At 63.2% G+C, this 54,823-nt stretch carries 59 protein-coding genes (1 of these 59 cut by a window edge); 34 read left to right on the forward strand and 25 right to left on the reverse strand.

Annotated features, from left to right (window positions below; genetic code table 11):
* Positions 1-82 precede the first annotated feature (82 nt).
* Positions 83-1,048 (forward strand): NAD(P)/FAD-dependent oxidoreductase, encoded by a 966-nt coding sequence (locus AC1DZ8_RS24660; protein ID WP_477307699.1) that lies wholly within the window; start codon positions 83-85, stop codon positions 1,046-1,048.
* Positions 970-1,269 (forward strand): FAD-dependent oxidoreductase, encoded by a 300-nt coding sequence (locus tag AC1DZ8_RS24665; protein WP_477401768.1) that lies wholly within the window; start codon positions 970-972, stop codon positions 1,267-1,269. Before AC1DZ8_RS24660 ends, AC1DZ8_RS24665 begins: the two co-directional genes overlap by 79 nt.
* Positions 1,270-1,359: 90 nt before the next feature.
* Here the strand turns inward: AC1DZ8_RS24665 and AC1DZ8_RS24670 are convergent, their stop codons facing one another.
* A complete protein-coding gene (locus AC1DZ8_RS24670; RefSeq protein WP_477307695.1) occupies positions 1,360-1,776 on the reverse strand; it encodes a winged helix-turn-helix transcriptional regulator in 417 nt (138 codons plus the stop codon).
* Positions 1,777-1,888: 112 nt separating this feature from the next.
* On the opposite strand from AC1DZ8_RS24670, the gene AC1DZ8_RS24675 reads away from it, so the two are divergent.
* Genes AC1DZ8_RS24675 through AC1DZ8_RS24685 form a run of 3 tightly spaced genes read left to right on the forward strand, consistent with a single transcriptional unit; the run spans position 1,889 to position 3,370 of the window.
* Positions 1,889-2,497, forward strand: coding sequence for an NmrA family NAD(P)-binding protein (locus tag AC1DZ8_RS24675; RefSeq protein ID WP_477307693.1), 609 nt, complete (start codon positions 1,889-1,891; stop codon positions 2,495-2,497).
* A gap of 48 nt (positions 2,498-2,545) precedes the next feature.
* On the forward strand, positions 2,546-2,761 hold the full coding sequence (locus tag AC1DZ8_RS24680; protein WP_477307691.1) for a hypothetical protein: 216 nt from the start codon (positions 2,546-2,548) through the stop codon (positions 2,759-2,761).
* A 24-nt stretch (positions 2,762-2,785) separates the two neighbouring features.
* Positions 2,786-3,370 (forward strand): dihydrofolate reductase family protein, encoded by a 585-nt coding sequence (locus AC1DZ8_RS24685; protein WP_477307689.1) that lies wholly within the window; start codon positions 2,786-2,788, stop codon positions 3,368-3,370.
* Positions 3,371-3,460: 90 nt separating this feature from the next.
* Here AC1DZ8_RS24685 and AC1DZ8_RS24690 read toward each other — a convergent pair whose 3' ends face one another.
* Together AC1DZ8_RS24690 and AC1DZ8_RS24695 are read right to left on the reverse strand one after the other, a co-directional pair.
* Entirely contained in the window at positions 3,461-3,889 is a 429-nt protein-coding gene (locus AC1DZ8_RS24690; RefSeq protein WP_477307828.1) for a VOC family protein, read from the reverse strand.
* 174 nt (positions 3,890-4,063) lie between these two features.
* On the reverse strand, positions 4,064-4,252 hold the full coding sequence (locus AC1DZ8_RS24695) for a hypothetical protein (protein ID WP_477307687.1): 189 nt from the start codon (positions 4,250-4,252) through the stop codon (positions 4,064-4,066).
* Here AC1DZ8_RS24695 and AC1DZ8_RS24700 point away from each other — a divergent pair.
* Together AC1DZ8_RS24700 and AC1DZ8_RS24705 are read left to right on the forward strand one after the other, a co-directional pair.
* On the forward strand, positions 4,251-5,459 hold the full coding sequence (locus tag AC1DZ8_RS24700; RefSeq protein WP_477307685.1) for an MFS transporter: 1,209 nt from the start codon (positions 4,251-4,253) through the stop codon (positions 5,457-5,459). The genes AC1DZ8_RS24695 and AC1DZ8_RS24700 overlap by 2 nt on opposite strands.
* 44 nt (positions 5,460-5,503) lie before the next feature.
* A complete protein-coding gene (locus AC1DZ8_RS24705; RefSeq protein WP_477307683.1) occupies positions 5,504-6,229 on the forward strand; it encodes an ankyrin repeat domain-containing protein in 726 nt (241 codons plus the stop codon).
* Between the two features lie 38 nt (positions 6,230-6,267).
* Here the strand turns inward: AC1DZ8_RS24705 and AC1DZ8_RS24710 are convergent, their stop codons facing one another.
* Complete coding sequence (locus AC1DZ8_RS24710) at positions 6,268-6,954, reverse strand: hypothetical protein (protein WP_477401770.1); 687 nt, start codon at positions 6,952-6,954, stop codon at positions 6,268-6,270.
* A 114-nt stretch (positions 6,955-7,068) separates the two neighbouring features.
* On the opposite strand from AC1DZ8_RS24710, the gene AC1DZ8_RS24715 reads away from it, so the two are divergent.
* Together AC1DZ8_RS24715 and AC1DZ8_RS24720 are read left to right on the forward strand one after the other, a co-directional pair.
* Entirely contained in the window at positions 7,069-7,257 is a 189-nt protein-coding gene (locus AC1DZ8_RS24715) for a hypothetical protein (protein WP_477307679.1), read from the forward strand.
* 208 nt (positions 7,258-7,465) lie between these two features.
* Positions 7,466-9,688: a sensor domain-containing diguanylate cyclase gene (locus tag AC1DZ8_RS24720; RefSeq protein ID WP_477307677.1), complete on the forward strand. Its 2,223-nt coding sequence runs from the start codon at positions 7,466-7,468 to the stop codon at positions 9,686-9,688.
* A 52-nt stretch (positions 9,689-9,740) separates the two neighbouring features.
* Here AC1DZ8_RS24720 and AC1DZ8_RS24725 read toward each other — a convergent pair whose 3' ends face one another.
* The 8 genes from AC1DZ8_RS24725 to AC1DZ8_RS24760 form a co-directional block, all read right to left on the reverse strand.
* A complete protein-coding gene (locus tag AC1DZ8_RS24725) occupies positions 9,741-10,346 on the reverse strand; it encodes an ATP-dependent DNA ligase (protein WP_477401772.1) in 606 nt (201 codons plus the stop codon).
* A 370-nt stretch (positions 10,347-10,716) separates the two neighbouring features.
* On the reverse strand, positions 10,717-11,055 hold the full coding sequence (locus tag AC1DZ8_RS24730) for a slr1659 superfamily regulator (RefSeq protein WP_477307673.1): 339 nt from the start codon (positions 11,053-11,055) through the stop codon (positions 10,717-10,719).
* Between the two features lie 18 nt (positions 11,056-11,073).
* Entirely contained in the window at positions 11,074-11,634 is a 561-nt protein-coding gene (locus AC1DZ8_RS24735; protein WP_162712409.1) for a slr1658 superfamily regulator, read from the reverse strand.
* 2 nt (positions 11,635-11,636) lie between these two features.
* Positions 11,637-14,003 (reverse strand): SpoIIE family protein phosphatase, encoded by a 2,367-nt coding sequence (locus tag AC1DZ8_RS24740; protein WP_477307670.1) that lies wholly within the window; start codon positions 14,001-14,003, stop codon positions 11,637-11,639.
* On the reverse strand, positions 14,000-15,178 hold the full coding sequence (locus tag AC1DZ8_RS24745) for a methyltransferase domain-containing protein (protein ID WP_477307668.1): 1,179 nt from the start codon (positions 15,176-15,178) through the stop codon (positions 14,000-14,002). Before AC1DZ8_RS24745 ends, AC1DZ8_RS24740 begins: the two co-directional genes overlap by 4 nt.
* Complete coding sequence (locus tag AC1DZ8_RS24750; protein WP_477307666.1) at positions 15,175-15,696, reverse strand: ubiquinone biosynthesis methyltransferase UbiE; 522 nt, start codon at positions 15,694-15,696, stop codon at positions 15,175-15,177. Before AC1DZ8_RS24750 ends, AC1DZ8_RS24745 begins: the two co-directional genes overlap by 4 nt.
* A gap of 267 nt (positions 15,697-15,963) precedes the next feature.
* Positions 15,964-17,706, reverse strand: a complete 1,743-nt coding sequence (locus AC1DZ8_RS24755) for a putative bifunctional diguanylate cyclase/phosphodiesterase (RefSeq protein ID WP_477307664.1) — start codon at positions 17,704-17,706, stop codon at positions 15,964-15,966.
* Between the two features lie 328 nt (positions 17,707-18,034).
* Positions 18,035-19,177, reverse strand: a complete 1,143-nt coding sequence (locus AC1DZ8_RS24760) for a helix-turn-helix domain-containing protein (RefSeq protein WP_477307662.1) — start codon at positions 19,175-19,177, stop codon at positions 18,035-18,037.
* A 303-nt stretch (positions 19,178-19,480) separates the two neighbouring features.
* On the opposite strand from AC1DZ8_RS24760, the gene AC1DZ8_RS24765 reads away from it, so the two are divergent.
* The 3 genes from AC1DZ8_RS24765 to AC1DZ8_RS24775 all read left to right on the forward strand — a co-directional run bounded on the left by AC1DZ8_RS24765 (position 19,481) and on the right by AC1DZ8_RS24775 (position 20,992).
* The gene (locus AC1DZ8_RS24765) at positions 19,481-19,783 is read left to right on the forward strand and encodes a hypothetical protein (protein ID WP_477307660.1); all 303 of its coding nucleotides are present in this window, start codon (positions 19,481-19,483) and stop codon (positions 19,781-19,783) included.
* 92 nt (positions 19,784-19,875) lie between these two features.
* Positions 19,876-20,106 carry a hypothetical protein gene (locus AC1DZ8_RS24770; RefSeq protein ID WP_477307658.1) on the forward strand — a complete coding sequence of 77 codons (231 nt, stop codon included), beginning with the start codon at positions 19,876-19,878 and terminating at the stop codon, positions 20,104-20,106.
* Positions 20,107-20,260: 154 nt separating this feature from the next.
* Complete coding sequence (locus AC1DZ8_RS24775) at positions 20,261-20,992, forward strand: DUF2270 domain-containing protein (RefSeq protein WP_477307656.1); 732 nt, start codon at positions 20,261-20,263, stop codon at positions 20,990-20,992.
* A 168-nt stretch (positions 20,993-21,160) separates the two neighbouring features.
* Here the strand turns inward: AC1DZ8_RS24775 and AC1DZ8_RS24780 are convergent, their stop codons facing one another.
* Positions 21,161-22,111 carry a LysR family transcriptional regulator gene (locus tag AC1DZ8_RS24780; protein WP_477307654.1) on the reverse strand — a complete coding sequence of 317 codons (951 nt, stop codon included), beginning with the start codon at positions 22,109-22,111 and terminating at the stop codon, positions 21,161-21,163.
* Positions 22,112-22,251: 140 nt separating this feature from the next.
* On the opposite strand from AC1DZ8_RS24780, the gene AC1DZ8_RS24785 reads away from it, so the two are divergent.
* The 4 genes from AC1DZ8_RS24785 to AC1DZ8_RS24800 are packed head-to-tail and all read left to right on the forward strand — an operon-like array spanning position 22,252 to position 24,748.
* Positions 22,252-22,656, forward strand: a complete 405-nt coding sequence (locus AC1DZ8_RS24785; protein ID WP_477401775.1) for a (R)-mandelonitrile lyase — start codon at positions 22,252-22,254, stop codon at positions 22,654-22,656.
* Positions 22,653-22,988: a carboxymuconolactone decarboxylase family protein gene (locus tag AC1DZ8_RS24790; protein WP_477307650.1), complete on the forward strand. Its 336-nt coding sequence runs from the start codon at positions 22,653-22,655 to the stop codon at positions 22,986-22,988. Before AC1DZ8_RS24785 ends, AC1DZ8_RS24790 begins: the two co-directional genes overlap by 4 nt.
* 2 nt (positions 22,989-22,990) lie before the next feature.
* A complete protein-coding gene (locus AC1DZ8_RS24795; protein ID WP_477307648.1) occupies positions 22,991-23,980 on the forward strand; it encodes an aldo/keto reductase in 990 nt (329 codons plus the stop codon).
* Between the two features lie 27 nt (positions 23,981-24,007).
* Positions 24,008-24,748, forward strand: coding sequence for an SDR family oxidoreductase (locus tag AC1DZ8_RS24800; RefSeq protein WP_477307646.1), 741 nt, complete (start codon positions 24,008-24,010; stop codon positions 24,746-24,748).
* A gap of 15 nt (positions 24,749-24,763) precedes the next feature.
* On the opposite strand, the gene AC1DZ8_RS24805 is transcribed toward AC1DZ8_RS24800, so the two are convergent.
* The gene (locus tag AC1DZ8_RS24805) at positions 24,764-25,375 is read right to left on the reverse strand and encodes a sulfotransferase family protein (protein ID WP_477307644.1); all 612 of its coding nucleotides are present in this window, start codon (positions 25,373-25,375) and stop codon (positions 24,764-24,766) included.
* Positions 25,376-25,645: 270 nt separating this feature from the next.
* On the opposite strand from AC1DZ8_RS24805, the gene AC1DZ8_RS24810 reads away from it, so the two are divergent.
* Positions 25,646-25,951, forward strand: coding sequence for a hypothetical protein (locus AC1DZ8_RS24810; RefSeq protein WP_454577323.1), 306 nt, complete (start codon positions 25,646-25,648; stop codon positions 25,949-25,951).
* 49 nt (positions 25,952-26,000) lie between these two features.
* On the opposite strand, the gene AC1DZ8_RS24815 is transcribed toward AC1DZ8_RS24810, so the two are convergent.
* Together AC1DZ8_RS24815 and AC1DZ8_RS24820 are read right to left on the reverse strand one after the other, a co-directional pair.
* Positions 26,001-26,633 (reverse strand): Vgb family protein, encoded by a 633-nt coding sequence (locus AC1DZ8_RS24815; protein WP_477307826.1) that lies wholly within the window; start codon positions 26,631-26,633, stop codon positions 26,001-26,003.
* 29 nt (positions 26,634-26,662) lie between these two features.
* Complete coding sequence (locus tag AC1DZ8_RS24820) at positions 26,663-27,883, reverse strand: helix-turn-helix domain-containing protein (RefSeq protein ID WP_477307641.1); 1,221 nt, start codon at positions 27,881-27,883, stop codon at positions 26,663-26,665.
* Positions 27,884-28,269: 386 nt separating this feature from the next.
* Between AC1DZ8_RS24820 and AC1DZ8_RS24825 the strand changes: the two genes are divergently transcribed.
* The 5 genes from AC1DZ8_RS24825 (at position 28,270) to AC1DZ8_RS24845 (ending at position 33,621) form a co-directional block, all read left to right on the forward strand.
* Positions 28,270-29,022: a DUF899 domain-containing protein gene (locus tag AC1DZ8_RS24825; RefSeq protein ID WP_477307639.1), complete on the forward strand. Its 753-nt coding sequence runs from the start codon at positions 28,270-28,272 to the stop codon at positions 29,020-29,022.
* 164 nt (positions 29,023-29,186) lie between these two features.
* The gene (locus AC1DZ8_RS24830) at positions 29,187-29,459 is read left to right on the forward strand and encodes a hypothetical protein (RefSeq protein WP_477307637.1); all 273 of its coding nucleotides are present in this window, start codon (positions 29,187-29,189) and stop codon (positions 29,457-29,459) included.
* A 37-nt stretch (positions 29,460-29,496) separates the two neighbouring features.
* Positions 29,497-30,501 carry a zinc-dependent alcohol dehydrogenase family protein gene (locus AC1DZ8_RS24835; protein ID WP_477307635.1) on the forward strand — a complete coding sequence of 335 codons (1,005 nt, stop codon included), beginning with the start codon at positions 29,497-29,499 and terminating at the stop codon, positions 30,499-30,501.
* Between the two features lie 266 nt (positions 30,502-30,767).
* Positions 30,768-33,317, forward strand: a complete 2,550-nt coding sequence (locus tag AC1DZ8_RS24840; protein ID WP_477307633.1) for a caspase family protein — start codon at positions 30,768-30,770, stop codon at positions 33,315-33,317.
* Between the two features lie 10 nt (positions 33,318-33,327).
* Positions 33,328-33,621, forward strand: coding sequence for a hypothetical protein (locus AC1DZ8_RS24845; RefSeq protein ID WP_477307631.1), 294 nt, complete (start codon positions 33,328-33,330; stop codon positions 33,619-33,621).
* 26 nt (positions 33,622-33,647) lie between these two features.
* Here AC1DZ8_RS24845 and AC1DZ8_RS24850 read toward each other — a convergent pair whose 3' ends face one another.
* Positions 33,648-33,974: a hypothetical protein gene (locus tag AC1DZ8_RS24850; protein WP_477307630.1), complete on the reverse strand. Its 327-nt coding sequence runs from the start codon at positions 33,972-33,974 to the stop codon at positions 33,648-33,650.
* A gap of 169 nt (positions 33,975-34,143) precedes the next feature.
* Between AC1DZ8_RS24850 and AC1DZ8_RS24855 the strand changes: the two genes are divergently transcribed.
* The gene (locus AC1DZ8_RS24855) at positions 34,144-36,234 is read left to right on the forward strand and encodes a bifunctional AfsR/SARP family transcriptional regulator/alpha/beta hydrolase (RefSeq protein ID WP_477307628.1); all 2,091 of its coding nucleotides are present in this window, start codon (positions 34,144-34,146) and stop codon (positions 36,232-36,234) included.
* Positions 36,235-36,470: 236 nt separating this feature from the next.
* On the forward strand, positions 36,471-36,743 hold the full coding sequence (locus AC1DZ8_RS24860; protein ID WP_112566658.1) for a hypothetical protein: 273 nt from the start codon (positions 36,471-36,473) through the stop codon (positions 36,741-36,743).
* A gap of 152 nt (positions 36,744-36,895) precedes the next feature.
* Here AC1DZ8_RS24860 and AC1DZ8_RS24865 read toward each other — a convergent pair whose 3' ends face one another.
* Positions 36,896-37,894: a bestrophin family protein gene (locus AC1DZ8_RS24865; RefSeq protein ID WP_477307626.1), complete on the reverse strand. Its 999-nt coding sequence runs from the start codon at positions 37,892-37,894 to the stop codon at positions 36,896-36,898.
* A gap of 59 nt (positions 37,895-37,953) precedes the next feature.
* On the reverse strand, positions 37,954-38,583 hold the full coding sequence (locus AC1DZ8_RS24870) for a TetR/AcrR family transcriptional regulator (RefSeq protein ID WP_477307624.1): 630 nt from the start codon (positions 38,581-38,583) through the stop codon (positions 37,954-37,956).
* A 527-nt stretch (positions 38,584-39,110) separates the two neighbouring features.
* On the opposite strand from AC1DZ8_RS24870, the gene AC1DZ8_RS24875 reads away from it, so the two are divergent.
* The 3 genes from AC1DZ8_RS24875 to AC1DZ8_RS24885 are packed head-to-tail and all read left to right on the forward strand — an operon-like array spanning position 39,111 to position 42,882.
* Positions 39,111-39,590: a (2Fe-2S)-binding protein gene (locus AC1DZ8_RS24875; RefSeq protein ID WP_477307622.1), complete on the forward strand. Its 480-nt coding sequence runs from the start codon at positions 39,111-39,113 to the stop codon at positions 39,588-39,590.
* Positions 39,587-40,570, forward strand: a complete 984-nt coding sequence (locus AC1DZ8_RS24880) for an FAD binding domain-containing protein (RefSeq protein ID WP_477307620.1) — start codon at positions 39,587-39,589, stop codon at positions 40,568-40,570. Before AC1DZ8_RS24875 ends, AC1DZ8_RS24880 begins: the two co-directional genes overlap by 4 nt.
* A complete protein-coding gene (locus tag AC1DZ8_RS24885; RefSeq protein WP_477307618.1) occupies positions 40,567-42,882 on the forward strand; it encodes a xanthine dehydrogenase family protein molybdopterin-binding subunit in 2,316 nt (771 codons plus the stop codon). The genes AC1DZ8_RS24880 and AC1DZ8_RS24885 overlap by 4 nt, the downstream gene beginning before the upstream one ends.
* Before the next feature lie 58 nt (positions 42,883-42,940).
* Here the strand turns inward: AC1DZ8_RS24885 and AC1DZ8_RS24890 are convergent, their stop codons facing one another.
* The 5 genes from AC1DZ8_RS24890 to AC1DZ8_RS24910 all read right to left on the reverse strand — a co-directional run bounded on the left by AC1DZ8_RS24890 (position 42,941) and on the right by AC1DZ8_RS24910 (position 48,084).
* Positions 42,941-43,657 (reverse strand): outer membrane protein, encoded by a 717-nt coding sequence (locus tag AC1DZ8_RS24890; RefSeq protein ID WP_477307616.1) that lies wholly within the window; start codon positions 43,655-43,657, stop codon positions 42,941-42,943.
* A gap of 73 nt (positions 43,658-43,730) precedes the next feature.
* Positions 43,731-44,435, reverse strand: coding sequence for an outer membrane protein (locus tag AC1DZ8_RS24895; RefSeq protein WP_477401779.1), 705 nt, complete (start codon positions 44,433-44,435; stop codon positions 43,731-43,733).
* A 225-nt stretch (positions 44,436-44,660) separates the two neighbouring features.
* The gene (locus AC1DZ8_RS24900) at positions 44,661-45,620 is read right to left on the reverse strand and encodes an AraC family transcriptional regulator (protein ID WP_477401781.1); all 960 of its coding nucleotides are present in this window, start codon (positions 45,618-45,620) and stop codon (positions 44,661-44,663) included.
* Between the two features lie 251 nt (positions 45,621-45,871).
* Positions 45,872-46,636, reverse strand: a complete 765-nt coding sequence (locus tag AC1DZ8_RS24905; RefSeq protein WP_477307612.1) for a slipin family protein — start codon at positions 46,634-46,636, stop codon at positions 45,872-45,874.
* 71 nt (positions 46,637-46,707) lie between these two features.
* A complete protein-coding gene (locus AC1DZ8_RS24910; RefSeq protein WP_477307610.1) occupies positions 46,708-48,084 on the reverse strand; it encodes an NfeD family protein in 1,377 nt (458 codons plus the stop codon).
* A 286-nt stretch (positions 48,085-48,370) separates the two neighbouring features.
* On the opposite strand from AC1DZ8_RS24910, the gene AC1DZ8_RS24915 reads away from it, so the two are divergent.
* Positions 48,371-48,868, forward strand: a complete 498-nt coding sequence (locus AC1DZ8_RS24915) for a hypothetical protein (protein ID WP_477307608.1) — start codon at positions 48,371-48,373, stop codon at positions 48,866-48,868.
* Positions 48,869-48,878: 10 nt separating this feature from the next.
* Here the strand turns inward: AC1DZ8_RS24915 and AC1DZ8_RS24920 are convergent, their stop codons facing one another.
* Entirely contained in the window at positions 48,879-49,502 is a 624-nt protein-coding gene (locus AC1DZ8_RS24920) for an NADAR family protein (protein ID WP_477307606.1), read from the reverse strand.
* A gap of 102 nt (positions 49,503-49,604) precedes the next feature.
* Between AC1DZ8_RS24920 and AC1DZ8_RS24925 the strand changes: the two genes are divergently transcribed.
* From AC1DZ8_RS24925 to AC1DZ8_RS24950, 6 genes are all read left to right on the forward strand, one after another.
* Positions 49,605-50,207 carry a CDP-alcohol phosphatidyltransferase family protein gene (locus AC1DZ8_RS24925; RefSeq protein ID WP_477307604.1) on the forward strand — a complete coding sequence of 201 codons (603 nt, stop codon included), beginning with the start codon at positions 49,605-49,607 and terminating at the stop codon, positions 50,205-50,207.
* Positions 50,208-50,248: 41 nt separating this feature from the next.
* A complete protein-coding gene (locus AC1DZ8_RS24930; protein ID WP_477401820.1) occupies positions 50,249-52,030 on the forward strand; it encodes a bifunctional alpha/beta hydrolase/class I SAM-dependent methyltransferase in 1,782 nt (593 codons plus the stop codon).
* Between the two features lie 16 nt (positions 52,031-52,046).
* Positions 52,047-53,396 (forward strand): phosphatase PAP2/dual specificity phosphatase family protein, encoded by a 1,350-nt coding sequence (locus tag AC1DZ8_RS24935; RefSeq protein ID WP_477310210.1) that lies wholly within the window; start codon positions 52,047-52,049, stop codon positions 53,394-53,396.
* Positions 53,393-53,827: a hypothetical protein gene (locus AC1DZ8_RS24940; RefSeq protein ID WP_477310212.1), complete on the forward strand. Its 435-nt coding sequence runs from the start codon at positions 53,393-53,395 to the stop codon at positions 53,825-53,827. Before AC1DZ8_RS24935 ends, AC1DZ8_RS24940 begins: the two co-directional genes overlap by 4 nt.
* A gap of 3 nt (positions 53,828-53,830) precedes the next feature.
* Positions 53,831-54,499 (forward strand): lysophospholipid acyltransferase family protein, encoded by a 669-nt coding sequence (locus AC1DZ8_RS24945; protein ID WP_477310214.1) that lies wholly within the window; start codon positions 53,831-53,833, stop codon positions 54,497-54,499.
* 82 nt (positions 54,500-54,581) lie between these two features.
* Positions 54,582-54,823, forward strand: partial view of a phosphatidate cytidylyltransferase gene (locus tag AC1DZ8_RS24950; RefSeq protein WP_477310216.1) — the 5' end (the start) only. 706 nt of this gene lie beyond the right edge of the window; the window shows 242 of its 948 coding nt (coding positions 1-242); its start codon is at positions 54,582-54,584; its stop codon lies off the right edge, out of view.

Below are 54,823 nucleotides of genomic sequence, written 5' to 3' on the forward strand. Positions count from 1 at the left end.
CATCTTACATTAGCAAATATAAGCTTGCGCGAATATATATATCTCGTATACTCGTATACGAGACATATATAGGGAGGAGATCGTGCCGCAAACCGCTTCCGCCAAAGGCACCCCGGTCGATGCCATCGTCATCGGCGGCGGCATTGCCGGCTGCACGCTAGCCTGGGAACTGGCCTCCAAAGGCGTCAGAACCGTCATCCTGGAGCAGACCCTGATCGCGGCCGAATCCTCGGGGCGCAACACCGGCACCTTGCTCAGCGGTCCGCAGCCGGAGGTGGTCGAGATGCTCGACGCCTGCGCCGAGATCTATGAGGAGCTTGCCGCCGGCCCGGTGCCGTTCGAATTCGCCAGGATCGGCCATCTCTTGATCTCGGAAGACGAGCAAAGTTTTGAGGCGGCGGCCGGTATCGCCGAGCGCTACCGCGTCGCCGGGGTCACGATGGACAGGATCAGCGGGGCGGAGCTTGCACGCGATCACAAGCGCATCGGCTTCCAGGTGGCCGGCGGCTACCATGTCGGCCGTGCCTGGACGCTGGAGCCGATGGGCGCGACCCATGCCTTCGCGCACGCCGCGCGCGAGGCGGGCGCCAAGATCCGCACCGGCCTGCGCGTCGCCCAGATTTTTTCCCGCAACGGCAAGATCGAGGGCGTGCTGACCGACCAGGGCATCATCCCGGCCGATCTCGTCTTCATCGCCAATGGCCTGTGGATGTCCGATCTTTTGCGGCGCACGGTCGGCGACGGGCCGTTGCCCGGGCTGCCTTTCACCGCCGGCCGCGGCTGGCTGATCCAGCTCGGCAAGCTCGATTTCGAGCTGCCGTGGATCGTCGAGGAGCTGACGTGGCCGGACCAGGAGGAACTCGGGCGGCAGCGCGACGACCAGCCGGCAGTGGAAGCGATCTGCCTCAATAGATGCGCGGTGGCGACGCCAGGCTCGGCGCGTCAGTGCAGCCGGCCTTTCGCGATCTGGTGCGCAACACCGATATGGCCGCCCGCATCGCGGCGCGCACGCTGCGCATGCTGCCCGGCCTCGGCTCGCCCCGGGTGACGAATGTCTATCCCGGCAACCGCCCGATGCTGTCGGACGGGCTGCCGGTCGCCGGCCGGACTGCGATCGAGGGACTGTATGTGCATGGCGGCATGGGCTCGATCGGCATGCATGCCGCCCCCGCCACCGCGCGCTGGCTGGCAGAGGCCGTGCTCTCGGGCGATGGCAATCCGAAGCAGACATGGCTGAGGCCACAGCGATTTGCGGGATGGGATGGATGATAAGGCTGGTGATGCATCGATGATAGCGTCACCGCGAGGATGTTTATCGATGTAGCGAGGCCATAGTGAAGAGGACGCTGGCGTTGCGCCCTAGCCGATATGCTCGGCGTGCAGCTTCTTCTTCATCTGCTCCAGTGCCGCCTCGCCGCTGGCTGCCAACTCGACCGCAATTCGCGCCATCTCATTGTCGGCCTTGCGGTATTTGCTACCCCAGGCGCCGAGTGTCGCCAGCACCGGCAACAGATCGATGCCGGCCTCGGTCAACCGGTAGATCGCCTTGAGCTTGTGCGTGGGATCGTCGCTTTTGGTGACAATGCCCTCGTCCTGCAAGGTCTGCAGCCGCTCGGCCAGCGTGCGCGACGAGATGCCCTCGTGGGACTGCAAAAACTCCCGGAAGTGCTTTTTTCCGGCGAAAATCATGTCGCGGATGATCAACAGCGTCCAGCGGTCGCCGAGCAGTTCGAGCGAAAGGCTGATGGGGCAACCGGATCTTTCCCTGGTCGACATTTCTATGGTTCCATTTTTAAAGCACTTTACTATTGACATCATTTTTTCACCATGTCAATGGTTCCAAAAGTAAAGCAATTGACCAGCCGACATTTCAAAAGAGAGACATGCCATGCACCGTTCCGACCGCACTGCCAGAACCATCGTTATTGTCGGCGCCCCCAGCGACGTCGGCGCCGAGGCCGCCGCGAAGTTGGCGCGGCAGGGCCACACCGTGCGCCGCGTGGCGCGCAGCCTCGGCGTTGCGCTGGACGACGCAGGCGCGCTTGCAGCCGCCTTCTCCGGCGCCGACAGCGCCTATGTCATGATCCCGTTCGACGTCCAGACGCCGGATCTCCACCGCTTCGAGGGCGAAGTCGGCGGCCGGCTGGCGACAGCAATCGCGGGGTCCGGTGTGCGCCGGGTGGTGCTTCTGAGCGGTCTCAACGCCCATCTCAAGATGGGGACTTCGCTGGGTGCCGCCCTGATGGAGGACCGCCTCAATGCGCTCGGCCTCGACGAACTGGTGCATCTGCGCGCCTCGTTCTTCATGGAGAATTTCGTCAAGGGCATGGGTTTTGTCGAACAGTCGGCGTCGGGCGTCTTCGCCGCCCCGTTCCGCGGCGACCTGCCGATGCCATTGATCGCGGCAAAGGACATTGGCCAGCGCGCCGCCGCCCTGCTCGCTGCCGAGGAATTTCCAAGCGACCGCGTCATCGAATTGCGCGGCGGCAGCCACTAAACACTGGCTGAGGCCACCGCGATCCTCGGCAAGGCACTCGGCCGCGAGGTGTCCTACCAGGTCGTGCCCTATGCCGACGCCAAGGCCGGCATGACAGGCAACGGCATGTCGGCCAGTTTTGCCGATGCGCTGATCGAGACGGCGACGAGCTTCAACAAGGGCGAACGCTGGGCGCTGGAACAGCCATCGCCACGCAACACCACGCCGACAACCTTCGATCGCTGGGCGCAGGAATTTGCCCAGACGCATGACCTGGCCGCATAGACAGATCGAATGAGGAGAGAGACGATGAGAAAGCTGATCCTGCAGATACAGATGTCGGTCGACGGTTTTGTCGGTGCGGCCGGCGACGAGCACTGGCAGCTCTGGGAATGGGGCGACAACTGCCCGTGGGACGACGAGTTGAAGCAAGATTTCAACGCCGTGTTCGCCGGCATCGACACCATCCTGCTCAGCCGCAAGATGGCCGAAGAGGGCTACCTCACCCATTGGGGCAATGCGGCGAAAAATTTTCCGCGCGATCCGTTCTATGCCTTTGCCCAGCGCATCGTCGAAGCGCGCAAGGTGGTGCTGAGCGACAAGCTCTCGGCATCGCGCTGGGAACGCACCACGCTTGCCAGCGGCGACCTGCCGCGCGAGGTCGAGGCGCTGAAAGCACAAGGCGGCGCCGACATGGCGGTGTTCGGCGGCGCCGGCTTTGCCTCGGCGCTGATTGCCGCGAGGCTGATCGATGAGTTCCAGCTGTTCATCAACCCGGCCGCACTCGGCGACGGCGAGCGGATTTTCGACCTCGGCGGCTTCAGACAATTGCGCCTCGTCGACTCGAAGGCCTATGCCTGCGGCATGGTGGTGAACCGCTATGCCCCTGCTTGATCGGGAGCGGTTCAACGATTGAATCGGTGAACCGCTCCAACTCCTTGTTCTTGCGGACCGAAAACCGCTTTGCGGTTTCCTTGGGATTAGTTAGAAATTGATCTCGACCGAAGCAGCACTGCGCTTCGCTTGCCCGTGAAACACCGCCTCGATGTTGTTGCCGTCGGGGTCGAGCAGGAAGGCGGCGTAGTAGCCGGGATGATAGGGCCGCTCGCCGGGCCTACCATTGTCGGCGCCGCCGGCATCGAGGCCTGCTTTGTAGAAGGCATCGACCATCGCGTTATCCCTGGCCTGGAAGGCCAGATGATGGCGCCCGGTCAGTTGCCCCCTCGCCGCCCGGCTGTCGAGGCTGGAGATGAACAATTCGTCGGCCCAGAAATAGTCCTCGGCCTCGCCGCCGATCGGAACACCAAGCACCTTGAGGACGGCTTCATAGAAGCGCCGGCTTGCTTTGAGGTCCCTGACCACCAGCTGGATGTGGTCGATTAGGCGGCCGCGATGCAGCTCCATGAGCGATATCTCCTGTTTGAAGGAGTCAATCTAGAAGAGGCGGTGAGTTGGTCAATGCGGCTGGCAGCGGCACTTGCCGCTTGAACTTCAAGCCTTCGAGTTGCCTGTTCCGCAGCGCCTGCCTGTTGGCGCATGGCGCGTGAAAATCCCCCTCTCTTGCGATTTCTAACACTTAGCCTACGGCTAAGATGTTGAAATCGCTTTCTCCCCCACAAGGGGGGAGATAGTGCGCAGCGCCGCCAAAAAAATCTGGATAAAAAATGCAACCGGATTGTCGGATTCGAAATCCCGCCAACGTCCTTCGGACGCAAGCGGCGCAACGGAGCTGGAAGTAGTCGCGCCCGCATCGAACCGATTTCGGGAGAAGACCATGGGTAATTCCTATCGTTGGGTCATCGTCGCGGCTGGCGCGCTGATGACCTGTGTCGCGCTCGGCGCGATGTTTTCGCTGGCGATCTTTCTCGAGCCGATGGCGCTCGACACCAGCTGGTCGCGGACCGGTATTTCCACTGCCATGACCCTGAATTTCCTGGTGATGGGCGCCGGCGGTTTCGCCTGGGGCGCCATTTATGACCGCGTCGGCGCCCGCCCCGTCGTCTTTGCGGGTGCTGTGCTGCTCGGTCTGTCGCTGGTGGTGGCGAGCCGCGCCAATTCGCTCATCGTCTTCCAGCTGAGCTACGGCGTCATCGTCGGACTGGCGGCCAGCGCCTTCTTCGCGCCGATGATCGCGCTCACCACCGCCTGGTTCGACACCCATCGCAGCCTTGCCGTGTCGCTGGTCTCGGCCGGCATGGGCGTAGCGCCGATGACCATCTCGCCCTTCGCGCGCTGGCTGATCACCGCCTATGACTGGCGCACGGCGATGTTCGACATCGGCATCATGGCCTGGGTGCTGCTTTTGCCGGCCGTCTTCCTGGTGCGCCAGCCATCAATGGCGGTCGCGGCAGCGGATGGCAGCGCACCGGCGCCTGCCGCCGATCCCGGCTTTAGCGTCGGCCAGGCGCTGCGCTCGCCGCAATTCCTGGTGCTGGGCATGACCTTCTTCGCCTGCTGTGCAGCGCATTCCGGGCCGATCTTCCACATGGTGAGCTATGCCATGTCGTGCGGCGTAGCACCCATGGCCGCGGTGTCGATCTACAGCGTCGAGGGCCTTGCCGGCCTTGGCGGGCGCGTGCTCTACGGCGTGCTTGGCGACAGGCTGGGCGCCAAGCCGGTGCTGATTACGGGCCTCGCCATCCAGGCGGTGGTGATTGCCGCCTATCTCGCCGTCGGCAATCTCGAGCAGTTCTATCTCCTGGCCATCATCTTCGGCGCCACCTATGGCGGCGTCATGCCGCTCTATGCCGTGCTGGCACGCGACTATTTCGGGCCGCGCATCATCGGCACGGTGCTTGGCGCCGCAACCCTGTTGTCCAGCCTCGGCATGTCGTTCGGGCCGCTCGCCGGCGGCATGATCTTCGACGCCTATGCCAGCTATTCCTGGCTGTTCATCGGTTCGGCGCTGGTCGGCCTGGGCGCGGCCGGCATCGCCATCGCCTTCCCGCCGCAGCCCGGCCGGGAGCGGCTGCAAGCGGCTTGAGGTCCCTGGTTTCCGCGCTGGCAGCGCGGAAATCTGTTTGCCCCATGCATGCGATTATGAAAGGCTTCCGGCCGAAGATGCCGTACGCCGGCCAGGCCGGCGTGCGATCCTTGCCAAGTCTGTTCACGGAGGCAGCTGCAGTGGGCCTGGAAGCCGAGGACGCGAGAGGCTGGTCGACCCTGTTGGGTGCGGCGGAGAAAGGCGACATCGACACCCTCCGCGCCGAGCTGGCGGCCGGGGCTGACATCAACCAGACGGATGAGGGCGGCTGGTCGGCGTTGCATCTGGCGGCCCACAACGCCCGCGGCCCGGTGCTCGAAGAACTGATATCGCATCCCCAGATCGACGTGAACTCCAGGAACAAATGGAAGAGCACGCCGCTCAGCCTCGCCGCGGCCAAGGGACACCACGCCGCCATAACGGCGCTGGTCAAGCATCCCGACATCGATATCGACGCGCGCGCCGACTATTATGGCCGGACGGCGCTGATCGAGGCGGCAAGGACCGGGCATCTGGATATCGTCAGGCTGCTCGTCGAACACGGCGCCGACGTCAATGCGGCCGACAAGACCGGCCGCAACAGCGCGCTCATCGAGGCGATCAAGGGGCGCCACTATGACGTGGTGCAATATCTGCTGGAAACGAGGAAGGTGAACTTCCTCAACAAGGACATGCGGCTCAACGCCTTGATCTGGGCCGGCAGCACCCGCAATGCCGAGCTCATCGAAAAACTGGAAGCCGCGATCCACGCTTTCTTCGAAGGCAAGTAAGCGCTGTTCCCTGCGCTTGAGGTGTAGGAAATCGGCCGTCAAAGACCATCCGGCCTGACATTCCTTTCGACCACCCAATGGTGCTTGCCAATCTTGCGGCTGCGCGTGAATCCCTGCTGCTCGAACATTGCCAGCGTGCCATTGTGCAGGAAGGCGCCGGCAACCGAGCGCCCCTCGGCGTCTTCGGGATAGCTTTCTACCCTGCCGCCGCCGAGCCGGGCGATCTCGGCAAGCGCGCCGGCAAGTGCTGCCGCCGCCACGCCTTTGCCGCGATAGGCCTTGTCGGAGAAAAAGCAGGTGATGCGCCAGTCCGGCAGGCTCGTCAGCCCTTCCTCATAGGCGCGCCGGTGCTTTATGCGCGGCAGTTCGACGGTCGGCCCGAATTGGCACCAGCCCACACAGGCCGCGCCGTCGAAGACCAATGCGGCGTGGGCGCGGCCCTCACGCACCAGCGCCTCCTTGGCCGCACGGTTTCCCGCCGCGCCGGCAGGCGGGGCGTGGAAGGCCATGCACCAGCAGCCGCCCCAGACGCCGTTGTGGCGTTCGACCAGTGCAGCGAAATGGGGCCAGGTGGCCCCGACAAGGGGTTTTGTGCTGAAGCTCATCACAACCTCTACGACGCCGAGGATAACCAATCCGGAGAGATTTTGAAGCAAGGCGTCGGAAGCTGCGATCTCTTCCTGCCGGAACAACGGCTGCAGCCAAGTTGCACGGGTTTCTCCCATCCAGCACCTCCGGCGAAGTCAGGACAATTCGATTCAAATGCGGCTGGGGATCTTTGCTTTCGGGTAAAGCGACTCGCACATGGTCGGCGCACGGCGGGCAATAAGGAGAAGCTAATGAAAAGCGACTTTGCCGCCGCCCGGCTGCATCTGGAGCGGGCCTGCCACTATCTGCGCGGCGACGACGAAACGAGCAGCGAGGTCCTTGCGGCGCTCGACCTGTTGGTCGAGGCGATCGTTGCGGCCCAGTACACACGGCCGGCGGCGGACGTGGTGGATTTTCCACGGTCGGCAAGGCTGCGCTAGTCCCACGAAGAGGCCGCTTCGGGTGGGAGCGGCCTCGGCATGCCATCGGCTGACGAGCCGGCAATCGCCCGTCTTTGATCGCGGTCGACGAGACAGGGTTCGGGCTCGCCGTTAGCACGTTGATAAGCATTTGGTAATAAAAGACAGACAATGAAATACAGGCTCGATCCAGCGTATAGGATGCCGGTATCCTCGGCGGATTCGTGTCATGCGCATTAGAAGCCAGATCATCCTCAGCATGGTGAGCGCCGCGGCCTTGATCGGGCTGGTTGGCGGCGTTGCCATCTTTACGCAGATCGCCGCGACCAAATATCTTGGACTTACCGAAGCGACCAACGTCGCGCGCGAACTGGCCGACACCATCGTCTTCAAGCCGTCCGACGGGACCGCTTCGCTGTTCGAGCGGCCAGAGGCGCTCAAGCAATTCATGGAGCATCAGCATCGCCGCATGCGTCGGGATTTCCTGGTCCTCGACCGCAACAAGAACGTCGTTGCCCATGCCGCCGACGAAGAGCACAAGATTGGCGAGAAATTCGAACACGATCCCGGCAACGAAATCGGCCAGACGCTGGAGGACGGCATCCCGCGCAAGTTCGTCGACCCGGAGGAAGTGAACGCCATACTCGCCGTGCCGATCGAATATCCCGAGGATACGATCGTCGGCGCCGTGTTGTTGGAATATGATCCCGTCCTGCATGCCGCCGAAGCGCGCACCAACAGCCTGCTCTGGCTGGTTGGCCTCAGCGCGGCGGCGGCCGTGCTGGTCGCGGTGGGGTTTGCATGGATGCTGCTCAGCCGTTTCGGCTCCGGCCTCAAGGATATGATGGGCGGCATGGAAGCGCTGGCGAAGGGCAATGCCATGACCCGCATTAGCCATGCCCGCAAGGATGAATTCGGCCAGCTGGCCGACGGGTTCAACACGATGGCGGACCAGCTTGCATCGGCGCGGGCCCATATCGAGGATATCGTCGAGACCGCGGCCGAGGGCATCGCGGTGCTGGACAGCGACGGCCGCATCGCCAGCGCCAATCCTGCGGCTGCAACGATGATCGGGCGCCGCGCCGACAAGATCGTCGGGCAGCAATGGGATGCGGTGCTGATGGTGCGCGACCCGAGAGGTGGCGCCTTCGCAGCCGGTGCTTCACCGATCGAAATGGCCTTGGCCACCGGCCGCCAGCACCAGGGCGAGGTGCGCCTGACCAAATCCGATGGATCTCATCTGCCGGTCATCGCCAGCTGCAGTCCGCTCAGCCGATCCGACGGCGGCCTGGTCCTCACCCTCAACGACATCAGCGAGCTGCGCCGCGCCGAAGGGGTCGTCAACGAGCGTGCGGATCAGCTGGCGGTGCTTAACCGCGAACTGCACGAGAAGTCGGAAACCACCACCCGCCTGGTCAAGCTTGGCGAGCTGCTGCAGGCCTGCGTGACCTTCCCCGAAGCTTTTTCAGTGGTCGGCACGGCCATGACCGAGTTCCTCGGCGGTTTGAGCGGAACCGTGCATTTGACCAGCGCCTCGCGCAACCTGGTCGAGGAGATGGCGCATTGGGGCGACGTCCGGTCGAGCGCCACGCAATTTGCGCCGGAAGACTGCTGGGCGCTGCGGCGCGGCCAGGAGCATGTCGCCGGCCCGGGCTTGCTGACGCCGCGCTGCGCCCATATCACCGAGAACGGCAAGAAGGGCTATGTCTGCATGCCGCTGGCGGCGCAGGGCGAGACGCTCGGCATCCTGCATCTGTGCGAGCCGAACGCCGTCGAGAAGCCGCAATGGCTGGCTGAAAGGCAGCAGATCCTGCGCGGCGTCGTCGACACGCTGGCGTTGGCGCTGGCCAATCTCCGCCTGCGCGAGACGTTGCGGCAGCAATCGATCCGCGATCCGAACACCGGCCTGTTCAACCGGCGCTATCTCGAGGAAACGAGCAGCCGCGAACTGCGCCGGATGGAGCGCTCGGCCCAACCGCTGACGATCCTCATGCTCGACGTCGATCATTTCAAGCAGTTCAACGACACGTTCGGGCACGAAGCGGGCGACCTCGTCTTGAAGCAGGTCGCCGCAACATTGATCGAGCACGCCAGAGACAGTGATGTCGTCTCGCGCTACGGCGGGGAGGAATTCGCCATCGCCATGCCGGGATGCTCGCTCGAGGAAGGCGCTGTGCGGGCCGAAGCGCTGCGCCAGGCAATCAGGCAGCTTCATCTGACGCATCGCGGCCGCACGCTGGGCACGGTGACGGTCTCGTTCGGGGTTGCCGCCTACCCCGAGCATGGCGCGGGCTGGGCAGAAATCACCAATGCCGCCGATCATGCGCTCTACGAAGCCAAGGGCGAAGGACGCGACCGGGTCGTCGTCGCCAAGAGCGGCGCGCCGAGCGAGCGGCCCGCGATCCAGCTGGTATCGGCCGCCGGGAACGCGAGTGTAGACAACAAGGGCTAACTGACTGGCCGTCTGAGCTGCAATCAGCGCTGCCGATTTAGCGTCCTCACCGTCATGCGTGGCTACCAGGGTCATTGGAGCCGTGCCAGGCTAGCGAATGACGGCCGGCAATTCGGAAATCACTTTCCTCGAAATATCCGGCCTTCAGCCATGTGGTCGACGGTCCGCTCCGGTAGCGGCCGTCGGCGCGCTTCGAGATGATGCCCTCAAGCCCCATCTTGTCGATGGCGCGAAGGATCGCCAGCGCATCGCCGTCGAAATGCTCGCTGTACCGGATCTTGCCGGTGCCAGGTTCAACCAGTTGCCACAGCGCGTGCTTGCGCTGCAGCAGGGGCAAGGAGGCAAGATCGCGACCATCGAGATGGAGAATGTCGAACGCCACGAACACCAGCCGGCTCGGCTCATTCCAGATCGCGGCTTCCAGCGCTGGGTAATCGGGAGCGCCCTGCTCACCGGCTACAATGACCTCGCCGTCGAGAATGGCGGCCCTGCATGGCAACTCGACTGCCAGCGCGATGGGCCAGTATTTTGCCGTCCAGTCATGGCCGTTCTTATTGAAAAGACGCACGCCGCCTTGATCGATGATGAGCTGCGTCCTGTAGCCGTCGAACTTGACCTCGTGAACCCATCCCTCATCTTCGGGCGGTTGCTTGGCCATGGTCGGGATCTGCGGCGGAATGAACTCCAGCCGGCCGCCGCTGACCTTGCTACGCTTACTCAATGACGGACACCTTTGACCGCGTAGCGGGGGGCGTTGTCGGCACAGGCAGCGACACACCAGCTATCTGGACGCCTGCCGCCTGTGCCGAGCCCCCGCCGGACTATCGGAAACATCTACGGACGAGGCCGGAATGTCGTTAGCTTCGCATCCAGATACTTATCCTGGCGTACATATCTCGCTCTCGGTGCGGCGCTCTCGCAACGACTGGCCGATGCTACCCGGGATTGCCGCTGGCTCACGCAGTCCCTTGGCCAATTTAGGCGACCCAGTTGGGCCTGTTGGTCTTCAGGCCTGAGGCCAACAGGCCTTAGTCCATCAAAAGCACCAGGGTGGGGTGCAGCTTCTTCAGGTTCGGCAGTGATTTCGATTGCCAGGGTATGTCGGGCGTTCCACGCACGACGAGTCGAACATCGGGATGCTTGCGTACCTCGATGGTAAATTTCGCCAGCAGGTTGATGCCAGAAGAGTTGAGAAAGTGAAGGTCCTTCAGATTGAGTGTAATGGAAGGGGGATTTGAGGCAAGAACACTGGTCGCCAAAGCCGTGATGGGCGCACCGGCCTCGGAACTGGCAAGCCGCATAGCGCCGTCGAAGAAAATATCGCTTCCTTCGTTCCACACTCGGTAGTCGTCTGTCTTGATTTCCATGACCTGGCTTCGATTCTTCTAGTTGTGCGTTTGCGAGATCGGAATGGAGGCGTAGGTTTCCAGGCAAATGCGATCGCTTTCGTCGGCGGAGCTGAATATCCAGGCCAGGCGTGCGCCATAGTCGCTCATCAACGTCAGCAATCCGAGTCCGGAGCGTGACACGTCGGGGCTCGCGGCATTCGCTTCAATTCGCTGTATCAGCAGGTCTCTGGGGTCGCCAACCGTGATGTCCGCCAAGAGGTTCTTGAACTCGGAGGCGTTTTTACCATCGACGTCATTCGAGACCTTGAGCTTGAAGCACTCCGAATCCATCGACGCCTCGATCACAATCTCGCCCGGTGCGCGAAACTTGACGGCGTTCTCGATGAGCTCGTTGACCAGATATCCGATGCTGTGCCGCACTTCGATGTAGTCATTGCGGGACGACCGGAAGCGCAACGCGAAAAGATCGGCGATGAAGTCCGACGTCGTGGCACAATGACGCCAACTCAAGTCGAGCGGTCCGTCGAACAGCCGAACGCGACTGACGCTCTCCTTCATCCCGATTGCAATGTCAGGGGTACCGAACAGCGTCGTCATTGCTATGTGTGCCTTATGATCACGAGGGTGATGTCGTCATGGATCTTCTGGACTCCGATATGGGCCATCAGATCCTCGATGATCCCGGTCTTGATGTCCTCGGCGCTCCCGCCGTAACGTTTTTTTGCACTCTGGCAGAGGCGCTCGAACCCGAATAGCCTTTTGTCCTGATCCTCCGCTTCGGTCACACCGTCGGTGTGCAGCACGATCACGTCGCCACGCTCGAACAGGATGTCACGCGTATCGATGAACTTCGAGATGTCATTCTCCAGACCAACCGGCATGCCCAGATCAAGCGTATCGATGCGTTCGACCTCCCCGTCCCCACGCACGACGAGAACGTCCTCATGCTGGCCGGATAGCGTTACCCGCTCATCCTCGAAGTCAAGAAAGGCCAGCGAGAGATGCTTGCCGGTGTTCGTCCGCTCGATGTTCTTGTAGATCGCTCTGTTCAGCCGGTCCAGAAACTGGTGCGGATCCGCTTCGTCGGTCTCCTGCAGCGCGCGTGCGACGGATTGGACCATCAGCATCAGCACGCCGCTCTCGAGACCATGACCGGTCACGTCGCCGATGCCGATCTTGATCCGTGATCCGTTCTGCAGGACGTCGTAATAGTCACCGCCGACCTCGTCGGCCGGCCGCATGTAGGCTGCGATCTCCAGCCCCGGAATCGCTTCTAGTTCGAATGGTTTCGGCAGGACCATCAACTGGATCTGCTTGGCAACCGCGAGCTCGGCGCCGAGGCGGACGTTCTCGTCCTGCAGCTTTTCGTTGAGAGCGGAAATCTCCTGATTGGCGTCGCCCAGCTCTCTGGTTCGTTCGTCGACGAGTTGCTCGAGGTTTTCCGTGTGGAAGCTGATCTGCTCGGCCATGCGGTTGAAAGCGATGCCAGCGGCTCCAACCTCGTCGCGCGTCGGAATGCTGACGCGGACTGAATAGTCCTTGGTCTGGAGCCGCTGGGCGGCACTGGCAAGCGCCCTGAGGCCCGCGGTGATCCGCTTCGAAATTCCGAGCACGGCCGCGAAAACAATCAGAAGCGAAACGATGATCGCACCGATCTGAAAGAGCAGGATACGATTGGTTGCGCGCGAAATGCTCTTCTGCGCGGCAAACAGGGACGCATAGATCTCCCGTTCGGGAACGACGATCCCGACCGACATCGTTTCGGACTTGATCGGTCCCGAACTCCACAGATTGGTCGGCTTCAGTCGCTTGAGGACAACAATGTAGGGTACGCGTTCGCCCTTGTTGTCGAGCATGATGTGCTGAATGACACCGTCATTGTTCTGGCCGAGAGGCAGCGACGCGATAGCCGGCTGCGTACTTCCCCGCAGTGACCGCTCCAGGCCGGTGACGCCCTGCGTGCCCGCGTCGCTTGATGAAGTCAGGCCGATGATCGCCTGGCCCGACGGATTGATCGCCACCACATTGCCAGTCGACATGGTGAGGAAGCCGAACCCGGTTTCAGCGATCTTCACCCGTTCGACGACTTCCGCGAGTTGATCGAGAGTGATGTCGGCCCCGGCCGTACCTGCGATACCGGTGCGATCGCGCGTCCACAGCGGGTGGAAAAAGCTGACGATCAGCTTTCCCGTGATTGCATCGGTGTAAGGCGCTGTCTGGGTGATATCGTCAGGGACAGGACGCGAGGCCGGATCCCTGGCCCATTGCTGCCATGAGCCATAGATTCCCGGAAAGAAGAACTCCCAGAACTCTGCCTTGTTGTGGCCCGGATAGAGCTTGTCGAAGGTCTGCGCCTGGTTCGTATACGGCACCGTCCTGAAGATCGGCCGTTCTTTTGGACCAATATAGTACATTTGCAGTTTGGACGATCCGCTGGCCATGAGAGTCGGCGCGACGAGATCGATCACGGTACTGTCTTCTATTTCCTTCTGAACTCCCGGCAGCGGAGCGTGGTCGGCGCCCAGCAGGTAGCCCCAGACACTGACCACGGAAGGCGCGCCCGGCAGGTTCTGCGCCCAATCGCCGTGCGCGTCGTAGACGACCTTCACGGAGCCGGGCGCTTCATGCGAAAGCGTCGCTCCGACCTCTTGCTGCCTCGTCGGTTCGTTGATCTGGGCCTGCAGTACTCCAGCCAGCGCCTTGACGTCGCCGTGAACCCGATCGAGCAGCAGATCAACGCTCAACGCTGTCGATTCGGCATAGGAACGAATGTATTCCTGGTTTGCGGTCGTCAGGCCCTCACCGACTTCCGATGTTGCGTCCCGCGACAGCTTCTGAACGTTCCAAAGGGCCAGGCCACCGCTCAGCAGGAGGTCGAACAGGACGGCGCCGCCAACGACCAACACGAATTTCGCTCGAAAGGAGCGCAGGCCGAAGCGCGGTGTAGGCTCATTGTCGGCTTTCATTGCGGCCGTCGCCCCGATGCGACCCAGATCGGCCAACCCGCATAACCTTTGGGGTGGAGCGCAGCGAAAATGTGGTCCTCGAAACCCTGCCGGAACTGTGAGACGAACTCAGGTCCATCGCCGCGCCTGGTCGCCATCTCGCCCGCATAGACATCCGCCCATGTCGCGATGACATCGGCGAAATCCTGCGGATCGCCGTCCAGGTTAGTRACCATGAAGGTCTCCACACGGATGTCTTCGAATCCTGCTTCCATCAGATATCGCCGGCTCTTGGGCCCAAGCTCGACGTCCATCTCGAAATGCCCGAACAGCTTCGCCACCTCGTTATAGGTCCAACGGATGCTTTCGGCGCGCGGCTCGCCGAGGCAATGCGAATTCTTCTCGTTGGTGATGTAGACCCGCCCGCCCGGCTTGCATATGCGATAGAGCTCCTTGAGGATGAGTTCAGGCCGATTGAATATCTGAAGGGAATGCCGGCAGGTCACCAGGTCGAACTGCGCTTCGTCGAGCAGCATCTCCGACGCATCGCCATAGGTATATTCGATGCCCCGGATATCGAACTCCCGCATCACCTGTCGAGCATAGTTCAGGCTCGATATGGAGTGGTCGAGGGCGACGATCCGCGATGGCTGGAACTCCTTCTGCACGAGCACGGCGAAATCGCCGATCCCGCAACAGATGTCGGCCATGACAATCCCCTGCCTCATGCCGTGTCGCGGCAAGATTGCGCGCTCGTGGCGCCAGGTCATCTTCGTCTGTGAACGCAGGATCGGAACGAACCCGCCTTCCTCGAGGAAGCCCTGTCCCGGATAGAATTCGCTGTCATACTCCTCGACCGTGATGTTCGGCTCGATTCCGCTCAAGCGACCGAATTTTCGCGAGGTCCATCCGACGACGCTTGACGTGATGACGACGAATTTGAGATCGGGCCGAGCGCGGCAGGCGTCGATGAGGATCCTCGAAAAGGCGTGAAACGCGGCGTTGTTCATCTGCGTCAGGCGTCTGACATTGACGTAGAGAACGCCGCGCACACGGCCGATCGCATCGCGGAGCAATGCTATGCTGGGCCCAAGCTCATCGATTGCCTGAGGCCGGACCACCCCGGATATGGAGAACTCCTGGTTGTTGGCGTCATATTGCGCCTTGAAGCGCGGGAGGAGGTCGTAAGGGCTCAATGTTGCAGGCCCTCAAGCGGGAGATCCACGACAAGCTTGATTGCATCACCATCGGCTTCCTCCACCCTGAGTGCCGCGTTGTAGTCGACAGCCAGTTCCAGGAGCACGACCTCCCGGCTGGGCGCGAGATCCCCAGACACCGAATTGAGGTATCGCTCCCTGGCCTCTGTTCCTGCGACGCGTGACACGGCTTCTTCATAGAATTCGCGCTCCTCTGGCACGCATGGGAACGTCAGCTCGATCCTGTCCGTCGCGCCGTGGCGGGACACCCTGCATGCCAGTTCCCCACCGGCATGGCGCGTACGAAAGGCGACTTCCAGCAATTCATTGAGGGCAGAGGAAAAGAGATTTGAATGCCGGACCGAGTCTGATCTGTTTTGACTGATCATCCGGGCCATGTATGTCGAGACATAGTCGCAGTGTCTCCAGGCGGAGACGAAAGCTTTGATTTCCATGTCGATCTGGATCATGGGCGCAAAAGTCGGCTCGCCAGCCAGCTCATGATGAACAGGTCCCATAGGCATCCTCCCTTGTTCCATCAGCATCGAGCCCTGGTAAGGCGATGGTCTCCGCGACGAAAAATTTCACCCCGCGCAGTGATGGGTCACTCTTGCACCGACTCGAAGAATTGAGCGGTATCTGCCTCGATCGTTTCCACAAATCTCCACTTCACCGTTAACAAAGGGTGCAAGGTGCAAAGCAATTCCAGGAAACATGCGTAGCGGTTTTCCGTCCGGATTTGTGTAAGAACAAATACTTAGGGTCAGTGGTTCTATCAAACCGCTCTAAACCGCCCGATTTGATTCCTCCATCGCTCGCACCACCCTCAGCTGGGATCGTCTGATGAAATTGCCAATTGCATCGGCTCCGAGTGGGCGTCCCAGGAAATTGCCCTGCAGGCAATCGCAGTTCTCCTTGATCAGCCACCGCGCCTGTGCCGACGTCTCGACCCCCTCGGCGGTGACGCTTATTCCCAGGCCGTGCGCCAGATTTATGATCGATCGCACGATGGTCTGGCTTTTGAGATCTGTCCCCAGGTCCGCAATGAAGTACTGATCTATCTTCAACGTATCGAAGGGAAAGTTCTTAAGGTAGCTCAACGATGAGTAGTATGTTCCAAAATCGTCGAGCGATATTCGTATTCCCAAGACGTTCAGAGTGTTTAACGTGTCGATATTGTCGATCGTCTTCTCGAGAAGAACCGTTTCGGTTATCTCGAGTTCAAGTCGGTCGGCCCGGATTCCAACTGCGTCGATGACCTGAGCCACGGTGTCAGTCAGCGATCCGCTAAGGAACTGAGCAGGCGACAGGTTCACTGCGATCGTCAGCGAGGAGGGCCACGTCAATGCCTGGCGACAGGCCTCCTCAAGCACCCATCGTCCAATCTCGTCCATCAGACCGTCCGCCTCGGCGATCGGTATGAACACGCCGGGTGGAATGATTCCGATCTCGGGGTGCCGCCACCGTAGTAGCGCTTCGAAACCGATCACCGATGCGGGAGACCGAATGAGCGGCTGATACTCCAAATAAAGCTCGCCCCGCTCCAGCGCGGTTCGAAGGTTGCGCCTCAGATTCTCGCGTTGCTCGAGCAAGAGCAGCATCGAACGGTTGAACGTTCGAGCGCAACCGCGTCCATCCGTCTTGGCTGCGTAAAGAGCAATGTCCGCGGCTTTCATCAACTGCTCGCCATCGGTACCATGCTCCGGCCCGAAAGCAATTCCGATACTCGAGCCGACGAAGACGGGAATGCCGTTGATGACGAACGGCTCCTTGAACGCGTCGACCAGCGATCCTGCGAGGCGCTCGGCTTCCGCAGGCTGATCCTTTCCCAATTGGATGACGGCGAACTCATCGCCGGCATACCGGTACGCGGATTCGCCGTCCTGCAGCGCGTCGCGGATTCGACCCGCTGCGAGTTGAAGAAGCGTGTCGCCTGCTCCATGACCGAGCGTGTCGTTGACCGCTTTGAAATCGTCGAGGTCGATTTGCAGCAGGGCGACTTTCGGCTTTGCTCCGCCGATGGCGGCGAGCGCCTGCTGTAGCCGCTCGCCGAACCGCCGCCGATTCTGCAGTCCGGTCAGCACGTCGTGCGTCGCCTGATGGAGCAGAATTACATGCTCCTGCTCCTCCGCCGCGCTCCGCTCGCCGTGCCCCCTTGTCTCGATGATTCCCACACCATTCGCGGCGGCGAAGACGAAAACGGAACGGGGCGCCTCGTCCGATGATCGCGGCAAGTCGATGCTTGCCGGAGTGCCGCCGTGGAACACACGAAGAAATTCGTCGCGGTACCTCGCATCGAGGAAGCTCGGGTAGATATCCCAAACGGCGGCACCCGGCGCTACCGCGCCTCCGTACACGCCTTTGAGCTTGGTTGCGTAGTGCGTCAGGCAGAAGTCGCGGTCATAGAACGACAAAAGTTCGGTCGTGTTTGCCAAAAGGTCAGCGAGAAGCGCTTCGTCGGCACGTGGAACATCGCTTGAGGAGGGCCCCTCACTCTCCGTGCCGACGCCTGATGCCTCTGGGTGCAAGAGCCACCTCCATAGGCGGTGCAAATTCGCTTCCCCCAGTCCAGAAATAGCATAACTGCCAAGCTTGGCAAACTTTCAACTGGCAGTCTTAACAAGTTCCGCGTGCTGCGTAGTTGCAATGCATGCCCGGCAGTGATTGGCGGAAAATTATCGATAATGATGACCAGTCACAGTTCGTTAATAAATCGGCAAGTGGCGGGAATTAGCCATATGATTGATGGCGCGGTGGACGGCGACATGAAATATTGTGGTCCATGAGGCGATGTGGCCTTCCCCGCCCCCGCAAACTTTTTTGAGCCCGGTTCGTCCAAAGATCGCCGATCCTGTTTCAGCTTCCGAGCGCTTTGAGCCAGCCTTCAAAGGAAGAGGCCTTCTGGTGTTCGGCAAGCGAAGCAGAGTGGGCCGGGCGCGGCCACACCACCGTGCTGCGGCCTTCGCGGGGGCTATAACCGAATTCCTTGCTGAATGCCCGGCTGAAATTGGCCGCTGAACTGAACCCGAAGGCCTCGGCAATTTCAACAATGCGCCGGCTGTCCACCGGGTCGCTGAGCGCAATATGCGCTGCCAGAAGCCGGCGGCTTTGGATGTAGTGGAGAACACCACCGCTTGGTTCGAACAACTGATAGAGACGGGAGCGCGAGACGCCGAGCGCCCGGCACATTGAATCCGGTGTCAGATGAGCCGCATCCAGATTGTTGTGGACGTATCTGCGCGCCCGCTCCATGAGCGCAACATTCGCCAGTTGTTCGGCAGCGGCAGCATGTTCCCCCGCAGGCCCGAGGCAGGCAATGATCATGCTGCGCGTTGCGTGTACGATGCGAGGCAGATCGTCGGCCGTGAGGCTGCGCAGTCTTGCCTCTACGCTGTTGATGTAGCCGACCAGGAGGTTGGCAAAGTTGCCGGACAGAATTGAATTGTTCTTCGCGTCGAGGGTTGCCGCAGCATCGGCGAACAAATCACGCGGCATATAGAGAAGGAGACTTTCAGAGTCCGTTGCCCTCCCGCGAAACGGGTAGCCAAGCGACCTGATCTCCAATTTGTCCGGCTGGCCTTCTGCAACGCGGCGATCGACCTCCGTCCATGACCGGCCAGTATGGGGCAACACGATGCACCAGTGATCGATCGAGCTGGACCGAAGTTTTGCGGCAGAACGCATGTAACTGTGTGCCGCTGCGCGCTGCTGAACGATCAGCATGCCACTGAGGTTCCAGGCCGTATGGTCGGCGGGAAAGCCATCGTCCGGCGATTTGTCATCCGGCAACTTGACCTCGACAAGCGGAGCGATGTGCGCTTGCCAGGCGGCGAATTGATCCTCTGGCGCCAGTTCGAGCGTTGAAAAGGACAAAGGCTCGAGCGCCGGCGCGAGTGACGAAGCTTGCTCGTTGTGAGGTTGAGCTTCGCGCGGCCAACGACGTCGATCACGCTCCGGCGGCTGCCTCGCAGGTGCCTTGTCTGGCTTTTTAGCGTTCATCGCGTGGCGCCATATCCGATTCGGGTATGTCCCATGCCCCTGGCAATCATGTGGTGTATCTGGGGCATCTGGCAAGACTTTGAGGCCGATATCGACAGATCAGCCAGATCAAGCCGTTCGAAGACCACAGCTGTGACCCTGCCAACTACAGCGGAACTCGCGTCGACAGAGCCGGCGGTCACGCTGAGCAACAGCAAGAAATGCATTCCGAGATAAGTTTCTGGATGCAACGCTAACGACACTCTTCAGCCCGCTGCATATAGAATTGAGCATTGTGGAAGCGTAGTTGGGGAGACCCTGTAAATGAACGCAAAGCTCAACAGCGAAGCCCGTCGCAAGATAATTCTTGACGGATACGTTAACAACGAGCCATTGAAGGATATTGCGGCCAGGATCGGATGCTCGCTGGCAAGTTTGAAAGTAACAGCCAGCAAAATCGGCTGCACTCGAACTCCGAAAGAGGCGGCCGATTTTAGGCGCGGCTTTCATATCCCGGAAAACAAGCGGCAGGATTACTACCAGTTGATGAACATTGGTCAGTATAAAGCTCGCGAGTGTGCAGAAATTTTGGGATTGCTGACAGTTCAATCGTCAGGAAACAAGTAAGATCACCGCAATACACTGTCGACGATATTATCGCTGGAGCAATCCATCGCCTCAGCGACTCGTCGGCAGCGGGCCCTGAAAGGTTCGCCCAAATGCCGCGTGGGCGCTTCAACCGTACCTGCCTCAGCCCTCACGATCTGGCTATTTGCGAACACGTGTTCGATCAGGTCTGCGCGGACGAACATCTCAACCCCTTGGACCCGGACGCCGAAATCCTGGCGGTGATGGTTGTGGCCATTTTTCGAAATGCTCACACCGGCGAGCGCGAACTGCTGGAAGCGGTCAGGTCTCGCCGGCAAAAGGTCGCGGGAAGCGGGCATTAGCGCACCGCATTCGATCGCGTAGCCGGGCGGGCCTGGTTGGGCGCATAAACCCCAAAGAGGCTGGAACGTTTCGGCTCGCCGCGCGTTATGTCTATTGGGGTGAAGGCCGGCTTGTTTCGGCCGGCCATGGCGTTAGGGAGGCGCATGGCGGGGAATGTCCCAGGTCCAGACTGTGAAGCCAGCCGAAGCGGCAGCAGCGCCGCGGGTGTCGGATGCGTTCGCGCTGAAGCTCACCTCATCGGAACTCGCGACCACCATGTCACATTTCCATCGCGCCGAGATCGCCCGCATGGCCGGCTGGCGCGACCGTCTGGACCGCACCAGCAACTGGGCGATCACCGTCGTCGCCGCCATGCTCTCGGTTTCGCTGTCGACACCCAGCGCCCATCACGGCGTGCTGCTGTTCGCCATGCTGTTGATCACGCTGCTTCTGTGGATCGAGGCGCGGCGCTACCGCTTCTTCGACGTCTACCGGGCCAGGGTGCGCCAGTTCGAGCGCTATTACTTCGCACAGATCTTCTCGCCGCAGCCGGACTACGCCTCCAACTGGCTGGCCATCGTTGGCGAGGGCCTGCGTTCGCCGCGCTTCTTGATTTCGCAGCGCGCGGCTTTGGTACGCCGGCTGCGCCGCAACTACATTTTTATGTACACGATCCTGACGCTGGCCTGGGTGCTGAAGATCACGACGCCCAGCCTGCAACGCGAAGGATCGCCGATCGGCTTTGGTGCGTCATTCCTCGATGCCGCGCGCGTGGCGCAGCTCGGCGCTATTCCGGGCATCTATGTGGTGTGCATGGTCGGGTTGCTCTATGTCGGCATGCTTGCCGCCGCTTTCCTCATCTCAAGCGACGAGGGCGAGCTTTCGCATGGCACCGTGCACGTCTGAACATTGTCCCCGAAAGCGCAATCCGGTTCTGCTGCGCGGATAGTCAGCAGATATTGTCGACCATCATTGCGGTCGATTCCGGCCGGGTTGCGGACACCTCAACCCGAGGGCGTGCGCGATGGCGCTTGTAGGCAGTGAGTGCGATGACCAGGGCGCAGCAGGTGGCGTTCAGCCAGTTGATCGCCGCCAGCGCGGGATAGAGTGATGTTTCGCGGCCGGCAGCTGTCCGCCGCGATAGCGCAACGCCTCGACCAGCAGGGCGAAGGCCGCTGAAGGCTGCCTTCGGCTTGGGTAATAGAGATGGTACCCGGAAAAGGGCGGACACCAGTCGGCAAGCAGCCTGACCAGTTGGCCGTCGTCGAGCTGCGTTCGCACCTGATCCTCCGGCAGATAGGCAAGCCCAAGGCCTGCAAGCACGGCGTTCATGCGCAAGCTGAAATTGTTGAACACCAATTGTCCTTCGACCCGCACCTTCAGCTCATGGCCGGCCTTCTCGAACTCCCAGGCGTAGATGCCTCCATAAGTCGGCAGGCGCAGGTTGATGCAGGCATGCGCCGTCAGGTCCTGCGGGGTCTGTGGTCGCTTGTGGCGTGCAAGGTAGGCAGGCGAACCCACCACCGCCATGCGCATGTCGGGGCCGATGCGCACCGCAATCATGTCCCTTGCGACCTGCTCGCCAAGACGAATGCCGGCATCGTAGCGCCCGGCAACGATATCGGTCAGGCCGTAGTCGACCATGATCTCGACCGCGATATCGGGGTAATCGGGGAGCAGCCTGGCCAAGGCCGGCCACAGAATGCTTTCGGCCGAATGTTCGCCGGCGGTGATGCGGATGGTGCCGGCGGGCTTGTCGCGCAACTCGCCCAAGGCTGCAAGCTCGGCCTCGATCTCGTCGAGCCGCGGGCCGGCCGTGCGCAGCAGGCGCTCGCCCGCCTCGGTCGGCGAAACACTGCGCGTGGTGCGGGCGAGAAGCCGCACGCCCAGCCGCTCCTCCAGCGCCCGCATTGTGTGGCTGAGTGCCGACTGCGAGACGCCGAGCTTGGCCGCCGCCTTGGTGAAGCTCTTCTCGCGGGCAACGGCGAGGAAAGCGGTGAGCTCATTCAGATTGTCGCGCGGCATTGATGAGCACTCCTCATAGGTGCATGCCAGATATAGCAGCTAATCGCGGATAATCGCAGGCCCTAAATAGGCATCATCAAAATCAGGCAACCAAATCGGCGGCGCGAAGGCTGGTGACACCGCCCACGAGGGTCAGATCCATGGACATCAAGCGAAGCGGCTCGCAGCCTTCAGTCAAAGGTCCCGCCGACTGGTTCACCGGATCGGTGCGCATCGATGCACCGTTTACGGGCAGCGAGCCCGCCCGGGTCGGCGGCGCCACCGTGACCTTCGAGCCCGGCGCGCGCACCGCCTGGCACACGCATCCGCTCGGCCAGACGCTGGTCGTGCTGTCGGGCGCCGGACTGGTCCAGCGCGAAGGCGGGCCGATCGAGCCGATCCGCCCCGGCGACATCATCTGGTTCGCGCCCGGCGAGAAGCACTGGCATGGCGCGGCACCAACCACGGCGATGAGCCACATCGCCATCGCCGAAGCGCTGGACGGCAAGGTCGTCGACTGGCTGGAGAAGGTCAGCGACGAACAACACGAGGTCCAGCCATCGTGACCGGCGCATCTCCCAAGAACCCGTTCTCCGACATCGCCCCTGCCCTCGGCAGATACACCGACGAGGTGTTGTTCGGCGACGTTTGGAAGCGTCCCGGCCTGTCGCCGCGCGACCGCAGCCTCATCACTGTCGCCAGCCTGATTTCAGGTTACCGGATCAATGAAATGCCAGGGCACATGAAGCGGGCGCTCGACAACGGCGTCACCCGCGACGAGTTGATCGAAACCATCACCCATCTCGCCTTCTACGCCGGATGGCCGACCGCAGCCACGGCGATCGGCATCGCCCGGAAGGTTTTCGAACAGGCCGACACCGAGAAACAAGGACAATGACAATGCAAAAGCGAACACTTGGAACAAGCGGCCTCGAAGTCTCGGCCATTGGGCTCGGCTGCATGGGAATGAGCCAGTCCTACGGGGCGCCGATGGAGACGGCCGATGCGGTCCGCCTGATCCGCGCGGCGTTCGAGCGCGGCATCACCTTCTTCGACACCGCCGAAGTCTATGGGCCGTTCAAGAATGAGGAGGTCGTCGGCGAGGCATTGCAGCCCATCCGCGACCAGGTGGTGATCGCCACCAAATTCGGCATCGACATTGCCGGCACTGCCGGACACAGCGGCATGGACAGCCGGCCGGAGCATATTCGCGAGGTCGTCGAGACCTCGCTCAAGCGACTGCGCACCGATCATATCGACCTCCTCTACCAGCACCGCGTCGACCCGGTCGTGCCGATCGAAGAGGTGGCGGGCACGGTCAAGGACTTGATCCAACAGGGCAAGGTCAAGCATTTCGGTCTCTCCGAGGCCGGCGTGCGCACCATCCGGCGCGCGCATGCGGTGCAGCCGGTCGCCGCCCTTCAGAGCGAGTATTCGCTGTGGTGGCGCGAGCCCGAAGAGGCGATCCTGCCGGTGCTCGAGGAACTGGGGATCGGCTTCGTGCCGTTCAGTCCGCTCGGCAAAGGTTTTCTCACCGGCGCCATCAGCGCCGACACGACGTTCGACAGCAGCGACTTCCGCAACACCGTGCCCCGTTTTTCGGCGGAGGCCAGGCTGGCGAACCAGGCTCTGGTCGATGCGATCGGCGTCATCGCGGCCAAGAAGAAGGTGACCCCGGCGCAGGTCGCGCTCGCCTGGCTGCTGGCGCAAAAGCCCTGGATCGTGCCGATCCCCGGCACGACGAAGCTCAACCGCCTCGAGGAGAACATCGGATCGTCGGCAGTTGCGCTGACAGCGAATGATCTTGCCAACATCGAAAACGCGGTCTCGGCGATTGCCGTGCAGGGAGAGCGATACTCCCCGCAACAGGCGGCAAGGATCGATCGCTGATCGCGACGAAAATCAAAAGGGTAAGTCATGACGCAAGGTATCGAGAACAAGGTCGTCGTCATCACCGGCGCCAGCAGCGGGCTCGGCGAAGCCGCCGCGCGGCTGCTGGCGAAAGAAGGCGCGAAACTGGTGCTGGGCGCACGACGGCTCGACCGCCTGCAGGCGCTGGCAAGTGAGCTTTCGCTCGGCAAGGACGCCATCCTGCAGACCGACGTCACCGATGTCGGTCAGGTCCGTCGTCTCGTCGACCATGCGGTCAAGACGCATGGCCGCCTCGACGTCATCATCAACAATGCCGGGCTGATGCCTCACTCGCCGCTGGAGCGCGGCAAGGTCGAGGACTGGGACCGGATGATCGACGTCAACATCAAGGGCGTGCTCTATGGCATCGCCGCTGCCCTGCCGCACATGAAGACGCAAAAGAGCGGCCACATCATCAACGTCTCGTCGGTCGCCGGCCACAAGGTCGGGCCGGGCGGCGCGGTCTATGCCGCCACCAAGCATGCGGTGCGCGTCATCTCGGAAGGGCTGCGCCAGGAGGTCAAGCCCTACAACATCCGCACCACCATCATATCGCCAGGCGCGGTGGCGACGGAATTGCCCGACAGCGTCACCGAGGCGGATGTCGCCCAAGGCGTGCGCGCGCTCTACGACCGGGTGGCCATCCCGGCCGATTCCTTCGCCCGAACGGTGGTATTCGCGATGAGCCAGCCCGACGAGGTCGACATCAACGAGATCCTGTTCCGGCCGACAGCGCAGGAATATTAGAGCCGCCGACCTTGCTTAGCGCCGCCGGTCCAGCCCGAATTGCGCCTGAAATTCCCTGGTGTCGTTGCGGTTGGGATAGGGCTGGTCGGGCACTGGAACGCGCAGATGCGCGCACAGGGTTTCCCAGCCGTCGCCCAGTTTATGGACCAGCAGCCGCTCCGGCGGCACCGTTGCCATGACCGCGGCGACGTTGGCTTCATAGAGGGCGATCGCGGTTGCGCGATCATGTGCCTTGCCGCCGAAGACCTGCTTGGCGACCAGGGAAATGCCCAGCGCCTCCTGATCCTGAAGCTGGTCGATGCTGGCCAGGATGGTCTTCTCGAAGCTCTGCCACCAGCTTTCCGGCGAGCGCCAGGTGAGGATGACCGAGGCATCGGGATAGACCTCGATCAGTTCGCGCCAATAATGCGCCGATGGCCAGTCCATGCAGGAGACATAGCCGGCAAACAGCTCGTTCCAATCAGGCGCAGCACCCTTTGCCAGTGCGCGCCAGAGCCGCTTCTGCTCCTCGTTGGCGATGACTTCGGACATGTGATGACAGGGGCCAAGGCCGAGTATGGCCAGCGCTTCACGCATCGAATCCGTGCCGGTGCGGCCAAAGCCCGTCCCGATCACCTTGATCGACATGCCTCATTTCCCTGGTTCGAACCGCCGAGATCGGCTGACCGGCTAGAATGCAGACCGCAAGGAGGCATGGCAATGGACGAACCCGAGCGGTGGCGGCATGGCGGGCCGTATATTGCCATACGCATATCGGGCCGGATGCGCGCCGCGATCACATCACCCGCCCCGTTACATGCAAAGATTAGTAATGAGCGCTCGCTTCTTGCGCAAAGTTCGGGTTGACCGCCGTGGGGCGCGCGGCGACTATCCCTGCAACGTGCAGGAGGACATGAGATGGACGAACCCGATCGCTGGCGGCATATGGCAAGCGCGCCCAAGGACGGCAGCCGCATACTGGTCACCGTGAGGCCGTCGGAACAGGGGCCGGCCGAGGTCGACCTCGCCTACTGGTCGCGCGCCGACCAGTTCGGCACGGAAGGCTGGCGCTCTTCCGATTCGTCGCCAGGACGCGTGATCGAATATCCTGAACCGGAACTGAAATGCTGGATGCCGCTGCCGACGGCCAATCTGAGCCGGGCTTCCATGCCGGCGCCCTGGGCAGGCGAAGACGCCCAGCAGCTCGACGGCTCCGGCATATGATCTCGGCGGAAGGTTCCGCACCATAAGGCCAACGCCGCCGGCCGCGGCCCTATCTCGGCCGGCGCACCGTTCGCACCATGCCGCCGGGGCCACCGCCGCAGAAGAAGCGATCGCCACCGTCGGATTCGAGCCCAGACACGCCCTTCCCCGCCGGCATGTCGAGCCGCTCCAGCACCTTTCCGGTTTGCGGGTCGACTCGGCGCACGTCGCTCTGGTCACCTTCCCAGGTGCCGTGCCACAGCTCGCCATCCACCCAGGTCACCCCGGTGACGAAACGGTTGGATTCGATCGTGCGCAGGATTTTTCCGGTCTCGGGATCGATCTGGTGGATCTGGCGCGCCCGGTTCTGCCCCACCCAGAGCGTGCCCTCAGCCCAGGTCATGCCGGAATCGCGGCCGCCGCCAGGCGCCGGGATGGTGGCCAGCACCTGCCCCGTATCCGGGTCAATCTTCTGGATGCGATCCCCGGCCAGTTGAAACAGATGCCGGCCGTCATAGGCGGTGCCGGCATGGGCTGCGACATCGATCGAGCGTTTTGTTTCACCGTTTGCCGGATCGAAGGCGATCAGCTGCTCGCCCGTGGCAAACCAGACATTTTGTCCGTCGAAGCTCACGCCATGCACGATGTCGACATCAGGAAAGGGCCCGTATTCGCGCAGGATTTCAGCTTCTGAATGTTTCACGTCATGGTCCTCGGTCATGGTCACCTTTCCTAGCCGTTCGGCAGCCGCGCCGGGAGTAACAAGGTGGTCGTGAAACCGGCCACAGGCGGCGTCATCCAGCGGCGCGCCCGGCCATGACCGAACGACTGCACCTTGCCGGCCTCGGCCAGTTGCTCGAGCGCACGTTGTACGCTGCGCTGGCCGGCGCCGAGCGCCAGCGCCAGCGCCGAGCTTGCCCAGGCTTCGCCATCGGCCAGGAAGGCCAGCACCACCGCGTGCCGTTCTTCGATCGGCCGCGCCAGCACCGCCACCACGCCTGCCTGGCGCGGCGCCAGCGCAAAGCCTTGGCTGGTCGCCTCGATGCCGGCCAGCGGCCGCAACTCAGCGCGCAGCCGGCCGATCTCGACCCGCAGCCTGGCACGATGCGATTCATCGGCGTGCCTGCCGCCAAAGGCGCGGGCGATCAGGGCTGCCCTCGGCACATCCGCCGGCCAGGCTTCTGCGAGCGCGCGCGCGAGCGCAAACAGCACCGGCCGCGTTGCCAGCGAGACCGCGGTTTCCTGCTTACGCACGACATAGCGGAACGTATCGACGACCAGCGCCGACGACGCCGCCAGCGCTTCGACCTCCTCGAGCAGCAGCGGGCGTTCCTCGCCAGCCGCGATCAGCCGGGCCGCCGGCGTCTCGAGTGACAGGAAGGCGCTGTCGACCTCCGCCATAAGACCCGGAATGCCGGCCCGGCGGGCGGCATGGCGCGCCCATTCAAGGGCTGCGCGCGCGGCTTTCGTCCTGAGACGGCGCATCGCGATGCCGGCAACGACGAGTTCATGCGCGGCGCGTGAGGCCGGCGGCAGCGGCGCCGGATCGAGCCGGGCCAGCACGTGTTCAGCCTCGTCGAGCCGGCCGATCAGCAGCAGGCGGCGCACCTTGAGATGGCCGGCATGCGCGGCGTTCAGCCGGTCGCCATGCTTTTCCAACGTCGCCCGCGCCGCATCAAGCGCTTTGGCCGGCCAGCCGAGGTCACGCGAGACCAACGCAATCTCGGCTTCGGCGACGACGCATCTGGCGCGCGCCACCGCCTCCTTCGAACCGAAGGCGCGCCCTGCCCTCCGCAACAGTGCTTTGGCGCGGTCGAGATCGCCGAGCTGCGCCATGGCAATGCCGCGCAGCGCCAGCGCCGGCGCGTCCTCGCGCAGCGCGACGCGGTCGAGCGCAGCCAGCGGATCACCCGCCGCCAGCGCCAGCCCTGCCGCGGTGATCAGCGAGTCCATTCAAATCCCGTCACACTTGTAACTCCCACCCCGCCGGTCACGGCCCTAACTTAAGTCACTGCCGCCAAGCAGCAAGGCGGGACGGCAACCTAGCCATCTGGACTGGCAGGAGACACTTGGGCTGTCGTTGACGCCAATATCGGCAATCGCTAGCCTGAGCATCTCAGATGGTATTTTTAAGCTTCTCATAAGGGAAAACTGACAATGCCTGTTTCCGAGGATCTTGAGCACTCTGCGCGGCCCCGCCACCCCTGCTGCGGTGGGCCTCCGTCAAATCCCGTCACATTTGTAACTCCGCCCTCGCCGCCTCGCGGCCCTACCCTACCTCACGATCAGCAGACAACGACAGTCCGCAACGGCTCAACTACTGACAACGGAGACGAGCAATGACCAAGCACGTGGCAATGAAGACCCCGCCAATCGTTTCAAAGCAGGAATGGGAAGCCGAGCGCGAAAAGATGCTGGTGAAGGAGAAGGCGACGATGCGTGCCAGGGATGCGCTGTCGGCCGAGCGCCGGCGCATGCCTTGGATGGAAGTGGACAAGGCCTATGTGTTCGAAGGCCCCAACGGCAAAGCAAGCCTTCTCGACCTGTTCGAAGGCCGCCGCCAGTTGATCATCTACCGCGCTTTCTACGAACCCGGCGTTTACGGCTGGCCGGAACACGCCTGCCGTGGCTGTTCGCTCGGCGCCGACCAGGTCGGCCATCTCGCCCATCTCAACGCCCGCAACACCACGCTTGCCTATGCCTCGCGCGCGCCGCAGGCCGATATTGTCACGCTGAAGCAGCGGATGGGCTGGGAGATGCCCTGGTACACCATCACCGACAGCTTCGACAAAGACTTCGGCGTCGACGAATGGCACGGCCACAACGTGTTCATCCAGGACGGCAAGAAGGTGTTCCGCACCTACTTCATCAACAGCCGCGGCGACGAGCAGATGGGAACCGTCTGGAGTTATCTCGACGCCACGCCGCTCGGCCGCCAGGAGGTCTGGGAGGATTCGCCCGAAGGCTATCCGCAAACCGAGCTCTACAGCTGGTGGAACTGGCACGACAATTACGACGCCGCGCCCGACAAGACATGGGAAGAAGTGGCCGCTGCCGGCGAGGCCGCGTTCCGGGACAAGGACGGCAAATAAGGACCGAGTACCCTCGCCCCCGCCGAAGGCGGGGAAGAGGTGGCCGCGAAGCGGCCGGAGTGGGGGCTTTCGTAAGGCGCGGCCCCCCTCTGCGTCTCGGCTTCGCCGAGCCACCTCTCTCCACTTGTGGGGCGAGGAACCCAACCCTTCGAAGGATAAGAACCATGAGCGATATCGGCATTGGCACCGGCAGCGAAATCCCTCAAACCACGCGTGCGGCCCCTCTCGGTATCGTCGACTGGCTGTGCCTCGCCGCGGCCCCGACTTTCGCTGTGATGGCGCTGCTCACCTGCATTCACACCGGCGACGGCGTCATGTCGTGCCTGGGTGCCGATGCCTCCCTGCTCACCGGCATGCCGGTGATGTATCTGCTGATGAGCGCCTTCCATCTGGCGCCGTGGCTGCGCGTGATTTCCGGCCGGCCGGTCCGGCAATAGCACCGCATTCCAACACCCCGCACGTCGGAGAGAGACAATGAAGCTGGTCAGGCTGAAAGCGCCGGGCGGGTTGGACAAGCTCGACCTGGTCGAGGAGGATCGGCTCCGGCCTGGACCGAGTGAGGTGCTGGTCAGGATACGCGCCTGCTCGCTCAACATGCGCGATGATTTCGCGGTGCAAGGCAAGGTGCCGCTCGCCGACGGGCGCGTGCCGCTGTCGGACGGTGCCGGCGAAGTGATTGCCGTCGGCGACGATGTCGATGCGTTGAAGCCCGGAGACAGTGTCGTCAGCACCTTCTACCCCGGCTGGCTGGGCGGCGACATGACATCGGACACCAGGCGCGACATTCCCGGAGACAGTTTTGACGGTTTTGCCAGCGAATATGTGTGCATGCCGGCGCAGGCTTTCACCATGGCGCCGGCGGGCTATACGCATCTCGAGGCGGCAACGCTTACCTGCACGGGCGTTACCGCCTGGCGCGGCCTGGTGACGTGCGGCAAGGTGAAGCCCGGCGACACGGTGCTGATCCTCGGCACCGGCAGCGTTTCGCTGTTTGCGCTGCAATTTGCCAAGGCTGCCGGCGCCCGGGTCATCGCCACCTCGTCCAGTGGAGAGAAGCTGGAGCGGCTCAAGCGGCTCGGGGCCGACAGCGTCATCAACTACAAGGCGGTGCCCGACTGGGGCGGCAAGGCGAGGGATTTGACCAACGGACGCGGCGTCGACCACGTGATCGAGGTCGGCGGACCCGCGACGCTGGCGCAGTCGATAGCGGCCTGCCGGACAGGCGGGCACATCGCGCTCGTCGGCGTGCTGACCGGCTTTGCGGCCGAGGTTTCGATCCCGGCGCTGTTCTCGAACCAGATCCGCATCAGCGGGATTTCCATCGGCAGCAAAGCCGACCAGGAAGACATGATCCGGGCGATAGAGGTCAATCGTTTGAAGCCCGTCATCGACAGCAGCTTTCCTCTGCAGGACATCGCCGCCGCCTTCAGGCATTACGAAGCGCAAAGGCATTTCGGCAAGGTTTGCCTCGAAGTTTGACCATCGCATCCCGGCCGCAGCCGCCGGTTCCTGGCGTCGGGCGGCCATCCAGCAGGTCGATGCGAACTGTGAGACTTGTCACATACCCGCTCTTGAAGCACGTGCTACTCCCACCACGGTCGGCCAGCGCCGAAAGAAATCGCCTGCCATGGTCTGGCGGTGACGGGCCTTTCACTTTATCCTGTGGCAGGTTGCATACCATCAACGGACCTTGATGCCGCAAGCGGTGTTCTCGTCGGCGTCAGGCAGCGGCCAGAGGTTTTGCCATGCTCCGACTTTGCGGATTCATCGCGGCCTTCATCCTCGTTAGCCTCACGACCTTTGAGGCCAGCGCCGATCGAAGGGTCGCCCTCGTCATCGGCAACTCCGAATACCGTGACATCCCGGCGCTGAAGAACCCGGCCAAGGACGCCGAGGATGTGTCGGCCACGTTCCGGCTGGCGGGCTTCGAGGTTTTCGTCGCCGAGAACCTCACCAAGCAGCAGTTCGAAGGCCAGTTCAAAGACTATCTGGCCGCCGTCGATGGCGCCGATCTCGCCGTCGTCTACTATTCCGGGCACGGCTTTCAGATCGGGGGCGAGAACTTTCTGATCCCGGTCGACGCCTCGTTGAAGAAAGCGGCCGATATCGAGGTCCAGGCCATCAAACTCAACGACGTGCTGGAGCAGCTGCGCTCGAAGTCGAAGATCCAGGTGATCATCCTCGATGCCTGCCGCAACAACCCCTTCCCGCGCAACAATTACTGGCTGCGTGACCAGCTTGTCACCGCGGGCAATACCGGGCTGGCGCAGGTGCGCAGCTCGCTCAACACGCTGATTGCCTTCGCCACCGAACCGGGCGCCGTGGCCTATGACGGCAGCGGCGACCTCAGCCCGTTTTCATCGGCATTTTCGCGCCGCGCGCTGGCGCCCAACCAGGAAATCCGCACGGTCATGTCGGCGGTGCGCCGCGATGTCGTGCAGGCCACCAACGGCATGCAGGTGCCTTGGGAAAATTCCTCGCTGATCGATGACGTGGTGCTGGTGCGCCGCAGCAACCGGCCTTCGCTGCCGCCCGTGCTGGAGAAGGTGGTGCTGTCGGGGGTCGGCCCTGTGGCGCTTGGCCTGCCGGAACCGGTCGATGTCGATGGCGGCGCCATCAGCGTCAGCATCGAAAGGCCACCCGCAATGGGTCGCCTGATGCTGGACGGCAAGGACGTCGCGGTGGGCGAACCGATCGCGGGCAAGGATCTGCCACGCCTGCAAATGGATGTCCCCAAAGGGGCCGCCACGCAGGACGAGGTGGATATGCTCGCCTATGCCACGCATGACAATTGGGGCGGCGGAAGCCAGGGCATATTGGTGTTCCGCGTCAAGAGCGGCGAAGGTGCCGCGGGCCAACAGATCATGGCTTCGCTCGAGGCCGAGCAGAAGCAGCAGGTGCTGGAGCGCGGCATCCACATCACCGGTGCTGCCGAAGCGATCGAGAAGCGCAAACTTGATATTCCTGTCGGCGTCGGCCCGGTCGCGCTCAATCTGGATTTCCCGACCGACGATCCGGCGGTGAGCCTGAAGGTTTCGGGATATCCGGCAACGGGAACGCTGTCGCTGCCGGATCGGACGCTCTCGCCACAATCGAGCTTGTTGGCCGGTGAAGTCGACCACCTTCGTTACGAGCCGCAGATCGGCGCCGGAGCGCCCGTCGAGGTCGGCTTCGAAATCCGCGCCGACAGCAGTTCTTCCAAGCCCGCGACGATGAAGCTGTCGCCGACGGTCGATGCTTGCGATACCGCTGCCGGCGAGCCTCTCGATCTGCAAGGGGTGGTGCCCGGCCTGCTGCCGAACGAGATCGGCGCCGGCGCGGTGGCCGCCTGCGAGGCCGCGGTGAAAACCTATCCCGATGTCGCCCGCTTCCGCTACGAGCTCGGCCGAGCCCTGCTTGCGGCCGGTAAGGTCGGCGAGGCCAAGGCGGCCATCGAGGACGCCGCCAAGAACGGGCATGTGCGCGCCGTCTTCGAACTCGGCTATCTCAACGCAACAGGAACCGGGACGGCCATCGACCGCACCCAGGCCAACGCTCTCTACAAGGCTGCCGCCGATAAGGGCGATCCCTACGGTATGACGTCGTGGGGCCGCGCTCTGTTCAATGGCTACGGGGTCAACCGCGATACGGCCAAGGGCCTCGACCTGCTGCTCAAGGCAGCGGCGATGGGGCACACCTATGCCATGAACGATCTTGCCGCGATCTTCACCGAGGGCCGCAATGGCGTACCTGCCGATCCGGCCCGCGCCGTCGCCTTCCTGCAGGCGGGCGTGCAGCGCCAGGACATGTATTCGATGAACCTGCTCGGCCGCAATTACCTCGCCGGCCAGGGCATCGACAAGGATCCGAAGACGGCGCAGGCGCTGTTCCAGCAGGCGACCGATCTTGGCCAGCCCTACGCTCCCGGCAGTCTTGCCCGCATGTACAGGGATGGCTTGGGCGTGCACCAGGACCAGGTGGAAGCGCAAAGATTGTTCGAACTGGCAACCGCGCGCGGCGATCCGTCCAGCGCCTACGATCGCGCCGCGCTCGAAATGGCGAAAGGCGACAAGGCCGACCAGGCAGTCGCAGTGCGTTTCCTGGCATTCGCCGTCGCGCTGGACCTGCGCAAGGAGCTTCCGGACGCCAAAAAAGGCCTGGCGCAGTTCGGGACGAAGCCGAAAACGGCAGCCCTGGACGCTCTGCGTCAAGAGCTCAAGTCGAAGCCCCCCCTGTCCGGTTCGCTGGACACGCAACTGGTCAATGCGGCCCGGGGGGTCTGGGAAGAAGCCAATCCGCGTCGGGACTTGTTTTGAACAGGAGGCCATGGTGGGCAAGGCATTGAAGCAGGCATTCATCGGGACAATTTTCTCCGGCGTTCTGGCCGGGCTCATGGGCTGCACCTCGGTGGCGCCCATGTTTGAGCCGGCGCCGCCGGTGAAACACCGCAAGGTGGTTCGCGTGGCGCCCCAGCCAAAGGTGGTCCGATACAAGAAGGCGACCACCGGCAAAGTGGTGAAGCCGGCCGAGGAGACGCCTCAAAAGCCGCCCGTGGTTCCTGCCCTCGGCGGCAGCGGAGGCGGAGGAGGCGGATCGTCTGGCGGCGGCGGTTGGGGGTGAGGTCGTCAACCAAGGCGGCGCTGCGCTCAGCGGCCCCAAAGGGTCTTGCTGAATTCCGCATGGGCCTTGGACAACGTCAAGCCGACATCGTCCATCCAGGCCTCGGCGTTGGCCGGGCCGCGGACAATTGCGCGCAGCGCTGCACGAAAAGCGCGGCCGACGAACGCTGCCAGTGCCGAGGCTACGACCGCCACCCGATCGTGCCTGCGAGCCGTCGATGCCCGATGGGCCCGTTGCGTTTCGAGATAGCTGGCCAGCGCAATGTCGTGTCGCGATGGCGCGGCAAGCTCCTGCCGGTCGCGCCCGGGGTCGTCATGCCAGATGGGCCATTCGGTCGAGCCTGGGTGATGCACGATGTCCTCCTGCGAAAAGAGAGCAGTGCGAACAATCTCCTCAAGCGTCGTGAAAAACGCGTGGGAACCGGCGTGATGGAATCGTGAAAAGCGCCTCGGCAGCGGAATAAGTGTTGAAATGGGGTGAGCTTGAGCGGATCGTCATCACGCTGTGACCGTGGCGGATCCGATGACCGGGCCTTATCTTCACCTTTTGGGTGGTTTCGACTTTGCCGGAGCCGCAGTTCCGGCCATCAGCCGCAAGGCGCGTGCGATGGTCGCCTATCTCGCACTACAGTCGGGGCATTCGCAGTCGCGCGAGAAGCTGGCGAGCCTGCTTTGGAGCATCAACAGCGAGGCTCAGGCGCGCATGAGCCTGCGGCAAGCGGTGTCGTCGGTCAGGAGAGCCATGCAGGCGTGCGGCGGCGGCCGCTTCCTCACCGACGGCGACAGCGTCGCACTACATCTCGATGGTCTTGATTTCGATGTCGCGCGGTTCGAGGCGCTGGCCGCCAGTCTGGCACCCGAAGACCTCGAACTGGCGCTCAACGTCTATCGCGGCGACCTGCTCGACGGCTTCGGCCTGAAGGAGGAGCCATTCGAGGACTGGCTGAGGATCGAACGCGAGCGGCTGCGGGCCTTGGCCGTGGCCGCTCTCGACAGGCTCGTCGCGCACTATGCCGCTACGCACGATCCTGCCGCATGCGTGCGCGCGGCGACGCGCCTGCTCTCCATGGAGCCGCTGAGGGAGGACGTCCACCGCGCCCTGATGCGCGCCTATGCGGCGCAAGGCAGGATCAATCTCGCGCTGAAGCAATATGAGCACTGCCGCACTGCGCTTCTACGCGATCTCAAGCTGCAACCAGAGCCGGAGACGCGGCAACTGTTCGAGACTCTGCGGACACGCCGCACGATAGCGCCGGCAAGGCCACCCACGACCGATGCGGATGACGCCACCGGCTTCAGTCACCAACATGCGCGCCCCCCGACCCACTATGTCAAATCGGCCGGGATCAACATCGCTTATCAGGTGACAGGCGACGGGCCGGTCGACCTGATCCATGTGCCGGGATGGGTCTCCAACCTCGACCATGCCTGGGCCTCGCCGCGGCTTTCGCACGTCCACCGGCGACTCGGCACTTTCTCTCGCCTGATCCGGATGGACAAGCGCGGCACCGGGCTCTCGGACCGCAATGTCGGTCTGCCGACGCTGGAAGAGCGGATGGAAGATGTGCGGGCAGTTCTGGATGCGGTCGGCTCGAAGCGCACGGTGCTGTTGGGCACTTCCGAGGGCGGCCCGATGTGCATGCTGTTCGCGGCGACCTATCCCGAGCGCACCGCGGCACTCGTCCTCAATGGGGCCTATGCCAGCGGCAGATGGTCGAAAGACTATCCCTGGGCGAAGACAAGCGAGCAGGTGGAAGAAGATTTGGCGATCGTCGAGAGAGAATGGGGAGCGGCGGCGGATATGAGCAACGCGGCGCCCAGTCTGATGAGCGACACGTTCGAGACAGAATGGTTCGCCGCCTATCTCAGGAATTCCGCCTCGCCCGCCGACGCGATCGCGCTGTGGCGCTGGGGAACCGAAATCGACGTTCGCGACATTCTGCCTGCCATCCATGTTCCGACACTGATCGTGCAGGCGAGCGGTGACCGCTGGGTAAAGCGGGAAGAAGGACGCTACCTGGCGACGCATATCGAAGGCGCCAGATACGTCGAGTTCGCCGGCCGCGACCACGTGATCTGGGGCGAGAATTCCGATCGCCTCGTCGACGAAATCCAGGCGTTCGTCACCGGCGCCTTGCCGGCGGCTCCAGGCGAACGGCTGCTGGTGTCGGTGCTGTCCCTCGATATGACGGGCTCGCCTTTCGATATCGAGCCGACCCAGCGGCACGCCGAGGCGCTCCATGGTGAACTCCTCGCGGCCGAAGGCAGAGAGATCAGCCGAGCGGGCGGCAAGGTGCTCGCGGTGTTCCAGCGGCCAACGCGGTCGATCCAGTGCGCGATCGCCATTCGCGATCGCTTGCGGCGATCCGGTGTCGAGGTCCGCTCGGCGGTGCATATCGGCGAGTGCGAGCAGCGCGGCGATCAATTTTCCGGCGCGGCGGTCGAGCTGTCGTTGCGGCTGCTGGGTCATGCGCAGCCGGGCGAAATCATCGCGTCACGGACGGTGCGCGATCTCGTGGTCGGCTCCGGCCTTCGGTTCGAAGAGCGTGGCGAAATGGCAGCAAGCGGCCTTCCCGGCGCGTTTCCCTTCTATTCGGTCGATGGTACGGCTTGAGCCGCTGAAATGTGGGAACAGCGACGCTCGCCGGTGCTTGAGGTTCCACCGATCGCAGGAGCCGAAAATCGTCAGCTACGAGGGCGCGCTTCTGTCCTCGCTAACCGCCATCGACCGGAGACTGCACATCAGAAGCGGCTAATTGACAGCCCAGGAGAAACGGCGCTCACTGGCTCGCGCAGGTAGACCGCAACAAGCGGGCGATTGCGACCGCAGCGGCACCTTGGGAGGATGCCATGCCGACCGTTATTGGCCATCACAACATCTCGAAAGACACCAAGCACTGGCTCTCGTCACCGAAGCGCAAGGAGCTTTTCGGTTCACTCGGGATCACCAACGTCCGCACCTTCGTCGATCCGCAGAACCCGAAACGGGTCGCGATCATGATGGACGTTCCGGACATGGATAAGCTCGCGGCCATGATGCAAAGCAAGGCGGCGGCCGATGCGATGGCTCACGATGGCGTGGTGCCGGAATCGCTGGTGATCCTGGTCGAGACGAAGGGATAACCACTAACCTGCGGAAACCGGCAGACCGGATTTTGGTTTCAAGCGCCAGAGACGGCGACGAGAAATTTTCTGGAGCGTTCTCATTGTAGCCGGCGTGATCGGGCTGAAGCTGGTTTCCCGAAAGTGCTTTGCAGGGACGGACGCTCGTCAAGTCAGGTCGCGATATCGTTGACCGGCAACAATGGCTTAGGAAGATTGGCTTCGCCAAGCCCGGCGCGCAGTTCGATCTCGATGTCACGGCAGATCTGCGAGATCGGAACGTCGTTGGCGTTGCCCTCGAAAGGGTTGGCGCTGCTCTCGCCAACCTGATCGAGAGACATGTAAGCCCAGCCCAACAGCGTGCTGAACGGGATCGTCAGCCAGATCGCGATCGGGCTGAGCGCGCCGCCCAGTTTGCCCATATCCGCAAACACCGGAACCACGCCGAACGGCAACAGCGTGCAGAAGATCATGACGAACATGGAGCTGACGATGGCATACTGGCGGGGATACGGATTGTTCTTGATGCGGTCGCAGCGCGCTTGCTGGTCATGGAAGTCGCGGATCAGTTTCGTCATCTCGGCATAGATCTGCGCAGGGATCTTTGCGTCCTTGAACAAGCCGTTGACCTGGGCCGATTGCATTTCGAGCAGGGCTATCGCCGGCCGCGGCGACTTCAACACGCTCTCGGCCCGTTCGCCTAGCAGCGGGCGCAATTCGTCGGCGACCGAGCCGTTGTCCTCCTGGATGCGGTAGCGCCGCCGGTACTCGATATTGGCGGCCCGTGCCATGGATTCCCACGACATCGGTCGCCGCAGGGAAAAGCGCAGCGCTGTCATCCAGGCGATATGGCGATAGATGAGCTCATTTGCCGCTGGCGCATCGGTGAAGTCCCTGCAGAAATTGGACCACATCCGGCTGCTCGCCGTGATTTGCGCAAAGGCCTGCAGCGCTTCGCCGCTGCGAGTGAAAACCTGCGAGTTCTTGAACCCGGCGACCAGCGAGACGGTGGTTCCAAGCACGAGCACCACCGACCACGGCACCGAGAGCCCGGCAATGGCCGGCAGACGATAAGCGACCACGGCAAGTGCGCTCACCACCACCATGTAGATGACACTGCGCCGCGACCACAGCGCAAAATCGATCACCTTGTAGGAGCGGCCTACATACATCCTATACCCCTCAAAATGTGGTTGGGCTTGGTTGTTGCCCTGCCGATATGAAATCTACCTCACCGCGCCTTGGCAGCCCCAAAACGCAGCCCGTCCATCAGCAGCTTGACCAGCCGGCGCGAGCGGTCGCGCCAGTCCTTGGTGTCGGGAGCCGAGTAGATGCCGCCGAGCGCATGCAGCACGTCGGAGGCGTCGACGTCGCCGCGGATCGAGCCTTCGGCCGCGGCCGCGTCGACCAGCTGCCGCAAGGCCAGCGACACCCGGCCCGACAAGTCGGAAAACACGGCGGAATTGGTGTTGAACAGGATGCGAAGACTGGCCGCCAGGCCGCGCTTGGTGGCGATGTAATCGACGAACCGCTGCATCCACTGCTCCAGCGCCATGTCGGCCGAATGGTGGCTGGCGAGGTCGTCGGCAGCCGCGCAGAGCGCCTCGACTTCGCGCCTGTAGACCACCTCGACCAGATGCTCGCGCGTCGGAAAATGCCGGTAGAGCGTGCCGATGCCGACACCCGCCTGGCGTGCGATTTCCTCCAGCGAGGCATCGACGCCCTGCTCGGCGAAAGCCGTTGCCGCGACTTCGACCAGCCGGTCGCGGTTGCGCTGCGCATCGGCGCGCAGCGGCTTTGGCGCTGCCGTGTCGTGTTTCACGTCGGCGGGTTTGTGCTGGTCGTCCAATTTTTTCTCCACTCAACGCACATATGGGGCTTGAACCGGGACAGTTCAGCCCCCACGTTAAATAAACGGAGGCGCCTCCGCTTTAGTGGAGTGCCTTTATCATATAACCAGGGGATGCGGTATGTCACGTGCTGAAGGACTGAAAGCGTCCCTTGCCCGCTGGAAAATGGCGAAGGCCGAGGTTCGCGCAATCTCCCCCTCGAGGGCAGGGCAATCGCATATGGACTCTTTCGAGGAATCGAACGGCGAACAAATCGGAATCGCGTCGAGAACAAACGTCGCGAGATTCCATCTTTGTTCCGCATATGCGATTCCCCTGCCCTCGAGGGGGAGATGTCGCCAAAGGCGACAGAGGGGGTCGGYTCGACYGGRCKCGACCTCCTGCGGCGGATGGGGGTTAGCGCTCTATGCGAGGCGACCCCCTCTGGCCGCTTTGCGGCCATCTCCCCCTCAAGGGGGGAGATTATGTCTCCCCTTGCCCTGCCCCGTCCGGGCGCCATTTCATTCCCCTCGCGTCAAGCAACTGGAGCCAGACGCCCATGACCCGCCAGACCACCATCCATCTCACCATCAATGGACACCGTCACGAGCTCAACGTAGAGCCGCGCGTCACGCTGCTCGACGCGCTGCGTGATCGCCTCGATCTGACCGGCACCAAGAAGGGCTGCGACCACGGCCAGTGCGGTGCCTGCACTGTGCATGTCGACGGCGAGCGCGTGCTTGCCTGCCTGACACTTGCCGCACAAGTCGAAGGCCGCGAAATCACCACCATCGAAGGGCTGGCCGGAGTCGACGGTACGCTCAGTGCCGTGCAGGCGGCCTTCCTCGAACAGGACGCCTTCCAGTGCGGCTATTGCACGCCCGGACAGATCATGTCGGCGGTGGCCTGCATCCGCGAGGGCCATGCCGGCTCGGAGGACGAGATCCGCGAATACATGGCCGGCAATCTCTGCCGCTGCGGCGCCTATCCGAACATCGTCGCCGCCGTGCGCCAGGCGGCCCTGGAGGTGGCATCATGAGGGATTTTTCCTACGTTCGCGCCGACAGCATCGAGGCCGCGCGCAAGGCGGCGGCGCTTCCCGGCGTCATGCTGCTTGCCGGCGGCACGACGCTGGTCGACCTCGCCAAATGTGGCGTCGCCCAGCCTGAGACCGTGGTCGACATCACCCATCTCAAGGGGCTGGACACAATCAGCGTCGATGCAACTCACGCCACGCTCGGCGCGCTGGCGAAAATGAGCCATGTCGCCGACCATGCCGGGATCAAGAGCCATTTTCCCGCCGTCTCGGAAGCGCTGTGGCAGGCCGCCTCGGCGCAGCTGCGCAACATGGCGACCGTCGGCGGCAATCTGATGCAGCGCACGCGCTGTCCCTATTTCCGCGATCCCTCGAACTTTTCCGCCTGCAATAAGCGTGAGCCCGGCAGCGGCTGCTCGGCGATTGGCGGCGTGACGCGGGGCCACGCCGTGCTCGGCGCCAGCCAGGCCTGCATCGCCATGTATCCGGGCGACCTGGCCACCGCGCTCGTCGCCTTCGATGCGACGGTCCACCTCGGCCAGCGCGTGCTCACGGTCGACGATTTCTTCCTGCTGCCGGGCGGCACGCCTGAGCGCGAGCATGACATTCGCGCCGGCGAGATGATCACCGCGATCGAGATCCCCGGCTCGGCCGCCGCGCGGCGCTCGACCTATCTCAAGGTGCGTGACCGCCAGTCCTACGAGTTCGCCGCGGCAAGTGCCGCGGTCGGACTGGAGCTGGAAGCCGATGGCCGCACCATCCGCGACCTGCGCGTCGCGCTCGGCGGCGTCGCCACAAAACCGTGGCGGGCGCGCGCCGTGGAAGAGGCGCTGAAAGGCAAGGTCCTGGACGAAGACGCCGTGCGCAAGGCGAGCGGGCTCGCCATGGAAGGCGCCGTCGACCATGGCGCCAACCACTACAAGATCGAGCTCGCGCCGCGCGTGGTCGCGCGCGCCATCCTCAAACTGGGAGAGACGGCATGACCGCTCACGACATCAGACATGCCAATAAAAGACATGCCGATTCGAGACATGGCGACGCCTCCGACGGCGCGGTCGGCGGAAGGCTGTCGCGCGTCGATGGCCCGGCCAAGATCACCGGTGCTGCCAAATACGCCTTCGAACAGCAGCTCGACGGGCTGGCGCATGCGGTGATGGTCGAGGCCACCATCGCCGCCGGCACGGTGCGCGCGATCGACACACGGGCCGCGGAGACCGCGCCGGGCGTGCTTCTGGTTCTGACGCCCGACACCATCATGGAGATCAAGGGCGCGTCGGACTGGCTGGGCAATCCGCCAACGCAGAAGACATACGCACCGCTCGCCCGCACGGTCACCTATTCCGGCCAGCATATAGCTGCCGTCGTGGCCGAGACCTTCGAGCAGGCGGTCGCCGCGGCGGCCCTGGTCGAGGTCAGCTATGACGAGACGCCGGCCATCGTCGACCTCAGCGATCCCAAGGCCGGCGACGGCATCCCGATCGATGCCATGACCAAGGAATGGGGCGACGCCGAAGCAGCGTTCGCCGCCGCACCGGTGCGCATCTGCGCGGCCTACAACACGCAGCGCGAATACCAGGCGGCGATGGAGCCGCATGGCCTGATCGCGCGCTGGCAGGGCGAAGAGCTCACCATCTGGGAGCCCAGCCAGTGGCTGGACGGCATGGCGCGCACCTATGCCGAATGGTTCGGGGTGCCGTTCGAGAATGTGCGGCTGGTCTCGCCCTATATTGGCGGCGGCTTCGGCTCGAAAGCGCTGGCGCTCGCCCACAGCGCGGTGGCGGCGGCCTCGGCGAAAATGCTCGGACGGCCGGTCAAGCTGGTGCTGACAAGGCCGCAGAACTTCACCTCCTATGGCGGCCGCGCCGCGACCCGCCAGACGGTGACGATCGGCGCCGGCCGTGACGGCAAGATCCAGTCGATCGTGCATCGCGGCGTCAACGAGACCGCGGTCGACGGCATGTGGGTCGAGCCGCTGGCTTCGGTCACCTCGATCATGTACGCCACGCCCAACTTTTCCTCGAAGCAGAATGTCGTACGGGTGAACACGGTGGTGCCCGGCGCCAAGCGGGCGCCCGGGGAAAACCCCAGCGCCTTCGGCATCGAAAGCGCTATCGACGAGCTCGCCCATGAGCTCGGCATCGATCCGCTGGAGATGCGGCTGATCAACTATGCAGAACAGGATCCTGAGGCGAAAAAAGCCTGGTCGACCCGGCAGTTGCGCGAGGCTTTTGCCGCGGGTGCGGAACGTTTCGGCTGGTCGAAGCGCTCACCAAAGCCGCGCTCGATGCGCGACGGCAACCAGCTGATCGGCTGGGGCGTGGCCGCCGGCACCTATCCGGTGCGGCGCGCCTATGGCGAGGCTGTTGTGCGCATCCTCGCCGACGGTTCGGTCGAGGTCGAAAGCTCCTCGATCGACATGGGCCAGGGCACCTACACTATCCTGGCGCAGACGGCGGCCGAAACGGTCGGCGTGGCGGCCGACGACGTCGTGGTGAAGCTCGGCGATTCCCGATATGCCCGCGCCGGCGTCGCCGGCGGGTCGCGGCTGGCCGGCGTGATGACGGGCGCGGTCTACAAGGCAGCGACATCTGCGCTCGACCAGCTGGTTGGGCTCGCCATCAGCGATCCGCGCTCGCCCTTCCATGCGCTGCAGGCCAACACGCTGGTGGTCGCCAATGGCCGCATCGGCTCGCCGCGCGGCGATGGTCCCGACGTCTCGATTGCGGAACTGCTGGCAAGTGTCGGCCGTGACCGCATCGAAGCCACCGGCGACACCATGCCGGCGAATTCGACCGCCGAGGATCGCTACAAGAACTACACCACCATCGCCACGTCGATCCCGCACACCGAGGGCGACTATTCGCGTCACTCCTGGTGCGCGCATTTCATCGAGGTGCGGGTCGACGAGGATTTCGGCACGGTGCGTGTGTCGCGCGTGGTGTCGGCGCTGGATTCCGGCCGGCTCTACAACCCGAAACTCGCCGAAAGCCAGTGGAAGGGCGGCATCATCATGGGCATCGGCCAGGCGCTGCTCGAAGAAGGCATCGTCGACCGCAGGCATGGCCGCATCGTCAACAACAACCTCGCCGACTATCTGGTGCCGACCAATGCCGACATCCCTGACATCGAGGTGATCTCGGTCGGCATTCCCGACCTGCATTCCTCGGTGCTCGGCGGCAAGGGTGTCGGCGAGTTGGCCATCGTCGGCATCGCGCCGGCGATCGCCAATGCGGTGTTCCATGCAACGGGCAAGCGCATCAGGGATTTGCCGATCACGCTGGAGAAGCTGATTTAGAACCGAGCAGCGAAACTGTCGATCTCCCCTGGTGGGGAGATCGACAGAGCTTGAGCGGTCAGAATTTGTAGGCGATGCCGATGCGGATATCTTGCGTCGTCAGGTCGATCGCGTCCGTATTCACGGGAGCCCCATTGTCGATGAAGTGACGCTGGGAGGTGTGGCGGCCGAAATCGGCGAAGCGGTATTCGCCGCGAACCACCCAGTTGTCGGTGACGGCATACTCGGCGCCGGCACCCAGCGTGTAGCCCGTTACGGTGTCCTTAGCGTCGGCATAGGGGCCGCCTGGAATGTCGACGGTAGTATGCTCATAGGTTGCCACCAACATGCCGCCGGTAACAAAAGGAAGCCACCGATCCATCGCATAACCGGCGCGCAGGCGAACTGAGCCAACAGAATCCAGCTCGAGCACGCCGCCAAAGGCCGGGTCATCGACGCCGAGCGCCCGATACAGCGTGGTGTCCTTCACACTAGCGAAGCTGTAGTCGCCCTCGATGCCAAGAACCAACCCGCCGTCGAACTGGTGGTTGTAGCCGGCGTAGAAGCCGCCGAAACCACCGGACGGATCATAGGCCCAGCCGTAGTCGTCGAAGCTGCCAGGTGCAAAAGTCTGCCCGACCCTTGCGTCCCCCCAGGTGTATCCGGCCTGGGCGCCAATATAGGCGCCGGACCAGTTGTAGGTGGCGGCAACCGGCAGACTCTCATTGGCGTCTGCGGCGGACGCTAGGGTGACAGGCGCTAGAATAAAAGCTGTAGCCAGAAGAATGGTTTTCATCGTCTGTCTGCTATCCAAGAAAATGTTGTGCTTCCGCTGAGGAAAAGGTCGCAGCGGGGCTCAGTCCCGCAGATCAGAACTTGTAGCTAAGGCCGGCCCGGACATCATGGGTCTGGAGATCGACGCTCGTCGCGGTGTTAAGACCGGCTGCTATCGAGAGGTCCTGGCTGCCGAAGTCGGAGTAGCGATATTCTACCCGCGCGATCCATCTGTCGGTGAAGGCGTGCTCGACGCCGGCTCCAACCGTCCAGCCGACATGGGTCTCATCATGGAACGGTATTTGAATGGCGCCGCTGCTGCCGATCGCAGTCACTTCATACTTTGCCGCGGCCACGCCGCCAGCGATGTAGGGCAAAGTCCGATCGAAAGCGTAGCCCACCCGCAGCCGCGCCGCACCCGACCATTTTAGTTCGCTCCTAAGCAATGTGCTGAAACCAGCGCCGTTAGCATCGAGGGGTATCACTGCATCTGCTTTATTATACGTAAGGTCAGCCTCGGCGCCGATGACGAAGCGGTTCGCCATTTGGTAATTTGTGCCGATATGGATGCCGCCAATAAAACCGTCTGGATCGAGGGGAAGGTTGAGGTCGGTGGCGCCACCGAAGCCACCACCGGCGATGAAGAAATTGGATCTTCCGGCGACATAGCCGAAATGAACGCCGGCATAGAGGCCGGACCAGTCATAGGCGGCGATAGGCGAACCCTCACCGATGTCGGCTGCAGATGCAACGCCGGCAGGCGCGAGAATGATGGCTGTCGCGAGGAGAATCGTTTTCATTGTCAATGTGCTGCCCCGAAATGTTGCGTTCCCCGCCGCGGAAATGCTTCGCGGAGAGACGGCTGTTGTCGATGCCCCGGTGTTGCATTGTCCGGTGCTTCGCGTCTTGGGCAGGACCGCACTGGAATTGTCGTGGAGCGCGCCGCCGCACTTTCCCGGCCGGTGTGGCCATTCTGCCGCAGCCGATTGGCGCGCCATGCATTTGGCAGGGCTCGGCCGGTGAGACTACCTGGCGCCGCTCGGCGTCAAGCCGAAACGGCGGCGGAAGCAGCGATTGAAATAGGAGACATCGGAGAAGCCGCTGAGCAATGCGATCTCGCTGATCCGCATCCGGTCATTGCGCCTGTCGGAGAGCATTCTATGGGCTCTCTGCAAGCGCGATTCGAGAATGCGCTCGGCAAAACTCATCCCGGTTTCCTGCAGGAGATCATGGACATAGCGCACGGAAAGCCGCAGTTGCTGCGCAACGCTCTGGGCCGAAATGGCGGGATCGGCGAAATTGTCCCGCATTTTTTGCAGGATGGCCTGGAGTCTTGCAGCGCGCAGGCCGCGCAACCCAGCCAGCACGGCGCTTTCGCCTTTCGCGCCGGTCGCCAGGCCGATCAGATCGACGATCGTCTCGGTGGCATGGGTGACAAGATCGGGCGAAACCAGGTCGGGGCCGGTTTCCAAGAAGCGGCAATAGCGCTTGAGCATATCGAGGGCCTCGTTGTCGGCGCCGATGGTCAGCGCCAGCCGGTCGTCGATATGAGCGAAGGCCTTCTCCAGCACAGCGCGGGGGACCACCACATTCGCCCAGATATTCTTGTCGCCGCCAGTCATTTGCAGCGCTTCGGAAGCCGAGACCAGAGCGGCCTGCCCTTTGCCCACGTGATAGTCGCGACCGACCTGGGTGCCACTCAGTATCGTATCGCCATTGTTGACCAGCAGCAGATAGCCGTCGCGGCCGTCAGCGGCGATGTTGCTCGTCTTGCGGCTGGCATTCCGGATCGTTCCGGCCATCTGCCCGAGCACCAGCTGCCCGACGGCCCTGGCTTCGATATCAGCCGCAAACGGCAAATGGTCCGAAGTGGCATATTCGACGGACCATATCTCCGCGACGTGGATGTCCTGCCAGAGCGCGAACCGCGCCTGATCGTCGAGATGGGCCGGCAGATCGCGGGATGAGAAGACGTTCTTTTTCAAGGGCAACTGAGCCTTTTCTGCGCGCGCGTCTTCACTTGGAAGTTCTATGTATTGGGCCAGATCACCTCTTGTCCAGAGCTGGCAATATCCATGCGCTGTAGGACAACTTCACTGCCGTTTTAGACAGTAATTCAACATAACTTCATCGGCTTGGCCGGCAGAATTTCCAAAAACGCGGAAATACAGATGGGAACCAGCAGGGGGCCGCGCCCGAGACGGACAGGCGCCGCCCGGCTTTCGCCGATCTCCACTCACTTCTGCTCGCCGGGCTGCTTGATGAAATGACTGATAATATCCATCGGCACCGGAAACACGACCGTCGACGAGCGCTCGCCGGCGATGTCGTGCAGAGCCTCGAAATAACGCAGCTGCATGGCCTGCGGCTCCTGAGACAGCATCTTGCCGGCCTCGACGAGTTTTGTAGCCGCCTGCTGTTCGCCATCGGCGTTGATCACCTTGGCGCGGCGCAGGCGTTCGGCCTCGGCCTGCTTGGCGATGGCGCGGATCATGCTCTCGTTGAGATCGACATGCTTGATCTCGACATTGGAGACCTTGATGCCCCAGGCATCGGTCCGCTGATCGAGGATCTCCTGGATATCGCTGTTGAGCTTGTCCAGTTCGGCCAGCATTTCATCGAGTTCGTGCTTGCCGAGCACCGAGCGCAGTGTGGTCTGCGCCAGCTGGTTGGTCGCGGCCATGAAGTCCTCGACCTGAATGATCGCTCGCTCGGCGTCGACGATGCGGAAATAGAGCACCGCGTTCACCTTGACCGAGACGTTGTCACGCGAGATCACGTCCTGCGGCGGCACATCCTGGACCACCACCCGCAGGTCGACCTTCACCATCTGCTGGACGAAGGGGACCAGGATAATGAGGCCGGGACCCTTGACCCCGGTGAAGCGGCCGAGCGTGAAGACCACGCCGCGCTGGTATTCCCTCAGGATGCGAATGGCCGCGGACAGGAACATGACCACGACAAGCGCCAGAACGAGATAGGCCACATAACCGATGCTCATTGCCTTGCTCCATCATCAGAGCATGTCGCCCAAAAATGTGCAGCGGTTGGCGACATGCTCAAAACAAAGACTCATCTCCGGCGCCGTACCATCAGCACGAGGTCCTTGACCTCGGCCACCTCGACGCTGTCGCCCAGTGCGAGCGGTTCGTCGGCCTTCGCCCGCCAGCGCTCGCCCTGGGCCAGCACATGGCCCTCGCCTTGCGACCAGTCGAGGATCTCGGCCGGCAGTCCGTGCATGGCCTGCGCGCCGACGCGTGGCAGGCTCCTGCGCGCCGCCCACAGATAGCTGCCGGTCAACAGCGCCAGGCCAAGCGTCAAGGCCGCGGCGGCGCCGATGACGGCCCACGACATCTCGAAGCCGGGACCCTCGATCTTGAGCAGCATGGCTGCCCCCAGCAGAAAGGCGCTCACACCTCCCAGCCCAAGCACCACGGTGGGGTTGAAGGCCTCGACGATGAGGAAGGCGATGCCAAGCAGCATCAAGGCAAGGCCGGTATAGTTGATCGGCAGGAGATTGAGCGCATAGAGCCCGAGCACGAGGCAGATCGTGCCGATCACGCCGGGCGCGACCGCGCCCGGGCTGGTGAACTCGAAGACGATGCCGTAGACGCCGACCAGCATCAGGATGACGGCGATGTTCGGATCGGTGATGACGGCGAGAAGCCGGATGAACCAGCCCGGATCGAGCGTTTCGACCGGCAGCCCTTTCGTCGCCAGTATCTGCTTCTTGCCTGATACCTCCACCGTCCGCCCGTCGGCCAGCTGCAGCAGTTCTGTGGTGTCGCGGGCGACGAAGTCGATGACATGTTCCTGCAGCGCCGCATTGGCCGAGAGGCTCGCCGCCTCGCGCACGGCCTTTTCACCCCAGTCGGCATTGCGCCCGCGCAGTTCGGCCAGCGAGCGGATCAAGGCAACCGCGTCATTCGTCACCTTGGCCATCATCGCGTCGCCCGCCGGCGGTGGCCCGGTGGCGTTCTTCTGGTCCTTGCCGGTGTCCTTGTCGCCGCCAGGACCGGGAAGAGACGGCAGCGGTCCGCCGAGCTCGACCGGCGTTGCCGCCCCCAGATTGGTGCCGGGCGCCATCGCCGCCACATGGGTCGCGTAGAGAATGTAGGTGCCGGCGCTCGCCGCATGGCCGCCTGCCGGCGCGACATAGCCGATGACCGGAACCGGCGAGGCAAGGATGTCGGCGATCATCTCGCGCATCGAGGTGACCAGTCCGCCGGGCGTGTCGATCTGCAGGATGACGACCTCGGCGTTTCGCCCTGTGGCGACCGCCAACGCTTCCTTGAGCTGCCTGGCACTCGCCGGACCGATGGCGCCGTCTATCTCGACGCTCAACGCAACCCTCTCCCGGCCGCTCGCCTCTCCGGTTGCGGAAGAGGGACAAGCGACCACAGCGGCCACGAAAGCCGCGGCAAGAAGGGCCACATGCGCGCGTTTCACGCTCAAAGCTCCATGGATTCAATATGGGTTGTATTTTGGCGAAGTCCATGAGGGGGGATTAGCGGCGGTTGGCGAAGCCCAGCGCAACTGCCAATCTCCCCACGTGGGGCCGAGGGGGCGAGGAACCCAGGTCTTGAGAGCCCGGCGGGCGCCCCCCTCTGCCCTGCCGGGCATCTCCCCCACCTGGGGGGAGATTGCGCGCGCAGCCGTTTTCGCCAATTATCGGCTCAGCGCCACGGCATCCGTTGTTCCGGGCAGATGCCGCGATGGCTCGGGAGGGGCAATCATGAGAAGCGGATTGGCGAGATTCATCGTGGCCGTCGCGGCCGCATTGCAAGTCATGCAGCCGGCCTCCGCCGCGTCCTGCAAATGGACCGCTAAAATGGAGGAGGACGAAGGCGGCAAAGTGCTGACGGCCTCGGTGTGCGGCGGGCCGAAGGCCGATGCGCATCTGATGCTTGTCTGTTTCGACAAGCCGGTGCTGAGCTACGATCTCGGCGCAGCAGGCCAGCAACTGGAGCCGGGCAACAGCGCTTCCTTCACCTTCAAGGCCGCCGACAAGAGCATAACGAAGACGCTTCAGCTCGAGGAGATGTACAATTACTTCACGCTGGAATTGTCAGGCCCGACCGACCCGCTGCTCGCTTTGTTGCGGGGCAAGGGCGACGTCACGGTTTCGGCCGACAAATATGGCAAAAACAGCTTTCCGCTGACGGGCTCGAGCGGGGCTATCGGCAAGGTGCTGGCGCAGTGCGGCAAAAGCTCTGCCGGCGATGCCGACTGACGCCCTGCCCTCATCCGCGCAGCCGGTCGCGTGCCTCCATCAGGGCGAAGCCAAGCAGATTTTCGCCGCGCCACAATAGCGGGTTGCCGGCGCGCTCGTCATCGGCGGCCAGGCCGATGCCCCAGATCCGGTCGACGGGGCTCGCTTCGACCAACACCTGATCGCGGGTCGAAAGCAGAAACGCGCCGAGCGCCTTGTGCTGGCGGAATTTCTCAAAGCTCCCCTCGGTGACGATGCGGTATTTCTCCGCATCCCACCGCGCCGCGTCGAAGCCGCTGACCTGGCGTCCAAGCTGTTTGGCCTGCTTCGGGCTGCCTGCGCCGAGGATCTGCGTTGCAACCTGCTCGTCGCCGAACAGGCGCGCCTTGCCGGCCATCATCCAGTGTTCGGCTGTCGGGTAGGTCAAGCCATCGACGCAGAACGGCGCCGGCCACCACTGGCTGAGGCAGGAGGTGGTGATGCGGCCTTCCTTGGACGGCTGGTGGCCCCAGAAGAAGAGGAGCTTCGGCCGGGATTTTGCGCGGACGCCTGCTTCGAGCCAAGCACGGTCGTAAGTCATGGCGGGGATGAAGCGGAACGGCGGGTTGCTTGTCAACGCCGGTGACAGGGTACGAGTAACGGTTCGGCCTGCCATTCTTTTTTGCCGGCTATGCCTGGCAGAACTCCCCTTGCGTCTTGCCCGCCGATTGACCAATCTCGCCGACACTGTCATGAGCCGCGGTCGGGGGGATCGCATATGCCTACGCTCTATGCACTGAAACCGGCTTTTCAGGCCAGGTTGCGGCCGCTGGCCGACCGGCTGGCCGACGCCGGCGTCACCGCCAACCAGATCACGCTTCTCGCCGCCGTGCTCTCCATCGCCACCGGCCTGGTGGTTGCCGTCTTTGCCGACCATCGTGCGATTTTCCTGCTGATGCCTGTGGTGCTGTTCGTACGCATGGCGCTCAACGCCATCGACGGGATGCTGGCCAGGGAACATGGGCAGGCGTCAAAACTCGGCATGTATCTCAACGAACTTTGCGACGTCGTCTCCGACCTGGCGCTGATCCTGGCCTTTGCCACTCTGTTCCCGGCCTGGGGTGTCGTCGCTTTCGCCATCGCCGCCATGCTTGTCGAGTTCGCCGGCGTGCTCGGCGTCGCCGCCGGCAGCGGGCGCAACTATGCCGGGCCGTTCGGCAAAAGCGACCGGGCGCTGGCGCTGGGCGTCATCGGCTTCCTCATCGCCTGCGGCCTGTGGGTCGAGGCGATCACACCCTTTGTGTTTCCGGTCATGGCTACACTGTCTCTCGTAACCGCCATCAACCGGATACGCAGCGGCCTTAGAGCGGGCGACGCCTGATGCAGAAGCGTCAGCAGCCCGACCGCCAGAGGGGAACCATGATCCACCAGACCGTCACCGCCGCAGCACCGGCAAGCCTTGAGCGCATCGCGCAGGAGCGCACCTTCAAGAGCCATGACGGCACCGAGATTTTCTACCGCTACTGGCCGGCCGTCGGGCAGACGCCCAAAGGCGCGATCCTGCTGTTCCATCGCGGCCACGAGCATGGCGGCCGCATGGCGCATCTGGTCGACGAACTCGCCATGCCCGACCATGCCTTCTACGCCTGGGACGCGCGCGGAAATGGCCGCTCGGCCGGCGAGCGCGGCTATGCGCCGTCCTTTGCCGCACTGGTGCGCGACATTGATTGCCTGGTGCGCGAGATCGGCCGGGATGGTTTTGGCCAGCGCGATGTCGCGCTGATCGCGCAATCTTTCGGCGCGGTTCTCGCCGCCGCCTGGGTGCATGATTATGCACCCGACATCCGCGCGCTGGTGGTTGCTTCGCCGGCCTTTTCGGTAAAGCTCTACGTGCCCTTCGCCAAGGAAGGCATTGCGCTGTGGCAGAAGCTCAAGGGCCGCTTCTTCGTCAATTCCTACGTCAAGGCGAAGTTCCTGACGCATGATGCCGAGCGCATCGCCTCCTTCGACGCCGACCCGCTGATCACAAGGCCGATCGCTTCCAACATCCTGGTCGAACTCTATGACCATGCCGCCCGCATTGTCGCCGACGCCCGCGCCATCACCGTGCCGACGCAGTTGCTGGTGTCGGGCAGCGACTGGGTTGTGCGGCACGCACCGCAGCACGAATTCTTCGTCAATCTCGGCAGCAGCGCCAAGGAGCGGCATGTGCTGCCCGGCTTCTTCCACGACACGCTGGGCGAACGCGATCGTAAGCAGGCGCTGGACCTGATCCGGCCGTTCCTCGAAAAGCAGTTCGCCGAGCCGGAAAAGACAATCGACCTGACCTCGGCCGATCGCTCCGGCTATACCCGTGACGAAGCCGACAAGCTCGCCTCGCCGCTGGCGCTGCTGTCGCCCAAGGGTCTCTACTGGGCGATGAGCCGCGCCTCGATCCGCATGGGCGCCTGGCTGTCTTCGGGCATGAAGACGGGCATTGCCACCGGCTTCGATTCCGGCTCGACGCTCGACTATGTCTACGAGAACGACGCGCGCGGCACCGGCTTCGTCGGCCGCATGATCGACCGCACGTTCCTCGACGCCATCGGCTGGCGCGGCATCCGCCAGCGAAAGCTGCATCTGGAAGAGCTGATCGGCAATGCCGTCGCCAGCCTGAAGGCGGCCGGCCGCCCCGTCCACATGCTCGACATCGCCGCCGGCCATGGCCGCTATGTGCTCGATGCCGTCGCCAAATGTGCCGAGCCGCCGGCCAGCGTGCGGCTGCAGGACTATTCCGGGCTCAATGTCGGGCTCGGCTCGAAGCTGATCGCCGAACGGCATCTGCCGACCAGCGTCACCTTTCATCAGGCCGACGCTTTCGATGCCGGAATGCTGGCCGGGCAAGAGCCGGCGCCGGACCTCGCCATCGTCTCCGGGCTTTACGAATTGTTCGCCGACAACCAGATGATTTCCCGTTCGCTCGGCGGGCTGGCCAGCGCCATGCAGCCCGGCAGCCTGCTCATCTACACCAACCAGCCCTGGCATCCGCAGCTGGAAATGATTGCGCGCAGCCTGACCTCGCATCGCGGCGGCCAGGCCTGGGTGATGCGGCGGCGCACGCAAGGCGAGATGGACCAGCTGGTGACAGCGGCGGGTTTCGAGAAGATCGACCAGCGCATCGACCAATGGGGAATCTTCACCGTTTCAGTCGCACGGCGCGTCTGAGACCATGATCCTGTCTTTGACCGACCCTGCCCCCGCCCCGGCGCGGGAACCCTATTTTGGCATCGTGCTGAGAGCCGCCCTTTGGCTGGTGCTGCTGGCGCCGTTCTTCTATTCGACCTATGGCTTCGCCAACTGGCTGGCGTCGCGGCGCGATCATGTCGGCAGCATCGTCTATGCCTGGGAACACGCCATCCCGTTCGTCGCCTGGACGATCGTGCCCTACTGGTCGATCAATCTGTTCTACGGCCTGTCGCTGCTGCTCAACACGACCAGGCGCGGCGTCGACCGGCTTGCCGGCCGCTATCTGACGGCGCAGGTCGTCGCCGTCGCCTGCTTCATCGCATTTCCGCTGACGGCGACCTTCGTGCGGCCGGAGACCTCCGGCTTGCCGGGCTTCCTGTTTGCGGTGCTCGGCGGTTTCGACAAGCCGTTCAACCAGGCGCCATCGCTGCACATCGCGCTTCTGGTGATCATCTGGGACCATTGGCGCCATGCCCTGATTCACCACCGTCTGGGAAGCTTGCTCAGGCCCGTCTGGCACGTCTGGTGCTTTCTCATCGGCGCCTCGGTGCTGACGACCTGGCAGCATCATTTCATCGACATTCCAACCGGCGCGCTGCTCGGCCTGTTTGCGCTGTGGCTGGTTCCGGCCAAGGGCGAATTGCCCTTCTGGGGTTTTCGGCTGACCGCCGACCCGAAGGCGCGGCGGCTGGCGGGATACTATGCGCTGGGCGCAGCGCTTGCCTTGGCCGCCGCGGCTGCGGGCGCATTTGTCTCCGCCGATTTTCTCATCCTGCTGTGGCCGGCGCTGGCGCTGGCCATCGTCGCCTTTGCCTATGCCGGGGCCGGCGCCAAAGTGTTCCAGAAGGCGGCCGACGGCAGCGTCTCGCTGGCCAGCCGGATTCTCCTTCTGCCCTACCGGCTCGGCGCCCGCGTGAACATCTGGGCATGGACCCGTGAACTCGCGCCACAAGCAGAGATCACCGACGGTGTTTTCTTCGGCCGCTTTCCGAGCGCAGTGGAGGCCAACCGTTTCGGCACCGTGATCGACCTTGCCGGCGAGCTGGAACGGCCTGGTGGCGTGACCAGCCGCTGGCTCAGCTATGCCATGCTCGACCTCGTGGAGCCGCCGCATGACAGGCTGGAGCGGGCGGTGGCGGCGATCGAGCTGGCGCGCCGGCGCGGCACCGTCCTAGTCTGCTGCGCGCTCGGCTTCCAGCGCAGTGCGGCCATCGTCGCCGACTGGCTGGTTGTAACCGGACGCTCGCACACGGCTGCACAGGCGCGTAAAAAGCTCGCTGCATCGGGTCGGCCGGTGCATCTTCATGGCGCGGCGGACGAATTGGGCATGAGTGGGCCGGCATGAACGGCGAGAATTTTCCCGAGAAGGCCGAGGCGTTAGCCGCCGGGCTGATGGTGCAGGCGGTGTGGCCGATCCTGCTGGTGGTGGCCGGCGTTATGGCAGCGCCGATCATCGGCCTGGCCGCCGCCCCGCAGACGACAGCGCTGTCGGCGGCGGCCTGGTTGATTGCGGCTGCGGGTGCCGTAGCCACGCTGGCTCTTTCGGCCTTGCTTTTGTTCGACGCGCTGCTGTTCCGGCTGATGGCCAGCCACGCCACCGAGGCTGCCGGCGGCGCCGCGGTCGACGATGTACTGGCGCGCATGCGTCTGAAACCCACCGCTGCCGGCGGCCGGTCGCTCGATCATCGCATGGCAGGCACGCGTCGCCTGCTGACAAGACAGCGCCTGGCACTCGCCGTCTTTGCGGCAGTATCCCTTGTGGCGGCATTTGTTTGAGCCATGACAAAACTTCACCTGCGTGCCAACACCTTCACCTTGCTGCAGACGGTGACCTCGGTCGGCCTGTCGGCGGCAGCGTGGGTGGTAACTGGCGTCAGGCCAATCTGGAACGGCAGCCAGCCGTCAGAGCGCCAGCGCATCTACTTCGCCAACCATGCCAGCCATGGCGACTTCATCCTGTTGTCGGCTTGTCTGAGCGAAAAGGTACGCGCCCGCACGCATGCGATCGCGGCGGCCGAATATTGGGGCAAGTCGCGGCTGCGCCGCTTCATCGCCGAGGACATGCTGTCTTCCGTGCTCATCCACCGGCAGTGGACCGACGAAACGCAGCACCCGATCTCGATCATGCTGTCGGTGCTGGACCAGGGCCATTCACTGATCCTGTTTCCGGAGGGCACACGCAACACGACGGAGGCGGACCTGCTGCCGTTCCGCTCCGGCCTCTACAATCTGTCGATGGCGCGGCCCGATGTCGAACTCATCCCGTGCTGGATCAAGAACATGTCGCGCGTGCTGCCCAAGGGCCAGTTCCTGCCGGTGCCGCTTTTGTGCCGCGTCGTCTTCGGTCCGCCGGTGGCGATCGAGCCCGGCGAGGAGCGCCGCGCTTTCCTAGAGCGCGCGCGCCAGACACTGCTGTCGCTCGACCCCCGCCCCGATCGGGACGACTAGAGCATGATCCCAAAAAGTGGGTACCGGTTTTTGGAAAAGATCATGCTCCAAGAAAAGATTAGATCATGATCAGAGACTTCGCATGACACTGCCGCCGATACATGAAACCGTCATCCTGCTGGTTGGCCTGGTCGCGGTACTGACCACGGCCAGCATTGTTGCCGGCATCCTGTCGTGGCGGGCGCCGAAGCCGCTGCCCTCGACGCTCGTCAACCTCAACCAGCGCATCAATGCCTGGTGGGTGATGGTGGTGGCGATCACGGTCGCCTTCTTCTTCGGCCGCACCGGCATGACAATCTTGTTTGCGCTGATTTCGTTTGCGGC

The organism is Mesorhizobium sp. P2_F7 (genome assembly GCF_056403695.1).

What these genes read in the sequence shown, in the direction of transcription:
- AC1DZ8_RS24670 (WP_477307695.1), bottom strand. Translation starts at nt 1,776, where the DNA reads ATGTCGACCAGGGAAAGATCCGGTTGCCCCATCAGCCTTTCGCTCGAA.
- AC1DZ8_RS24675 (WP_477307693.1), top strand. Translation starts at nt 1,889, where the DNA reads ATGCACCGTTCCGACCGCACTGCCAGAACCATCGTTATTGTCGGCGCC.
- AC1DZ8_RS24685 (WP_477307689.1), top strand. Translation starts at nt 2,786, where the DNA reads ATGAGAAAGCTGATCCTGCAGATACAGATGTCGGTCGACGGTTTTGTC.
- AC1DZ8_RS24700 (WP_477307685.1), top strand. Translation starts at nt 4,251, where the DNA reads ATGGGTAATTCCTATCGTTGGGTCATCGTCGCGGCTGGCGCGCTGATG.
- AC1DZ8_RS24695 (WP_477307687.1), bottom strand. Translation starts at nt 4,252, where the DNA reads ATGGTCTTCTCCCGAAATCGGTTCGATGCGGGCGCGACTACTTCCAGC.
- AC1DZ8_RS24705 (WP_477307683.1), top strand. Translation starts at nt 5,504, where the DNA reads ATGCATGCGATTATGAAAGGCTTCCGGCCGAAGATGCCGTACGCCGGC.
- AC1DZ8_RS24710 (WP_477401770.1), bottom strand. Translation starts at nt 6,954, where the DNA reads ATGGGAGAAACCCGTGCAACTTGGCTGCAGCCGTTGTTCCGGCAGGAA.
- AC1DZ8_RS24715 (WP_477307679.1), top strand. Translation starts at nt 7,069, where the DNA reads ATGAAAAGCGACTTTGCCGCCGCCCGGCTGCATCTGGAGCGGGCCTGC.
- AC1DZ8_RS24720 (WP_477307677.1), top strand. Translation starts at nt 7,466, where the DNA reads ATGCGCATTAGAAGCCAGATCATCCTCAGCATGGTGAGCGCCGCGGCC.
- AC1DZ8_RS24725 (WP_477401772.1), bottom strand. Translation starts at nt 10,346, where the DNA reads ATGGCCAAGCAACCGCCCGAAGATGAGGGATGGGTTCACGAGGTCAAG.
- AC1DZ8_RS24730 (WP_477307673.1), bottom strand. Translation starts at nt 11,055, where the DNA reads ATGGAAATCAAGACAGACGACTACCGAGTGTGGAACGAAGGAAGCGAT.
- AC1DZ8_RS24735 (WP_162712409.1), bottom strand. Translation starts at nt 11,634, where the DNA reads ATGACGACGCTGTTCGGTACCCCTGACATTGCAATCGGGATGAAGGAG.
- AC1DZ8_RS24740 (WP_477307670.1), bottom strand. Translation starts at nt 14,003, where the DNA reads ATGAAAGCCGACAATGAGCCTACACCGCGCTTCGGCCTGCGCTCCTTT.
- AC1DZ8_RS24750 (WP_477307666.1), bottom strand. Translation starts at nt 15,696, where the DNA reads ATGGGACCTGTTCATCATGAGCTGGCTGGCGAGCCGACTTTTGCGCCC.
- AC1DZ8_RS24760 (WP_477307662.1), bottom strand. Translation starts at nt 19,177, where the DNA reads ATGAACGCTAAAAAGCCAGACAAGGCACCTGCGAGGCAGCCGCCGGAG.
- AC1DZ8_RS24765 (WP_477307660.1), top strand. Translation starts at nt 19,481, where the DNA reads ATGAACGCAAAGCTCAACAGCGAAGCCCGTCGCAAGATAATTCTTGAC.
- AC1DZ8_RS24770 (WP_477307658.1), top strand. Translation starts at nt 19,876, where the DNA reads ATGCCGCGTGGGCGCTTCAACCGTACCTGCCTCAGCCCTCACGATCTG.
- AC1DZ8_RS24775 (WP_477307656.1), top strand. Translation starts at nt 20,261, where the DNA reads ATGTCCCAGGTCCAGACTGTGAAGCCAGCCGAAGCGGCAGCAGCGCCG.
- AC1DZ8_RS24780 (WP_477307654.1), bottom strand. Translation starts at nt 22,111, where the DNA reads ATGCCGCGCGACAATCTGAATGAGCTCACCGCTTTCCTCGCCGTTGCC.
- AC1DZ8_RS24785 (WP_477401775.1), top strand. Translation starts at nt 22,252, where the DNA reads ATGGACATCAAGCGAAGCGGCTCGCAGCCTTCAGTCAAAGGTCCCGCC.
- AC1DZ8_RS24795 (WP_477307648.1), top strand. Translation starts at nt 22,991, where the DNA reads ATGCAAAAGCGAACACTTGGAACAAGCGGCCTCGAAGTCTCGGCCATT.
- AC1DZ8_RS24800 (WP_477307646.1), top strand. Translation starts at nt 24,008, where the DNA reads ATGACGCAAGGTATCGAGAACAAGGTCGTCGTCATCACCGGCGCCAGC.
- AC1DZ8_RS24805 (WP_477307644.1), bottom strand. Translation starts at nt 25,375, where the DNA reads ATGTCGATCAAGGTGATCGGGACGGGCTTTGGCCGCACCGGCACGGAT.
- AC1DZ8_RS24810 (WP_454577323.1), top strand. Translation starts at nt 25,646, where the DNA reads ATGGACGAACCCGATCGCTGGCGGCATATGGCAAGCGCGCCCAAGGAC.
- AC1DZ8_RS24820 (WP_477307641.1), bottom strand. Translation starts at nt 27,883, where the DNA reads ATGGACTCGCTGATCACCGCGGCAGGGCTGGCGCTGGCGGCGGGTGAT.
- AC1DZ8_RS24825 (WP_477307639.1), top strand. Translation starts at nt 28,270, where the DNA reads ATGACCAAGCACGTGGCAATGAAGACCCCGCCAATCGTTTCAAAGCAG.
- AC1DZ8_RS24830 (WP_477307637.1), top strand. Translation starts at nt 29,187, where the DNA reads ATGAGCGATATCGGCATTGGCACCGGCAGCGAAATCCCTCAAACCACG.
- AC1DZ8_RS24835 (WP_477307635.1), top strand. Translation starts at nt 29,497, where the DNA reads ATGAAGCTGGTCAGGCTGAAAGCGCCGGGCGGGTTGGACAAGCTCGAC.
- AC1DZ8_RS24840 (WP_477307633.1), top strand. Translation starts at nt 30,768, where the DNA reads ATGCTCCGACTTTGCGGATTCATCGCGGCCTTCATCCTCGTTAGCCTC.
- AC1DZ8_RS24845 (WP_477307631.1), top strand. Translation starts at nt 33,328, where the DNA reads ATGGTGGGCAAGGCATTGAAGCAGGCATTCATCGGGACAATTTTCTCC.
- AC1DZ8_RS24855 (WP_477307628.1), top strand. Translation starts at nt 34,144, where the DNA reads ATGACCGGGCCTTATCTTCACCTTTTGGGTGGTTTCGACTTTGCCGGA.
- AC1DZ8_RS24860 (WP_112566658.1), top strand. Translation starts at nt 36,471, where the DNA reads ATGCCGACCGTTATTGGCCATCACAACATCTCGAAAGACACCAAGCAC.
- AC1DZ8_RS24865 (WP_477307626.1), bottom strand. Translation starts at nt 37,894, where the DNA reads ATGTATGTAGGCCGCTCCTACAAGGTGATCGATTTTGCGCTGTGGTCG.
- AC1DZ8_RS24875 (WP_477307622.1), top strand. Translation starts at nt 39,111, where the DNA reads ATGACCCGCCAGACCACCATCCATCTCACCATCAATGGACACCGTCAC.
- AC1DZ8_RS24880 (WP_477307620.1), top strand. Translation starts at nt 39,587, where the DNA reads ATGAGGGATTTTTCCTACGTTCGCGCCGACAGCATCGAGGCCGCGCGC.
- AC1DZ8_RS24885 (WP_477307618.1), top strand. Translation starts at nt 40,567, where the DNA reads ATGACCGCTCACGACATCAGACATGCCAATAAAAGACATGCCGATTCG.
- AC1DZ8_RS24890 (WP_477307616.1), bottom strand. Translation starts at nt 43,657, where the DNA reads ATGAAAACCATTCTTCTGGCTACAGCTTTTATTCTAGCGCCTGTCACC.
- AC1DZ8_RS24895 (WP_477401779.1), bottom strand. Translation starts at nt 44,435, where the DNA reads ATGAAAACGATTCTCCTCGCGACAGCCATCATTCTCGCGCCTGCCGGC.
- AC1DZ8_RS24905 (WP_477307612.1), bottom strand. Translation starts at nt 46,636, where the DNA reads ATGAGCATCGGTTATGTGGCCTATCTCGTTCTGGCGCTTGTCGTGGTC.
- AC1DZ8_RS24915 (WP_477307608.1), top strand. Translation starts at nt 48,371, where the DNA reads ATGAGAAGCGGATTGGCGAGATTCATCGTGGCCGTCGCGGCCGCATTG.
- AC1DZ8_RS24920 (WP_477307606.1), bottom strand. Translation starts at nt 49,502, where the DNA reads ATGGCAGGCCGAACCGTTACTCGTACCCTGTCACCGGCGTTGACAAGC.
- AC1DZ8_RS24925 (WP_477307604.1), top strand. Translation starts at nt 49,605, where the DNA reads ATGCCTACGCTCTATGCACTGAAACCGGCTTTTCAGGCCAGGTTGCGG.
- AC1DZ8_RS24940 (WP_477310212.1), top strand. Translation starts at nt 53,393, where the DNA reads ATGAACGGCGAGAATTTTCCCGAGAAGGCCGAGGCGTTAGCCGCCGGG.
- AC1DZ8_RS24945 (WP_477310214.1), top strand. Translation starts at nt 53,831, where the DNA reads ATGACAAAACTTCACCTGCGTGCCAACACCTTCACCTTGCTGCAGACG.